We start from the raw sequence: 57,185 nt of genomic DNA, 5'->3' as shown, positions 1-57,185 counted from the left end.
TCTCCCCGATTCACAGGAAAACCCGGATCACCGTGGGGTGCAATTCCATCGCGCCTGGCGTGCTGCTGGAGGCAGCGGGGCATCGTCAACTTAATCGACCGCGAGCCGAAGGAGGCGCTTCTCAAAGGTTCGAGATTCGGCGATAGCGCTTGTCGCGGAGATCTCGCGCCAAGTCGCAAAGGCTCGCTCGCGCGAAGCACGACGGAAGTCGGCAGTGACGGCTCCAGAATAGGGGATGTGGAAAAGGTTCGCGACCTGATCGTGAACTGACAGAAACCGTTGAGCCTGACGGGACGATTTGAAACGCTCCATGATCCGCTCGCGCCGCCGCGTCGGCTGATGAGAATTCTCGGCCCAATTGTTGAGAGCTTTGTGCTGGCGATGTTCGACGTGAAAGCCCATCTTCGCCCTCGCAGCGCCGTACGAACGGAGCTTGTCCGTGATTGTCCGTCGTTAGATGGTCGTTCAGCCGCCGGCGGCATACAACGCGCCGGATTCGAGCGAATGGTGGCGGAGGTTTGCCTCGGCAGGGTTGGTGCGGTTTGCGCCCGCGAGGTCTCGCGCTTCGCCCGCAACAGCCGGGATTGGCAGCAACTCATCGAGATGTGCCGCGTGGTCGATACCGTTCTGGTCGATCAAGAGACCATCTATGCGCCAAGGCACGGCAACGACCGCCTGCTGCTCGGGCTCAAGGGCAGCCTCAACGAGTACGAGCTGGATCTGTTGCGCCAGCGCTCGCTCTCGGCCCGCTACGAGAAGGCGCGCCGGGGCGAGTTGGTTGTGACAGCGCCCGTCGGCTTCGTGAAGGCCGGCGACCGTTATGAGAAAGACCCGGATCGGCGTGTCCAGGAGGCGATCAAGCTGGTGTTCGACAAGGTCGAGGAACTGGGCAGCGCGCGACAGGCGCTCTGCTGGCTCCATGAGTACAATCTCGATCTGCCGGTGAAGCAGACCAACGGCGACACGGCCTGGCGGCGACCAAACTACTCTGCCATCCACCGGATCATTGAGAACCCGGTCTACGGCGGCGCCTATGCCTATGGTAAGACAGCTGTGGCGGCGGGATACAGCACCGCTGGCGTGAGCCTGAAGATCCGCCGCAAGGCGCGGAACGAATGGCTGACGCTGAAGCCCAACACTCACGAAGGGTATGTGAGCTGGGAGAAGTTCGAGGCGATTCGCACCATGGTCAGCAGCAATGTTCCCACCAGTCGGCATCACGGCGCGCCCAACCATGGTGACGCGTTGCTGGCCGGTCTGATCCGCTGTAAGCGCTGCGGTCGCAAGCTCACACTCCGGTACTCCGGCATGGAGAACCATATCCCGCGCTACAGCTGCAACCGTGCCTGGATGGATAATGGCTGGGCCCACTGCATCGCCTTCGGCGGACTGCGCGTCGATGACGCCATCGAAGAATCGCTGCTTGGAGTCGTCGGTCCGGGCGCTGTCGCCGCCGCAACCGCTGCCGCCAAGGGAGCCAGGGAACGGCGCGATCAGGTACGCGATGCTCTCAGTCGCGACCTCGAAGCGGCGCGCTATGCCGCCGACAGGGCTTTCCGGCAATACGATGCCGCTGATCCCGCGAACCGGCTGGTGGCCAGTGAGCTGGAAGCGCGCTGGAACAGGGCGCTCGCTCACGCGGCGGAGGTTGAGGCCAAGATCGCCATGCATGATGCGGCCACGCCCGCACCCCTTGCCGATCCAGTCTCGCTCGGCGTTCTGGCCTCGAACCTCAAAACGGTCTGGGATGCGCCGACGACGGATGCTCGCCTCAAGAAGCGCATTGTGCGCACCCTCATCCATGAGGTCGTGGCCGATATCGACGACGCGGCCTCGGAGATCGTTCTCATCGTCCATTGGGTGGGGGGCGCCCACAGCGAGTTGCGCTTGCCGAAGCGCCGGCGCGGACAGCGCAACAGCACCTCTGCCGATATCGTCCAGGCCGTGCGTCAACTGGTGCTGATCGCCAGCGACGATCTGATTGCCGGCCTCCTCAATCGCAACGGCCTCAAGACCGGCAACGGCAATCGCTGGACCCGCGAGCGCGTCACATCAATGCGCTCGAACTACCACATCCCGGTGTTCAAGCCCGCCGAGGACGCGATCGAGCCATGGCTCGGGGCTTGGCAACCTTGACCATCACGCTACTCAACAAAACAGGTTATCGAATCTAGTCCCCGGAATCAGAGCTGAGTGATACGGCGGCCTTTGAAACGGCGTTGACGGACCTTTTTCTTGGTCCAGACGAAGGGCTCGGCTCTGTCGTTGTATGCGTTGACGTAGGCATCGATGTGTTCCTGAAGCTGCTTGAGGCTCGTGAAGGAGGTGCCGCTGAGCGACTGCCCCTGCAAGATGGAAAACCATACTTCGACCTGATTGAGCCATGGCGCACTTGTCGGCGTGAAATGAAATTGCACGTTGGGGTGGGCCTTGAGCCAGTCCTCGTTCTTTTTATGGGTGTTGAGGTTGTCGAGGATGACGTGAAGCTTGCGGTTCGGAAAAGTCGCGGTGACGCTGTTCATGAAATCGAGAAACTCGACGCGGCGCCGGCGTTTTGAATGGGTCGCGATGATCTTTCCGGTGGCGACTTCGAGCGCCGCAAACAATGTTGTGGTGCCATGCCGCTTGTAATCGTGGCTTTGGCCGGTTAAGGCGCGGCCATTGGGCAACTTCAGATAACCCTGCGCTCGCTCCAAAGCCTGGATCGAGGGCTTCTCGTCCACGCACAGCACAATGGCCTTCGCCGGCGGCGCGACATAGAGGCCGACAACATCGGCGGCTTTGGCCGTAAAGTTCGGGTCGTTGCTCTCGCACCAGGACTTGCGAGCCACCAGGTCAATCTTGTGGCTGCGCAGGAACCGCCAGACATATTGGACATCGACATCGCCCAGCGCCTCGGCCAGCAGGGGGCCGGTCCAGCGCGCAAACCCTTGCGGTGGCGGCTTATCCAGCAGCTTCAGAATCCGCTTGTCGGTCGTCTTCGTATAGATCGGCTGCTTGCCAGGCCGCGGCTTGTCTTGCAGCCCTTCAAGGCCATGGTCGGCATAGCGATGCCGCCAAAGGCTGACAATCCGCGGCTGGACCCCAACTTCCTTGGCGATCGACCGGGTGCTGCGCCCATCCGCCGCCAACAGAACTATCCGCGCCCGCTTCAAATCGCGCTGCAACGTCACCGGTGAGCGACAGCACGCCTCAAGCACCTTGCGATCTTTCCTCGAAAGGTGGACTTCTCTTGCTTCGGGTATCATCCCGACCTTGAATCACGACTCACGTTCCAAGAAAAGTGGGTACTAGTCAGGCTCCTGGTCGGCCTGGGGCTTCGGTTCGCGCAGCACGATTTTACCCAAAACGGCCAAGCCGGGCGCGATCACGATATTGAAACCCTTGCCGTCATCGTTCGGCCAAGCGGCGCCGATCCGCGTCCATGTAGAATTTCGGCCGTCACCGGCCACAGCGAAGGCATCGTGCGTGGGCTTTCGACTTTCAGACATGAGGTTTCCTTTTCAAAACGAGGGATGTTCATCATGACCGACAATCCGCGCCAGGGCTCGGCGCGGGATGACTTCTTTCGGGCCTCGGCGCTGCAACTGCTGACGGCGTTGATCGCCGATGTCTGTTTGTCCGGTCATACGGAAAAGAAGGATCAGCACCTCCGCCAGGTCCGCGCCAACCTGTCGGAGCCGGAGCCGAAGTTGCGCCAGCGGCTTCAGACGATTTACGACAACTCCGAGTCCGGATTCGTGAAGGAGAATGTCGCGCCCTTCATCGCCATGACGCCAGAGACCTTCAGCGGCGTCTACGCCAATGCGGTGAAGGAAACCCACTGGCTCTCCTATGGCAACTATGCCGCCCTGGTGTCCGGATCGAGCTTCACGACGGCCGAGCTCGCGGAGGGCCGGACGGACGTCTTCATCAATCTCGACCTGAAGACCCTGGAGAACCATGCCGGCCTCGCCCGCGTCATCATCGGCTCGCTGCTCAACGCCATCTACAATCGCAATGGCGAAGTGACCGGCCGGACCCTGTTCCTACTCGATGAGGTCGCGCGTCTCGGCTACTTACGCATTCTCGAAACCGCGCGTGATGCGGGGCGCAAATACGGCATCACCCTCTTGATGCTCTACCAGTCAATCGGCCAGATGCGCGAGGCCTATGGCGGCCGCGATGCCACCAGCAAGTGGTTCGAAAGCGCATCCTGGATCTCCTTCTCGGCGATCAACGACCCCGAGACGGCGGACTACATCTCCAAGCGCTGCGGCGACACGACGGTCGAGGTCGATCAGCTGAGCCGGTCCTCGCAGACGTCGGGTTCCTCCCGGACGCGGTCCAAGCAGCTCGCGCGCCGGCCGCTGATGCTGCCGCATGATGTCTTGCGCATGCGAACCGACGAGCAGGTCATCTTTATTGCGGGCAATCCACCGCTGCGATGCGGACGCGCCATCTGGTTCCGGCGCACCGACATGCGCGCCTGCGTCGGCGAAAACAGGTTCTATCGGAGAGACGCTGGTCGGCGTCGCTGATTATCGCGAACGCGGCGATGAGAAAGACGTGGGCGGCATACAAACGACCGGCTGGTTCCCAGGCAGAGAAAGAAAGGGCGTACGTGGAAGGGCAGTATTGTCTGGGAACGGAAAGCCGAGACGGAGCGCATCCAGCAACGACGGCATACCGGGCTCGATGCTCGGCTCGTCGTACGAGCCGGCGCATCATCTCGCCCGCCACCTGTAAGCCGCCTAATTTTTGATCCAGACGTAGGGCTCCACGCTGTTGATTTTGCAGGTGGCGATGAGCGAAGCTATGCGCGCCCATGAACGACCACCTTCGTCGTGACCAGCAAATGAACTATTTTTACGCGTCAGAGTCAGCGGCCTGATTTGATTTTCGACGGGATTGGTGTCCATCTCAACGCAACCATCGTCGAGAAACAAGGTGAGGCCATCCCAATGGTTCAGGAGATAGGCGATCGCCTTGCCCATCTCGCTGCCCGGCGACAGGCGAGCGGCTTGCTCGCGCAGAAACCTCTCGAGTTCAGCGACGAGCGGCCGTGATCGCTCGTTACGGGTCGTTTGCCGAGCCGGGGCGTCGGCGCCACGGATCTCCTTCTCGATCGCATAGAGTGCGGCGATGCGCGCGAGAACGGCTTCGGCGATGGGTGAGCCGGCTTTCGGAGTCGCTGCGATGATCTTGCGCCTTGAGTGGGACCAACATGCGGCCAGCCGCAGCGGCACGCCGCCTTTGCGCTTGGGCCGTGCGAGCCGATGATAGCCCTGGTATCCGTCGACCTGAAGGATGCCGTCGAAGCCCTCGAGGATGCGCTCAGCATGGTCACCACCGCGTCCTGGCGCGTAGTGGTAGACCACGATTGGTGGATCAGCGCCGCCGTGGCCGCGATCGTCGCGCAGGACAGCCCACAGATAGCCGGTCTTCGTTCGGCCCCGGCCCGGATCGAGCACAGGCGCCCTGGTCTCGTCTATGAACAAGCGGCCCGATTGCTTCATCACGACGCTCATGCGCTCGACCAGCGGCGCGAGGTGGAAGGCGACCGTTCCCATCCAGTCTGCCAGAACGGCGCGATCGATGAAGATGCCATGCCGAGCCAGAACCTGCGACTGACGATAGAGTGGCATGTGCTCGCTGAACTTGGCGACCGCCACCTGCGCCAGCAGCGCCTCGGTGGGGATGCCACCCTCCACGAGATGGGCGGGCGCCGGCGCCTGAGCAACACCGGTGCAGCCCTTTGCACAGGCGTAGCGCGGTCGCACCGTCTCGATCACACGATACTGGGCGGCCATGACATCGAGACGGCGGGAGCGATCCTCGCCGATCTGGGCCATCCGGCCGCAGCCGCAGGGACACTCGAGGTTCTCGGGTTCGATCACCTGCTCGATGCGCGGCAGGTGCGCGGGAAAGGCACGGGCAGCGCGCCTGGTCCGGCCGCTGGACGGCGCCGTGCCGGCGCGGCGCGCACGATCGTCCTGGCGTTCCTGGACTTCGGCGATGGCAATCTCGATGTCCTCGAGAACCAGTTGCATCTGATCGGGATTGAACTTCTCCGAGCGTTTACCGAAACGTGCGCGCTCGTACTCCTTCACGAGCAGTTCGAGGCGTTCGACGCTCTCTTTGGACGCAGCCAGTTCACTCTCGACATGAAGGCGCGCCGAGCATTCATCGTCTGCGCGACGACGCTCGGCTTCAATCATCGCTTCCTGCGCGCGGAAGAGCGCGCGCAAATCGGCGGGCAGCGCTGCAAGACGGGCGGGATCAATGGGGGACGGCGGCACATCCGCAAGCTATCATCCCAAAGCCCCGCGCGAAACAGGTTGTCGGGTCTGAGTCAGTTCGCCGCAGCTGGCGTCGCGACAATCCGTTCGCCCACTCGCTTCCAGTTCAGCCCTTCAAACAGCGCTTCGAACTGCACGCGCGTCAGATGCATGACGCCGTCGCTGATCTGCGGCCACTCGAAACGACCATCGCGGCCAAGGCGCTTGTAGACCAAAACGAGGCCCGTGCCGTCCCATAGCAAAATCTTCAGCCGGTCGGCGCGCTTCGAACGAAAAACCACGATCAGGCCCGAATGCGGATCGAGCCCAAGCGTGTTTTGCACAAGACCGGCCAGCGCGTCGTGCCCGCACCGGAAGTCAACAGGACGCACAGCAAGCACAATCCGCAGTCCCTGCGCCGGAATGATCATGCGCCGCGCTCGATCGCAGTCACGATCTCCGCGATCCGCACCGCCGACACGTCCGCATCCAGGCGGACCGAAACCTTGCCAATCGTAATCTCGACGGGCCCTCGCTCTTGCCTGGCGCCACTGGATCGCTCAGCTCGATCGACACGAAATCCGCCGCGTCGTCCGTGACCAATGCGAGCCGGCCAGCACGCGCCAATCTGCGCCACGTCGTCAACTGCTGGGCCTTCACACCATAACGCCGTGCGACATCACATACCCGGGCGTCGGGCTTCATGCTCTCGAAAACAGCGCGCCCCTTGATCTCCGCAGACCATAACCGGCATCCAGAACGCGTCCGGCGCGTAAGCTTCCCCACAAAGCCATCAGCTTCGGCTTCCTCCCCCGATTGTTCCATCGCCTTCAGTCTCCTCTCGGCTCTCTGACAAGCCAAGGATCGCAGAGCGAAAGCCGAAGCGAAACCAGTCAATCAAATGGGAGAAAAGCTCCGCTTACAATTTTTGCTCGTTCAGACCGACACAAATTGCTCAAAGATTCGTGGAGAGAAAAGCAGATGAGCGATGAGCCCGACCTCGAGAGCAGAGTCGTTGCAGCGATACGACACTATCGTGCGGCGCTCGACGTGGCGGAAAACCTGGAACGAGAGGACGCGTGCGCGCATCGAGCGCTGACGAGCACCCTGCTCGATTTGGAGCGTGCCCTGCGAGGCGAAGCGGCCCCGCATCTCAACAACAACCTGTTTGAGACCGGCTCCACGGCGGTTGCACGGTCGGATAAAACATGGGCCGACCTGGTCGAGGCGACTGCGAGATTGGATTCGGCCCGTCGAACCTTAGCTGCTCTGGAACGGCAGTTGGGATATCTTCCAAAAGTCTCGAGGGGAGCGGATCACAAGTGAGGTTAGATAAGAGTCTCGCACGATCGGAAGGTTTCCCGACCATTTCAGAGCGGCGGCGGCAACGCTCTGACGGGCTCGTGTCCCAGCCAAAATCCCGCGCCCAAAACAGACCTCTCTGCGTCCTCGTGTTTGGGACCGCCGAGGTACAGCGCGCGAATCGGGACCTTGCTGGATCCCAACCTTCCAACTTTCCCGCCGCCTCGCCGCGTCCTCCTATGCAGGAATAGACCTCGACGCACTGGCTCGATCGTCCTGTCGAGCGTGCACAGTTTCTGATGACGCTGACCAGCGCGAGTCCTGGTTGAGTTTCTTCTGCTTGTGACTCGGCGTGGAAACGGCATTGCAGCCTCTTCGATCTTCGGCGCGGCTGCGATCATGTGATCAAGCTCTAAAAAGTGGTTCGACGACAGGCAGGCGCTTGAGGCCAGCGTCAACGTTGTCGGAAAAGTGGAAGCCGTGCCGGCTCACACCGTAATCAAAACAGACGTCAAGCGCCAATCCAAGGGCCAGAGCTGCGCTTACGATCAACGTCGAACCGATGCGTTCGAACCACCAATCTCATTGGTGGCGCCTGCTCCGGTGCGATCGATGACCCAGGCCACCATGTAGCCCTTGGCCTGCTCGGTCTGCACCTGCCGGAGGGCCTCAGAGTAGGTTAGTAAGGGCTCTTGCGCCGGGTAGACGGCGCGGTCGGTCGGGGTGACAAAGTGATGGCAGCACACGCGATAGTCTTTAGCCTCGAACATCGGAATCCTCCTCTCGCCTCAGGTTGCGCGGCCATACGCGCTTTCAGATACTGCCCTACCACAGAGAATGCGGCCTTTAAGAGGCCGCGCGCTTCTTCAACACCCCATAAGGTTGGTCGGGCTGCCAGACGCAGGTCGGCGATGTCCGACCACATCGCGCGCTTGATTCTCTGCAGCAGCACCGGCAAAGAAGTGCCCGGGTGTCATTCCATAATTCACCCGTGTCCGGACTTCGATTTCCCGTTCGTCCGCAATTGCTCCGTCGATCGCTCAACGGCTGCACCGATGTCACCTAGTCAGCTTTCAAACCTTGCTGAGGCTGCTGGATCGACAATGCTTGGACCGAGCTCCGGCGCGATTCAGTGAGCTTCTCGATCAGTTCAGACTGCGGTCTCGGTTTTGCCGCGAGACGGTGGGGTTCAAATCGGGCCGTGGAGCCTCCACATCATCGCCACAGTCCGAAGACACCCGCCTGGTGCAATTGATGTAGCGAGAGAATGAATCGTTTGGCCCTGATCGATTCATAGAAAGCATTGGACCTCGCTTCCACAGGAAGCGAGAATCCATGCATGCCGAACCTTAAGCTAGGGCCGCTTCACCTTCGCCGCATCGACACCACCCGCAACATGCGGCGGTTTTACTTGCTTTCGATCCAACCGACCTTGTTCGGCGGGGTCTCGCTGATCCGCGACTGGGGCCGGATCGGCACGACCGGCCAGACGATGGTGCAGACTTTCGATGCCAGCGCTGAAGCGGGCGAAGCATTCGGACGGCTGGAGCGCGCCAAGCGCAGGCGCGGATACACCTCTGCTGAGGAGAGAGTCTGAGGTTTCGTCAATTTCCCGGGGATTACGGATCCACTTACGATGCCTGGAACGTGAAGTGACAGAAACCGTTGAGCCTGACGGGACGATTTGAAACGCTTCATGATCCGCCGCGTTGCCGCGTCGGCTGATGAGAATTCTCAGCCCGATTGTTGAGAGCTCTGTGCTGGCGATGTTCGACGAAAAAGCCCATCTTCGCCCTCGCAGCGCCGTGCGAACGCTTGTCCGTGATCATCACGCGCGGCGGCGTGCCGGCGGATTTCAAGAGCTTCTTCATGAGCCGCTGGGAAACCGGAAATACAACCAAACGGCATAGCTGATCACTTCCGATGGGAAGCGATGGCGGCGATAAAGAGGGTCCCGGGCGGTCGGCATGCCGGTCGTCTACCCCTCGGCCGCTGCAATTCGTTAACTTGACGGTACCCGCTGCTCGTCGACAGCGATGGCACGATCATCGCGGGCGAAGGCCGATACCTGGCCGCGCGAAAGCTCGGTCTCCTCGAGGCGCCGGTCAGCTGACCGGTCTTTCCGAAGCGCAGCGTCGCGCGCTCGCCCTTGCCGACAACCGCATCGCGCTGTCGGTGGTCCGGCGGCTCGTCGGATACGGGCGCTTCGACGGGGGCGAGACGGCCCGCGTGATGGCACGTCTCTACGCCGCGGCGCGCCTGCTGGTGAACTTCTTCCAGCCGTCATTCAAGCTCAAAGAGAAGCGCCGCGAGGGTCCGCCCACGGCGACATCAACCCCTGAGTCGCGCTTGCAGTGCCTGCCGATTGGCAACGACGTTGCTGAGGTTCAGCTGGTCTGGCTCCCGTCCTTGCGCCAATTGCCTAACCAGCTCCCGCGTGCCGTCCACGACAAAGACGCCGCAATCATAAGTGTTCTGCTGCTGGGCCATGCCGGCGGGCTGCAGGGCGAGGTTCAGCCTTTCTGCGAGTTGTCTTGCATGCGTCTCGTTGTATCTCCCGTAGGAATCGTAGTGATAGGCGACAGGCCGTTGCCGGTTGCTGCGATCAACGAACAGCAGCGACCAATGCCTGCCGCGGTCCGTAGCACTGGCATCGTTCACTGGCAGCAACAGGAAGTCGGCTGTATCGTTATCACGCCGATCATGGACGATGCGATGGAATACGCGTAGCACGTCGCTCTCCGCGCCCAGGCGCAGCCGCAGCGCTTCGAGGGGATCTACGAACCGCGTCCGGGCGGCGAGATCCGAATCGCTCCTCTGCAAATCCAGCTCCTGAAGCTGGTAATCCCTGAGGATATGCTCGTCGCCCAGCCATTCCGTGTGCTCGAGCACCAGCCCGCGGTTGTGGGACAAGGCTATCGGATTCAACGCCCCGATCTGAGCATCGGAGGAGGTGATCGGAAACCGCCGCACGATATCGTCGCGCAATGGGGACGGTGCGGGCGCGGTCAGATCAACCAATGGAAGACCGTCGTAGGTGTCTGAACGAGCCCTGGCAGAAGGCGCTGGCGCAAAGTGAGCACTGTCATCCAACTCGGCCGCATCCGGATCAAGCAGTGCCCCAAACCCACGATAGAGATCCTGAGCCCTGGCAGTTGATGGTGATGCCGGTTCTTGCATCTGCCGCGCAAGCTCCTCGCTCAACCACGCCAAAGCGTCATCGTCCGAGTGGGCGGACACCGGAGAAAGCCCCTGCGGCGAGCCGAGCTGTCGAGCGCCCTGGTGATGCCCCGGTACCGGGCCGGCAAACGGCGGCGGAAAGCCAGGCGCCCGGCTCCAAGCATTGTCGCGCAACTCAAATGATGTGGGCGAATTCGGATTAAACGATACCTCAAGACCGCCGTAGGTGTCTGAGCGAGCCCTGGCAGAAGGCGCTGGCGCAAAGTGAGCACTGTCATCCAACTCGGCCACATCCGGATCAAGCAGTGCCTTAAATCCACGATAGAGATCCTGAGCCCTGGCAGTTGATGGTGATGCCGGTTCTTGCATCTGCCGCGCAAGCTCCTCGCTCAACCACGCCAAAGCGTCATCGTCCGAGTGGGCGGACACCGGAGAAAGCCCCTGCGGCGAGCCGAGCTGTTGAGCGCCCTGGTGATGCCCCGGTACCGGCCCGGCAAACGGCGGCGGAAAGCCAGGCGCCGGGCTGCAAGCATTGTCACGCAACTCAAATGATGCGGGCGAATTCGGATTAAACGACACCTCAATACCGCCGTAGGTATTTGAGCGAGCCCTGGCAGAGTGCGTTGGCGCTGCTTCCACGGTCGGCCGGGCAGGTTCCTGCCCAGCTTGGACTATGTCCTGCGCCTGCTCAGGAGGAACCTCGGGCCACGATGGGCCGTCTTCCACCATTAAGCGCAGATCCTGATCGTAACCTTCCGGGAGGACCAATGGCCGACTGACAGCTCGCTGCCGCGCGCTGTGCTGCGCAGCGGCGCCCCCGACGTACGTCGCGACCGCATGCGGCGCCGTGACATCTTCGTAGCCGCTCCGCAGCAGCATCGGCTGCGTCTCCCATGACGACGTACCCTGTTGATGGGTAGGCGCCGGTGTCGGCTGGCCGCCTGAATTGGCGATCTCGCTCAGCTGCCGCTCGCCGGCAACGCCTTGCGGATTGTTTAGGGTCCTCTGCCTCTTCGCTGGCCTCAACTCAGCTGTGTCATGCTCATCGTTGATGAGGACCTCCTCGCTTGGCAGGCGGTTGCTCCTGGCAAGCGCAGCCATCGGCTCGTCCGGGGACTGCTGGCGGTCGGGCTCTCCGGGATCCGGTGCCTGGTCATGGCGCGCGGCTGGCTCGAGAGATGACGACGAGCGGGGTTCGTCCATCAGCCCCAAAAGCAAATCCTGATCGCGGCCTTCCGCGGGAAGCTCCTCTGGCCGACGGCCAGTTTCCTGCGACGCGCTGTGCTGCGCAGCGGCGGCGTCGACGCGCCTCGGCTCCATCAGTACCGTGTCTTCGGGATTGATAAAGGCCACGTTCTGGGGGTGAGGATTCAGCTTAGCGCGTCGTGAGATCGGCACTTCGCCCGTCGACCGCAAGGTCCGGAGATAGTCGATTGCCTGAACGAGTGTCTTTGGATTACCCTCTCCGGTGAACTCGAGCACCTCACCGCCATCGGTCAGCGACTTATTGTCGAGCCGATCACGAATGCTCGGTTTTTCTTTTGCGAAAAGCCAACGGCTAAAGCTACGAAGAGAACCTCCGTGCTGCTCGGCAGCGGATTTGCTGAACCCGCCCTTGATGAGGGCCCTCTCAAGCCCCGAAATAAGGGGAGCATCCACGGAATAAAGAGGCTGCTTCCTCTTCCCTATCACAATCCAAGTTGACTGCGGCGCCGAGGACGACGCGCCGGGTTCATCCATCAGCCCCAAAAGCAAATCCTGATCATGGCCTTCCGCAGGAAGCAATTCCTCTGGCCAACTGCCACCCTTCTGCGACGCAATGTGCTGCGCAGCGGCGTCGCCGACCCGCCTCGACTCCCTCAGGGCCGCCTCTTCGGGATCAATATGGCGCTCGTGCTCCATCGCCTCAGCGCCGGCCTGCGATTTTCGGAGACGAGCCAGTGCGGCACCAATCCTGGAATCAGCACCGGCGACCTTCCTATAGCTCTCGACATCTCCATCAAACGACGTGCCGAGCCCAGCAGCAATGCCCGGCCTGTTGTTGTCACGCAGGTAGTCGCTGAAACTGCGAAGAGCAGTTGCATCCTTCCTGCTTGCATCCTTCTTGCCGGTATCTGTCGCTGCTTCGTTTTTGTACTCTTCGATGAGAGCCGCGTCCTGGGGATAAGGATGCAACTCAGTGCGGCCTGCGATCCGCACGACTCCGCCCGTCGACTGCGAGGTTCGGAGATGAACTATCGCCGCAAGAAGCCTTAAGGGATTACCCTTTCCGATGAACTCGCGCGCATCAGCGGTCAGTGACTTTTCGTCGTCGAGCCGAGCAGCAATGGGATCTTTGTTATTTGCGAAGAGCCAGTGGCCAAAGCTGAGAAGAGTACGTACATAGCCCCTGGCAGTGCGTTCGGCGGCGTTCCCATTACGGAGGGCCTCCTCAAGCCCCGAAATAAGGGGAGCATCCTCGGTATGAAGAGGCTGCTTGTCGTGCCCTATCAAAATTCCAGTTGACTGAGCCGGCTGCGGCGCCGAGGACGACGGGCCGGGTTCGTCCATCCGGCCCAAATCCTGATCGTGGCCTTCCGCAGGAAGCAATTCCTCTGGCCAACTGCCAGCTTTCTGCCACGCACTGTGCTGCGCAGCGGCGTCGCCGACCTGTCTCGACTCCATCAGGGCCGCGTCTTCGGGATCAATATGGCGCTCGAGCTCCATCGCTTTAGGGCCCGCCTGTGATTTTCGGAGATGAGCCAGAGCGGCACCGATCCTCGAATCAGCACCGGCGTCCTTCTTATAGCTCTTGACATCTCCATCCAGCGCCTTGCCTGAAAGCCGACCAGCAATGCCCTTCTTGTTGTTTTCACGCAGGTAGTCACTGAAACTGCGAAGAGCCGTTGCATCCTTCCTGGCTTCTTCCTTCTTGCCGGTATCTGTCGCTGCTTCGTTTTTGTACTCTTCGATGAGAGCTGCGTCCTGGGGATAAGGATGCAACTCAGTGCGGCCTGCGATCGGCACGATTCCGCCCGTCAACCGCGAGGTCCTGAGATGGTCTATTGCCCTAAGGAGTGTCGCGGGACGCTTTTCGAACAACTCGCGCGCATCAGCGGTCAGTGACTCTTCGTCGTCGAGCCGAGCAAAAATGCTCTTTTTGTTATTTGCGTAGAGCCTCTGGCCAAAGCTGCGAAGAGAAGATAGATAGTTTCGGACGGTGCGTTCGGCGGCGCTCCCATTCCGGAGGGCCTCCTCAAACCCCGCAATAAGGGGAACATCCTCGGAATGAAGAGGCCGCTTCTTGTGCCCTATCGCAACCCCAGTTGACTGAGCCGGTTGCGGCGCCGAGGACGGCGGGCCGGGTTCGTCCATCGGACCCAAAAGCAAATTCTGATCATGGCCTTCCGCAGGAAGCAATTCCTCTGGCCAACTGCCAGCTTTCTGCAACGAACTGTGCTGCGCAGCAGCGTCGCCGACCTGCCTCGACTCCTTCAGGGCCGCGTCTTCGGAATCAATATGGCGCTCGAGCTCCATCGCCTTAGCGCCCGCCTGCGATTTTCGGAGATGAGCCAGAGCGGCACCGATCCTTGAATCAGCACCGGGGGCCCTCTTATAGCTCTTGACATCTCCATCCAACGCCTCGTCTGAAAGACGAGCAGCAATGCCCTTCTTGCTGTTTTCACGCAGGTAGTCGCTGAAACTGCGAAGAGCAGTTGCATTCTTGCTTGCATCCTTCTTGCCGGTATCTGTCGCTGCGTCGTTTTTGTACCCTTCGATCAGAGCTGCGTCCTGGGGATAAGGATGCAACTCAGTGCGGCCTGCGATCGGCACGATTCCGCCCGTCGACCGCGAGGTCCTGAGATGGTCTATTGCCCTAAGGAGTGTCGCGGGACGCTTTTCGAACACGCGCGCATCAACGGTCAGCGACTCTTCGTCGTCGAGCCGAGCAGCAATGGGATCTTTGTTATTTGCGAAGAGCCACTGGCCAAAGCTGCGAAGAGAATATAGATTATTTCGTGCGGTGCCTTTGGCGGCCCCGCCCTTGATGAGGGCCTTCTCAAGCCCCAAAATAAGGGGAGCATCCTGGGAATAAAGGGGGCTTTTGCTGAGCCTTCTCAGAATCCCTTTTGACTGAGCCGGCTGCGGCGTCGAGGCGGCCGGCATTGCTCCATCACCTTCACCTGAACTGCCGATCTCGCTCAATTGCCGCTCAAAGGTCGCCGCGGCTGCGGACGGAGCCGCGGGTGAGCTCTCTTGCGGGCCCGTGCTGTCCGATTGTTCACGCACCCGCTTGGTCGAGGGGAAATCCATCCGTTCTCACTTTCAAAATATGAACCAGGGCTTCGATCTGGCATGCTGGCGATCAGCAACAAACCACCCTTTACAGCCCTCGATAGACCCGCACCGGGAGCATCTGCGGATTTCACGGATCGTGTGCATCGATTTCGCGCGATCGTGAGCACTGAATTCAGACGATCGTGAGCAGCCCGCTACGGCCGATGGGAGATAGAGTCAGTGTTCTGGTTGGCCGTCAAGGGTGATGGTTTTGGCGCTGCGTTTTCGCATGCTTTCTCCGGTGAGCTGGAGGCGGTGGGCGTTGTGGACGAGGCGATCGAGAATGGCGTCGGCGACCGTGGGGTCCCCAATGGCTCCATGCCAGGTGTCCACGGGAGCTGACTTGTGACGATGGTGGATGCGCGGCCATGTCGGTCCTCGAGGATTTCGAGCAGATCGCGGCGTTCCGCGGCGGTGAGCACCGATAGTCCCCAATCATCCAAAATCAGAAGCTGAGCGCGGCCGAGGCTTTTGAGGAGCCGGGCGTAGCGTCCGTCTCCGCGCGCGAGCGCGAGCGCCTCGAACAGCCTTGGAACGCGATGATAGAGGACTGATCGGTTGTCGCGGCAGGCCTTGTGGCCGAGCGCGCAGGCTAACCAACTTTTGCCCAGGCCGGTTGCCCCGGTGACGAGCAAATTCTCGTGGCGATCGATCCAGCGACCTTCGACGAGTTTGGCGAAAACGGCGCGGTCGATGCCCCGCGGGGTGCGCAGATCGACGTCCTCGACGCAAGCAGTCTGGCGCAGTGCGGCGATCTTGAGGCGCGTGGTGAGCCGCCTGGTGTCGCGTTCGGCGGCTTCGCGGTCGACCAACAGGCCGATGCGATCTTCGAACGGCAGGGCTTCGAGATCGGGCGATCGGCGCTGCTCCTCGAAGGCCTTGGCCATTCCGGTCAGTCGGCGCCGTAGCTTTTGACGAGCGCCAGAATGCCAAGGCAGGTTCGAAAGCCTTGTTCTGGATGGGGCCGGGCGTCGATCACGGCCTGGAAAAACGCTGCTGTCGAAGGACCGATCCGCTCGCCGGCGGCGATCACCGCGGCGGGGGTCCATTCGCCGTAGCGGCGATGGGCGCTGGGCATGTGGTCGGCGATGGTGGTGTGTCCGCGTCGGTTGGGCGCGCGGGCATGGCTGGCGATCCGCTGGCCCTTGTGGAAGATCTCGACCGTCCGATCGTCGATACGGGCATCGACCAGCTCGCCAATCAGACGATACGGCGCGGAGTACCAATGGCCGTCGACCTCGACATGATAATCGGGAGCGAGGCGGCAGCGCTTCCAGCGTGCGAAGGCATAAGGCTGATCTGGCAGCGGGGTTAGCTTGGGTTTGTCGAGTTCGGCAAACAGTTCGGCGCGGCTTGAGCCGAAGCCACGCATTTGACGAGCATTGAGTTCGTCGACGAGTGTCTTGATGCCGGCGTTGAGCTCGGCCCGGGAAAAGAAGCGCTGATTGCGCAGCCGGGCCAGAATCCAGCGCTGGGCGATTTGCACCGCGACCTCGACCTTCGCCTTGTCTTTTGGGCGCCGCGGCCGTGCGGCGAGAATGGCGGTGCCGTAATGGCTCGCCATCTCGGCATAAGTGCGATTGAGGCCGGGATCGTAGCGGTCGGGGTTGCTGACGGCGGCTTTGAGGTTGTCGCAGACCACGAACGTCGGCGTTCCGCTCAAAAACGTGAACAAGTTGACGTGGGCCCGGATCCAGTCGGCCAAGCTCTCGCTGGGGCAGGCCTCGGCGTAGGTGTAGTTCGAAGCGCCCATCGCCGCGACGAACAGCTTCATCGGCTGCACTTCCCCGGTCAGGGGATCGACGATGTCGATGGTGTCGCCGGCGAAATCCACGAACACCTTCTCGCCGCCCAGATGAATCTGCCGCATCGAAGGTCGGACCCGCCCCTTCCAGGCCTCGTAGGTAGTGCAGAACCACGTGTACCCGAAACCGTCGGGATTAACGGCGCGATACTCCTCCCAGAGCAGGCGACGGGTTACGTTGCGCCGGCGGAGCTCTTTATCGATGTAGCTCCAGTCGGGCACCGGCCGCTGCGGGCTCTGAGACGCTGGTCGTGGGGCCGGGAAAAGCAAAAGCTCCAGGTCTTCATCGGTCATTCCCTCCGGAAGCGGCCAGCTCAACCCAGCAGAGCGGGCGCGGCTCAGGTAGCTGTGCACAACGCCGTTGCTGACGCCCACGCTCCGCGCGATGGCCCGCTCTGGCAGGCCTTGAAAATGTTTTAACCGAAGGACTTCCTTGATCCGGCGCATCGACAATCTCTGGGTAGGCATTGGACTTCCTCGTTAACCACGAGGTCATCCCTAAGCCGGTTGAGTTGTCGGCCGAAGCGCTGCAAGGCTCCGAAAGCCTTGCTCACGATCCCGCGAAACGCGCAGTCCTCGGCCGAAACTGGCCGAGGTTCATAGTAGACCGTGCTGCGAGCCAGCTTCAGGACCTTCGCCTGGCGCACGATAGAAAGATCATGACCGCGGTCGATCATCGCTTTGCGCTCAGCAGGCCCGCCTTGGTGAGCGCGCCGGACAAAAAATCGTTTTCCAACGCCAGCTCGCCGATCTTGGCATGTAACGCCTTCAAATCGACCGGCGTCTCGGCCGATGTCTTGTCATGCCCAAACACGCCGGCGGCGCCTTCCAGGAGCTGGTTTTTCCAGATCGTGATCTGGTTCGGATGAACATCAAACAGTTGCGCCAGCTCCGCCAGTGTCTTGTCTCCTTTGACCGCAGCCAAAGCAACCTTCGCCTTGAATGCCGGAGAATGCGTCCGGCGGCTCTTATTCGTCATCTTCGCTCCTGATTCGCAGCAAGAATCCTCGCCGCTGTCAGGCAGAAAATCCACTCAAGCTACTGTCCGAATTTGCGGGGCCAGCTCTATAGTTTCCATTCATTCGCGCAGACCCCCGAGCCACAGCTGTAGCAGCGGCATTGGAGGCGGGCAATTGTGCATCATTCTCGTTGAGCTTCAGCGCCAACTCCACCAGACGGCGGAATCGCCAGTTTGCGGCCATCTCGAGGCACCCAGGCAGACTTGACTTACAATGCAGATGCATTACATTGGGATGTCGTGACGACGCAAGGAGCCGCTATGGCCAAGACCGCCGAAATCCTCGAGATCCCCGCGACCATCACAGACCGCGGCCAGACGACCGTGCCCGCCGCCATCCGCAAAATGCTGGCCCTGGGAAAGCGCGACCAGGTCGTGTTTCGGGGGCTCGCTGACGGCACCGTTGTGATCGCGAAGAAGCAGTTGAGCGCCGACCACGGCGATCCGGTGATCGGCACGTTCCTCGCGTTCCTGGCCCGCGACATGGGGAGCGAGCCAGCCCGGATCCGGCCGGTGCCGAAGTCGCTGGTCGCGCGCGGCAAGGGCTTGGTCAAGGGTGTTAAGGTCGATCTCGACGCGGCGCTGCCGGAAGACGATACGTGAGCGACGACACCTTCGGGGTTAACGGTTGGACGGTCTACGCCCATCCGCTATTTCTCGACCAGTTCGAGACTATGATCGCGGGGGTCGAGAAGGCGCGCAAGAAGGATCCGAAGGGATACAAGAAGAAGCGCGCCGCGAAGCTCCTGTCGGCTGTCTTGAAGGTGGCGTTCGACGACATTCCGAGTGACCCAACGCGTGACGTCTATCGGCAGGGCGGCACTCTCGGCGACGAGTACAAGCACTGGTTCCGCGCGAAATTGCTGCAGCAGTTCCGCCTGTTCTTCCGCTATCAGCAATCGGCGGACGCCAAGATCATCGTTCTCGCCTGGGTGAACGACGACTCGACGCTGCGCGCCTACGAGAGCGCGAACGACGCCTACGCCGTGTTCAGGAAGATGCTGGACCGCGGAAACCCGCCGGACTCGTGGAACGAACTCGTAGCCGCGGCCTCGACTGGCGAATCCAAGACGCGTCTATCGCGCTCGACGCGCGGGAGATGACCCCAGCTGGCCTCGTTCGGCCGCGACCGCCCGCTGATCCGGCCCGCGCCGCCGGCACCGGTCTGCAGCGAGAGACACGATTCGGCCAGGAAGAGTCCGTGAAATGCCCACCATCCAGCTGTCGGCTACGCCCAAAGGCAGCGGCGAATGCGCCGACTGTCCGGCGACATCATCATCAGCATTCCACCTGTTAAGCCGTGTAGACGGAGGCGACATTTCAGCCCTCCGATGCGGGTGAACCGGTTCGTGTTCCTCAACCTTCCAATACTTCAGCCTCGATCCCCTTTACCTGCGGGCATCAATGCACCTCCGACCTGCCCGCGGGTTCCCGTCACCAGTATCCGCCCGTACAATGGAAGTTTTGGATGTCGGCAAGCAGCGGCGCGGCCGCGTCCTTGGCCGAGAGCGACGGCTTTTTGATACCCCAGTTTATACCGATCACCGGGTCGTCCCAGCGGATCGAAACCTCGTTCTCCGGATTATAGAAATCATCGCATTTGTAGAAAAAGTCCGCGGTCTCTGAGAGCACACAACGAAACCGTGCGCGAATCCGCGCGGAACCCATAGTTGCCGCCGGTTATGCTCGCTTAATTCGACGGCAACGTAGCGTCCGAAATTCGGGCTCCGGACGCGGACGTCGACCGCGAGGTCGAGCACCTTGCCCCTCATTGATGGATGTCCAGACAATCGGACTCGCGGCGCACTAAGCGGAGTTGAGTGAACGCTAGTGAGGCTCGCGACAATTAACTACATCGCCTTAAGATCGTGGAGCATGCCCGTGATCCCGTCGATGAGCTCGTCGATTTGATCCTTGTTGACGATCAGAGGTGGGCATATCGACAATGCATCGTCTACATTCCGCACGATGATCCCTCGCTCGTGCAGCAACCGGCTCGCAATGCTGCCAACATCGCCCGGAGTAGTAGCGGCGACTTTCCGTTTCTTGTCCAGCACCAGCTCGATTGCCGCAATAAGGCCAACGCCACGGACCTCCCCAACGAGTGGATGGTCAACGAGCGTGCGCAGCCGTTCCTGCATGTAGGCCCCGATGCGGCCAACGTTCGCAATCAGACCCCGCTCCTCGATGAGTTTGAGGTTTTCGAGCGCTACGGCGGCTCCGACCGGGTGACCACCGCCCGTGAAGCCATGAGCCAGCAGTCCAACCTTATTGCTCTCGTCCGCGATTGGTTCGAACATGTAGTCATTCATTATGATCGCAGATAACGGAAAATAACTGGACGTGAGCTGCTTCGACACCACGATTACATCGGGCGCGATGTTGTAGGTTTCGCAACCGAACATTTTTCCTGTCCGGCCAAAGCCGCAAATCACCTCATCAGCGACCAAAAGGATGCTATGCTTTTTTAGCACACTTTGAATTTTGTCCCAGTAAGTCGGCGGCGGAACGATGACGCCGCCCGCGCCCATGACAGGCTCACCGAAGAATGCTGCAATGGTATCGGCACCTTCGCGCTGAATCAGCGACTCGAGCTCCTCGGCCCGACGCGTAGCAAAGGTCTCCTCCGATTCGCCCGCACGGCTGTCCTTGTAGAAATGGGGGGAGCCCGTGTGCATAATGTTGGGGAGCGGCAGATCGAAAGAGCGGTGGTTGTCTGGAAATCCGGTCAGGCTTGCCGCACCGATCGTGACGCCGTGATAGCCGCGCAACCGGCTGATGACCTTCTTGCGCTGAGGCTGGCCCGCTGCATTCGATCGATAGGCGATCAGCTTCAACACCGTATCGTTCGCTTCCGAGCCGGAATTTGTGAAGAACACCTTACTCATTGGCACCGGAGACATCTTCACCAGCTTCTCGGCAAGCGCGATGGAAGGCCCATTCGATCGTGATGCGAAGGTATGATAGAATGGCAGGATTTGCATCTGGCGATGCGCGGCTTCGATAAGCCGCTTTTCGCTGAAGCCAAGACCCGCACTCCAGAGACCGGCCATCGCATCGAGGTAGCGTTTTCCTGCCGTGTCGAAGACGTAGGGGCCCTCGCCGCGTTCAATTATGAGCGGCCCGGCCCGTTGGTGCGACCGCGCGTTGGTATAGGCGTGAAGCTGATAGGCCACATCTCGGGCCTGTTGAGAACTGGGCAGCATGGTCGGCGTCACATCATCGGTTCAGAATTGGATAGGGACCGGAGCATCATGTGGGGAAGCGCCGGTCCGTTTCCGGCTTCTCTGGGCCTTGCGATAGTCGTCGTTGACGATCGCTTTAAAGGGATTCGCTTTTGCCTATGCCTGACCACAGGCTTAACTGGCGGCGCGACGCACTGTCTGGAAGTGATCACAGAAAGGTGACGATGTTCAGCACGACAAAGCGTCGGATTTCCGGGACGCGTTAGTCGCCGACGGGAGCTTCCATCAAACTGCCGGCGGCGTTCAGGCCGTAGAGAGTCGGTGGTCGTAGCGCCGTGGACCGCGGTTACGTATTCGAGCCCACCACGTTCAGGCCGTCCGCTCCGCTAAAGGCCAGCGTGTCATGTGTGTTTAGCACGTTATCCCAGCTGCTGCCGCGCGTCGTCACGGACTGGTTGGGCTCCGAGCCAACACGCGTGATGAGTAACACTGTAAGCAACAACCCGCTCTGATTGACCAGTTTCTTGTGGGCCATCAGTGATCTCCTTGATCTGGTCGGTGTCCCGGCTTTGCGCGGTGATCTGCGACCGAGTTTGCCCCAGAATACCTTAACTCGTTGAGTTGGTCGCCTGCCAAAGCTTGTAGGCTCACTCCCAACCGGCACCGTCAAGTTAACGAATAGGGGTGGCCGATGGGGTAGACGACCGGCATGCCGACCGCCCGGGCCCCTCTTTATCGCCGCCATCGCTTCCCACCGGAAGTGATCAGCTATGCCGTTTGGTTGTATTTCCGGTTTCCCTTAAGCTTGCGCATGGTCGAGGAAATGCTGGCGGCGCGTGGCATTGGCGTGACCTATGAAACCGTGCGCCAGTGGGGACGGAAATTCGGCAAGCCGTTCTCCGATCGGATCCGCCAGCGCGCTCCCGCCCGCGGTGACAAATGGCATCTGGACGAGGTCGTTATCTCGATCGCGGGCGAACAACATTGGCTCTGGCGCGCTGTCGACCAGGATGGCTTCGTTCTCGACGTCTTGATCCAGCGCCGAAGAGACTCGCGCGCTGCGCAGCTTCTCATGAAGAAGCTCTTGAAATCCGCCGGCACGCCGCCGCGCGTGATGATCACGGATAAGCTGCGTTCGTACGGCGCTGCGAGGGCGAAGATGGGCTTTCACGTCGAACATCGCCAGCACAAAGCTCTCAACAATCGGGCCGAGAATTCTCATCAGCCGACGCGGCGACGCGAGCGGATCATGACGCGCTTCAAATCGTCCCGTCAGGCTCAACGGTTTCTGTCCGTTCACGATCAGGTCGCGAACCTTTTCCACATCCCCTATGCCGGAGCCGCCACCGCCGACTTCCGTCGTGCTTCGCGCGAGCGAGCCTTTGCGACTTGGCGCGAGATCTCCATGACAAGCGCTATCGCCGAATCTCGACCTCTGAGAATCGCCGCCTTCGGCTCGGCGGTCGATTAAGTTGACGATGCCGTTCCGGGATGCGTGGGGCGAACCGGCGCAGCGGTTCGACCTCGGGCAACCCAATCTTCCAGCCGAATTTGTTGCTCCCTATGCCGAGGCGTTCCGGGGGCATCATGCATCGTCGTCACCTAGCACGCGTCACCAATGCTGGAAAGCACTGAAGTTCTTTGCCCGCTTTCTCGCCGATAGCGGCAGGGTTCAGGCGCCGGCCGATTTGACGACCGAATTGTTCGGCCAATACTTCTTATGGCTGGACGCCTTGCCTTCCCGAACCGGCAAACCCTGTGCTCAGCTTTCGCGCTTACTGGCGGCAAGCTAACGGCAATCCATCGTTGCGTCCGTTTCTTGACCTGCGTCGTGAACGCTATGACCGAGGTGCGAGCTGAGTGTATTTCGCCGTGCTTTCGCGAAGGCGCGGTCGGTCGCCATGCGACGCTCGATCATCGGCGCAATCAGTTTAGCAGGCTCGGTCCGCGTCATCAGACCTACGCTATGCGTCAGGATCTCGGCGTAGCTTCTGAGATCCCTAAAGACCGCCGCCGGCAGCTCGGTCGTGAGCTTGACTGGCTTGTCGTCTTCAAGCGGCCCAAGCTTGAGCTTCGTCATGGCGCTCCTCCATTGCTGTAGGGCGCCAGCACCAAATCGCGCGTGCCGATCACGCGGACCGGAAACCTGGCCGGATGGTCAGCGTCGGCTGGATGTTGAGCTGACGCTGCACGACCAATTGGCCGGTCTGGCTGATGCTGATGGACGCACCGCTACGGATCGCTTGAACGAGGTTGTTCTCATTTGGCTCGTGCCGCCTCTGCTCCGACGCTGAGCATGGTCGAGAGAACGGCGGCCTTGAATAGCATGCCCCAGTGGTTGTCGACATCGTCCTCGAGTCCGGCATAACCACCACTGTCGGCGCCCGGCTGGCGCTCCAGCACGATCGAGTTGCCGTCCGGTATGATGATGCGAGTCCAGACCAAGAGGATTCGACTCTGGCCGTCCGCACGGCCGCTTTTTAGGCGATGATCTGACTGGCGTGGGCGCGCTCTCGGTGCAGTTTGGGCTTTGCTTGAACTAGGGTCCAGACTCAATTGAGCCAATATGCGACGAGAGCGGCGAGATGAACAGCGGCCAAAAAATTACGGGCGAGCTTGTCATATCGCGTGGCGATGCGCCGGAAGTCCTTGAGCCTGCCAAAGCAGCGTTCGATGACATTTCGTCCTTTGTAGGCGCGTTTGTTGAAGCGATGGATGACGACACGGTTAGATTTATTGGGGATTACGGGCTTGGCGCCACGACGAATGATTTCGCCGCGAAGCTTGTCGCCATCATACCCTTTGTCGGCGAGGAGCACGCTCATGGGTGGCGCGAGCGCCAGGACATCGGGAGCCGCAGCGATATCGGCATCCTGGCCTGGAGTCAGATGCAGGACGACCGGCCGGCAGAGCGGATCGCTCAGCGCATGGATTTTTGTCGTGCGGCCTCCGCGCGAGCGGCCGATTGCTTGATTGTGCTCCCCCCTTTTCCGCCGGAGGCACACCGGTGAGCTTTAATCGAGGTCGAGTCGAGCGACAGTACGACGCCGTCTTCGCCAGGCTTGGCCAGCGCTTCGAAGATTGCGCACCATCGTCCTCGCTTGGCCCAGCGATTGAAGCGATTGTAGATCGTCGTGTAAGGGCCGTATTCACGTGGACAATCACGCCATCGTGCACCCGATTGCAGCATGTGAATGATGCCGCTGACGATGCGTCGGTCGTCGTCCCGATCCGGCCCCGTCAGTCCCCTCGGCAGATGCGGTTCGATACGCGCCCATTGCCTGTCGTTCAGCCAAAACAAACCAGCGCGCATTCTCTCGCCCCCGAATCAACACGTAGGCAAGAGAATCACGTGGCGCTATTTAGGTACAGACCCTAGAACATGTCTCCGCGCAAAGCGCTCGATGGAGTCGAGCGGGTTCGCTCAAACGGCGCAATTGCCTTTCCCTAGAAGGTTTCGATCGACTAGGAATTGTTTTCAGACTCGAAGACAGCGTTCGATTATACTGGCCAGCCCGCTCAACGCGTAGCAGATCACAAAGAATATGCTCAGCACGCCCAGATAGATCTCGATGGCGTGTGAGTCTCCGGTTCCGACATACGCTAGTCTTTCTATCATTTGACGCGCCGATCCCAAGAGATCCGACACCCCAACAACGGACGTCAGTGCACTCGCCTGGACGAGAACGGTGAGCTGCCCGACGTAGGGCGGCAACGCACGCCGAAATGCTTGTGGCAAAATGACGAACACAAGCGCTTCCGTTGCGCTCAAGCCAAGCGCTCGGGCGCCCCTGCTCTTGGCGATGTGGAATTGAATCCAAGGCGCCTCGAAAGACCTCACCGATGTTCGCCCCGCCCCAGAGCCCCAATCCGATTATTGCGGCCGTGAGTGGGCCCGTGCGGAGACCAATTTGCGGAAGGGCAAAGAACACGAAGAGGAGTATCATAAGCGACGGCACGCCGCGGAACAACTCAACGTAAAGCCGTCCGACAAAGCGCGCGAACGTGAGCGTGCTTTGCGACAGCGCCGCGATCAGGAGACCAAGGATTGTCGCCAAAATGACGGTGAGCAGCGAGATCCACAAAGTAACCAAAAGGCTCTTACCAAGGTAAAGGGTGACAGGCCAAACCCAGTTGGTCATTTAACTACTCCCAGCCCCGGAACCGCGAGCCTGCGCTCGAACGTACGAGACAAAGCGCTTAGGATGCTGCACCCCAGCAGGTACATGAGACAAGCGATTCCGAAGGTCTCAAACACTTTAAACGTATCTGACACGATCCGGTTGGCGACATAGGTCAATTCCTGATAGCCGACGACGATCATGAAGGAGGACGACCTGAACTGCGTGATCGCCGTGGTTGTTGTTCCGGTGATCGCGATGCGCAACGCGATCGGGAGTGTGATGTCAAGAAAGGTCTGGAACGCCGGCAAGCCGAGAGCGCGAGCTGCCGTCACTTCGCCTTTCGGCACAGCTTCGAATGCGGCCCTGAAGACCTCCGTTTGATAAGCACCGCCCCACAATGCGAGCGCTAGCCAGGAAGTCTCGAACGGCGTCAGACGGATGCCTATGTCGGGTAGCGCGTAGAACAGAAAGAGCTGGCTCCGGAAATCTGGACAGCGATGAGTGGAGTTTCTGCCTGACGGCGGGCAAGATTGTCCCGCGAATCAGGAGAGACGATGAGCAGACGAGCCCGCCGGCAGCACGCACTCGCATTCAAGGCCAAGGTGGCGTTAGCGGCGATCAAGGATCAAGGGCGAGATGACGCTGGCCGAGCTGGCTGAGCATTTCGACATGCATCCGAACCAGATCACGCAGTGGAAGTCCCAGCTTCAGGAAGCGGCGGCCGAGGTCTTTGGTCCTCGCGGTGGCAACAGAACGAGCGAGCCCGCGGGGGACGTGAAAACGCTGCACGCCAAGATCGGGGAGCTGACGCTTGAGAACGATTCCTAAGAAACGGCAGCATCTACTTTCGGCTCCAAGGGCAGGTGAACAAAGCCGAATGCCTTGGCACGCCGCTGCAAATTGTTGACCACTCGCGTCCGGTAGCGCGTCTCGTAGGACGAGGCCCCGGGATCGACATAGTCCATTCCGTATCGCACAGCATTGTAGAACAGAACTGCGATCTTCCGGGCCGTGGCGGTCACGGCCTTGGTCTTGCCAAAGCACTACTGCCGCTTCACAGCATAATGGCTGATCAGCCGTCGCAGTTCAGTTTCCGCCGCTGCGGTTGAACCAATACCTCGCTCAGGCAGTTGCTTGATCCTTCGATCTGGATGAAGGACCGCGTGGTCAAGCAGCAGACGCCGCTTCACAGACTGAGGCCGCGTTTGTTGAGCACCGTGTCCCTCAGAGCACCCTTGATCTCGCGAGCGATGTCCTTGCTGACCTGGGGTCCGAACTCCCGCTCGGCATCCGCAACGACATCGGCCTCAGCGCCGATCAGTCCCGCTTCAACGAGCTTTTGCTTCAGTCGGCCCGGGAACTCCTCCTCCAAGGCATCGGCGAGCTTTTCCTCCATCGTGGCATGGTGTTCCGGTTCAATGCGGAGCACCACATCGTCCCAAGGTTTCCAGTCCGTCGCCAAATAGTCGGCGAACCCCGTCGCCTCCTTGCTCCGCACAGACGTCTCAGCCCTGTCAATGTCTTCCTCGGTGAGGTGAGAGTCGTAGAAGTAGTTCATGTCCGGGGCGATGTGCTGCAGCCCCAGCCGCTCGCGCAGCGTGGCCTGATAGGCAAGGTAGACCTCGATTTCGTCGACGTTGTTGATGGTGCCGCCTGTGCGGAGCGATTGGACCTTCTCGCGCGCGATCCCCCCCAGTGCCTCCAAGCGGAACATGACACGGCCTAGATCAACGAGGGCCGCTACCCCCTCGTTATTGTCATAGAGCCCGTTCTCGACGTTGGCGATCAGGCGCGCGGTTTGCATGCCGTTCCAGGTCAAAGTTCTGCGATCCGCGCAGCTCTCGTTGGCGTCAAGAGCAAGCTGGAAGTACTGCGCGCGCAATTGCGGGTTGGCCGCTGCCTGCCGCAGATCATTGGCCACCCCCTGCTGGAATCCTTCGTTCCCAGAGTTCACGGTATTCCGCAGCCCGTTGAGGAAGTCTGCGTATTGCTGGGCACCGGGTTCTTCTGCAAAGCTCTGCCACTTGGCCACCACCTCGGGATCGCCCTCCTTCGGATCCCCGTTGAGCCAGTCCGCTACTGCCTCGGGAAGAGACTCCGCAGCTACTGTCTCGAGAGGAAACGGCGCAACGGCGGCGTCCTCCCACTGATCTTCGTGCGTCTCAGACAAATCAAAGACGACCCTCGGGCCGGCATACCCATCGGTACTTTGGATTGTGTCCAGGTTCATCAGCATCTCCTGGGGCAGCGGATTGCCAGACACAACCACCTCCGCAGCAGCCCCCAACTGCGTTAGCAAGCCCGTGGGTAGGCTGGTTAGCTGGTTATCGTTAAGGTAAAGTCTTCCGAGACTGGTCGGGAGAGTCTCGGGCAGGCTCGTCAATTGGTTTACACCAACGTCAAGGCTTCCGAGACTGGCCGGGAGAGTCTCGGGCAGGCTCGTCAATTGGTTTACACTAACGTCAAGGCTTTCGAGCCTGGCCGGGAGGGCCTCGGGCAGGCTCGTCAATTGGTTGTTGCCGACGTTGAGGCCCTCGAGCGCGGCCGGGAGGGTCTCAGGCAGGCTGGTGAGCCGATTGCTCCACACGTCCAGCAAGGCGAGCCCGGCCGGAAGCGCGGGCAAGCTGACCAACTGATTCCCATTAACATTGAGCGAATTGAGCGCGTCAGGGAGAGTCTCGGGCAGACTGGTCAGCCGGTTGAAGGACGCGTCGAGCGAGTGGAGCCCGGCTGGAAGTGGAGGCAGGCTGGTGAGGCGCAGCATTGCAAGATTCAGATCGCCCTGATTCCAAGCATTCACTCGCCTTACAGCCTCTTGTCGATCCTCGAGCGGGTTCTGCCCCTCTTCGGCAGCCCACTCCTCCAGCATCTGGTCGTGCCCCCCCTCCGCAGGAGCAGAATCCCCGAGATTTGCCGGATCGTCAGCGGCGAGCACCGCGTGGGTCAAGACTCCAACCCACTGCGCCTCCTCACCTTCCCGGTCCTCGCGGCCGGAAGATTCGGTGCTGCCATTACCGCGCTGAGCCTGCCCTGCATCAAAGGGATCCATTTCCTGCTCCTTGTCGGACTGAGCAAATTATGCGACCTCTCGGCCCACATCGAACGTTGCAGCCTCTAAGACATTTAGCTTACGTCGAGCTGACGAGCGTTGAACCATGTTGAGGAAGCGATCTGCGCAATTTGTGAAGGAGTTCGGCTTCGATTCGGTGCAGCCTTTCGGCTTGAGCCAGATGAGGTCAGAGGGTACCGTCAAGTTAACGAATTGGAGCGGCGGAGGGGGTAGACGAGCGGCATGCGGACTGCCAAGGACCCTCTTTATCGCCGCCATCGCTTCCCACCGGAAGTGATCAGCTATGCCGTTTGGTTGTATTTCCGGTTTCCCTTAAGCTTGCGCATGGTCGAGGAAATGCTGGCGGCGCGTGGCATTGGCGTGACCTATGAAACCGTGCGCCAGTGGGGACGGAAATTCGGCAAGCCGTTCTCCGATCGGATCCGCCAGCGCGCTCCCGCCCGCGGTGACAAATGGCATCTGGACGAGGTCGTTATCTCGATCGCGGGCGAACAACATTGGCTCTGGCGCGCTGTCGACCAGAATGGTTTCGTTCTCGACGTCTTGATCCAGCGTCGAAGAGACGCGCGCTGCGCAGCGGCTCATGAAGAAGCTCTTGAAATCCGCCGGCACGCCGCCGCGCGTTATGATCACGGATAAGCTGCGTTCGTACGGCGCTGCGAGGGCGAAGATGGGCTTACACGTCGAACATCGCCAGCACAAAGCTCTCAACAATCGGGCCGAGAATTCTCATCAGCCGACGCGGCGACGCGAGCGGATCATGACGCGCTTCAAATCGTCCCGTCAGGCTCAACGGTTTCTGTCCGTTCACGATCAGGTCGCGAACCTTTTCCACATCCCCTATCCCGGAGCCGCCACCGCCGACTTCCGTCGTGCTTCGCGCGAGCGAGCCTTTGCGACTTGGCGCGAGATCTCCATGACAAGCGCTATCGCCGACTCTCGACCTCTGAGAATCGCCTCCTTCGGCTCGGCGGTCGATTAAGTTGACGATGCCGTGCCAGGACACACCGTGATCAAACAGACGTCAAGCGCCAATTAAAGCGCCGCAGAGCTGCGCTTACGATCAGCGTCGAACCGATGAGTTTGAATCACCAATGTCATCTGGTGGCGCCTGCATCGGCGCGATCGATGACCCAGGCCACCATGTAGCCCTTGGCCTGCTCAGCCTCCACGTGCATCGGCGATCTGTTCTTCTTGCCCGGCGGAATCCTGAATATCCGAGTGCTCGAGCATGGCCTTGCCCATGTCATGGATAGGCACGAAGGCCTCAGACTCCGCGTTGCCCGAACCGACGATGGTCTACGTCTGACAATCGGACCTTCCGTGGCCGAACGCCTCGTGGAGGAGATCGATCTTGTCGGAATGACCGGCCTAGAATGCCGGCCTTACCGCAAGAACGACCAGGCGTTTGTCGAACAGAAGAACGGAGCCGTGGTCCGAGAGATGGTCGGTTACATTCACGCGCGTATGGTAGTTTTCAATGCGCCGTTTTCTTACAACCTTACGACCTTAGATTTGAAGATCGCTCTCGCGAGTTTTGGTCTGCATCTCTTTGAGCCGTGTCAACTCCGTTTCGCAAGGCTGGGCTGTCTCGGTCAGCTCAGCGCTTCCATGCTTGACAGCCCGTACGTCTTAAGGGCCCCTCCAGCTTTGCTCCGATAAAGCGACGCGAGCGCCAAAGCGGGACCCAATCGCCTCTTTCAATTGGCATTGCCGGAATGCCGGCTATCCTGTAAACGGGCCGCGCACCGTTGCCGGCCGTCTTTGAGCGGTCGCCCGCAGCGGGGCCTGTAGCTCAATGGTTAGAGCCGGCCGCTCATAACGGTCTGGTTGCAGGTTCGAGTCCTGCCGGGCCCACCAGTGAGTTCAAATTGTGCTGTGAGGCCACTTTTAGAACGACTCGATTTGGGCCTTTAGAGCGACTCGATTTCGTTTTAAGAACGACTCGATTTCACATCCTTCTGACGGTGTTGACGAATTTGGCTCCGTTCTTCTCGCCGATCCTTGAGCGCAGAAAAACCGAGGGGGGTCCTTCCGCGCCCGTGTCGGTCCGCGGACTACGGAAGAGTGACTCGATTAGCGGCGACCTACGGCTTTGATGTTGACCGGTCATTCTCTGGAGCAAACTGCGTCGTCAGTCGCTTGAGGTTCGACATCAACTGGTCACGGACCTCGTCCTGGCCCATGCTCCACAGTTCAGCGAGCATCGGTTCGGTTTTCGCCACGTCCCAAGGAAAGAGCGAGCGCCCCTCTGCCTGCGCGAAAGGCCCATCTGACTCGGTCAACATTCGTTCGCGCGGCATTAGTGCAGCCAACCCGCGACCTCGTTCGCCGTTGAGCATGGCCGGACCGACGCTGAACCAGCAACCTTGGTCAATCGCCCGCTGCAGTTCGCGGCGCGATCCCGAAAACCAATGGAGCACGGAGATGCCGGAATCGGGCCGCGAGGCCAGTGCATCGAGGACGGGGCCTGCTGCGCGGCGGCTATGTACCGTCATGATGCGACCGCCGGCCGATCCGCACATTCGCAGGATATTGTCGAACACCCGACACTGCGTGTCCCACGTTGCCTTCAGTTCAGGGCCGCCGTCGAGGCCGATCTCGCCGACGTATCTTGTTCGCGGCAACAAATCTTCAAACAGCGCGAGTTCGCTCCGGCGTTCGTGAGCAAGCTGCGGATGCAGACCGAGCGCGGTGCGAATACGGGAGGCTCCCTCGGCGAGTGCGGCTGTCCCGGTCCAAGCCGACGGCGTAGTCGTCACGGACAGAACGAACAGATTGCGCTCGACGCACTCCTTCGTCGTCGCTTGAGGATCCGGATAGAGGTCGAGATGCGCATGTAGATCGATCACTTAACACCGTATTTCGCATGCAGATGCCCGAGTTCGGCGAGCCCCCGACGTAGCATATCCCGCAGTGCCTCGCGATTCTCGATTCGCGGCCATGACAGTGCGCTCCCAAGCCACTCTTCGAACCCCCCATTTTGTGCGGCGGCCAGAGCCATGCCGACAGAACGAACGTCGTCGAAGCCCGCGTGCTGCTCGTCGTCGCGACCGATATCTTCAAAGACGTACTGGGTCAGATCCGGTTGCCCCCAGGCGAGGAAGGCGGATCTTCGAACTTGGCAAGGTACGCATCGGCCGCAGTGGCTATATTTGAATTTCTGAAATCGACCGCAACTCGTCGAACGCACGGCCAATGTGCGCAGCAACGGCTGATTGTTGCATTCCTTCAGCATCTCTCCCTTCGTCTTGTTGGCGTAGGGAGTGCAGAGCGCCGCCCGGATGCCAGCGGCGTCGAGAAGATCCTGAAACAACGCCAGGAACTGGGGATGCGCCGTTCGTGTGCTCAGGCTTCCGATCCGGCTTCCGGTCAGCGGTGGATTTATCGCGATGAACCCGTTTTCGCAGACATATAGGGGAATGGCCGCTCCCTCCTGATAGGGCGCCAGGGCCGTCGCGACGAGAACTCCGAAGGCGAGAAATATGATCGAACGGGCGCGCTGCGAGGTATCCTTCGGTTTTGGTACGACCGCATTGTCGTTGAGCTGTATGTGTCTCAGACCGCCTGCGATCGCATGCGCGAACTCTTCCTGCTTCTCAGAGTCACCGCGCACGATCTTACTGATGAGGAGGGGCAGCGTGCCGGCAGCAGCGAGGTCAATCGTTCCGATCAGACTGTCGAGGCCGCCCGATAACAGCGCGACGCAATCCTGCGGCGGCCGGACCACACGCGCCGGCTGGGGAGCTGCCGCTCCGCCCGCGATGAAGCGCAAGCTCCATCTGTCGGTCGTCAAGAACGCCAGCGCATCGGCGATCAACGGCGCAACTCCATTCCAGAAGCCCGGTTCGGTCACCGCGATCTCCAGATCGAATTCGCGAGTCCATCCATCCGGACTTTGGGTTCGCAGCCCGGCGGCATCCGCCACCATGACCGAGTTGGAGATGGAAAGGAGATCCCATGCGCGCCTATCGGGAGCAAACCGTTCTTTCCGGACGTCGCCGCGTAAAGCGGCGCCTACGCTCGCTCGACCAGGGACGCCTGCCTGGCCGTACAGCACTACCCTGAGCGTGCCCGCCTCATCGAAGCGGCCGACGTCCGCCGGAGCGCACAACAGCCTCATTCTTCGTATCCTTCGAATACCTCGAACGTATCCCGAAGCGCCGCTTGCACAACGCTCGCAACGCGTCCCGTCGTAAGGGTTCGCCCCTGGTCCCTCAACCGCCGGAAAGCCGCCGCTACGGATTCCGCGATGTACGCCCGCATCTGCTTCAACCGGGACATTGCGACCGTTGCGGTCGGGGCCCGTTCGAGAAGGTGCTTGCCAACGTCGAGTTCGAAGCGCCGGGCGACATCGATGGCGGTGAATTTTTCGATGACGAACTCACGTTCGACGTCCGACAGATTGAGCAGGTCGGCTTCCGGAAACTCCTTCAGCAATTCCGACATTGCGTCGTGCATGGCGGCACGCTCCGCTTCGGCATCCTGAGTTCCGTCGACCGGCCTGACCGCCTCGATGATTGCGGTCGCTATCTCTTCCGTCGACCGCCCGGCCAGTACGGCCGCGTCGATCGGCGCGTCGGCGGCGCCTGAGGCGGTCGAGTAAAGCGTGTAGCCGAGCGAACCAGCGGTTTGTGCAGTGGCACCAAACCTCTGGGTCGCTGGATTCGAACCGCCGTACCCGTTGCGGATATAGTGCCCAAGCCCGCGTCTCAGATCACGCGCGTCACCAGAGCGCGCAAAGTCTCCCAGACTGGCACGGGTGCCGCCGAATCGCTTCTCGGGAGCGATGGGCGACGGCTGCAGCAGCGGCGGCACTGCGGGCGGTGCAGCAGAAACCGGGGGCACTTGGTCCGGAGGCGCGCCGTCGGGCGGTACATCCGGCTGTTCGTTGGGAAGCTCCGGAGGAGGTGGCACCGGATCCTGGGGCGCGGCCGGCGTCCAAGGCGGCACCAACGGGACGCCCGGGCCCGGGCCCCCGCTAGACTGCGACGTTCCCATTCGCCCTCGTCTTGTTGATGGCGTTCTTCACGGGTTTAGAAACGTCGCCCGACGAACCCCACACCTCAAGAAGCGACGCCGCCCAAGGGCGGTCGCTGATCTTCGGCACGATGCTAGGCTGAATCTGCTGGTGAGGGCGCGCCTCGAGGAACGCCGCCAAACGCGGTCCCTGGACCGGATCGGCATCGGCGAGCGCAATGCAGGCCGTAAGTATTTGCGGCGCGCCCCACTCCTGTTCCTTGCGGGCGCGCTCGAGAAGTCGATCCATAATCACTGTGGTTTCGATCCGGGGCACCCGGACCAGGCGGTCCCTCAACCGAGCTGACATTTCCGGATGTTCGAGCATCGCCGCGAGAAGTTCGGCGCCGTCGGAGGACAGGCGATCTTCAGGAGTGATCAGCGGCGCATGCTCGCGGCTGACGTAAAGAGCCCCGCGGAGATCGACGTCATGCAACGGCGGCGAAAGCGCCAGCCATTCGCGCACGAAGTCGCCGGTCCACGGATCCTTCGTCTCCAGGTCGCGACCGGCGGCCGCTGCCTCCTCCCAGTCCTTCAGGAACGCGGGCTTTCCTTCCGCGTCCGTCGTCACATTCTTGACGAGCTCGGCATAGGCTTTGGCGTCGCCGATGCGCTCGAACAGAAGGAGCTTAGCGAGGACCGCCTCATCCACGCCCACACCCTGCGCCTTGGAGATGGTCATGCGGATCGATAGCGCGTTCAGGAAGCGCTTGATCAGGCGGGGATTGCCGACAATTCCGGACGCCGTTGTCATGAGCGAAGACAGCCGCTCGGCAGTGTCGAGTTGCCCGACCAGCGATCCCGGTAAGCCGATGTCAAGCGAGTTGACGAACGCGCGGTCCACCTTCTTGCCCTGCCAAGTGCTCTTCAGTTGACGGATCACGGCGGCGCGAATCTTCTCCTTGTCGGGCTCGGGCAGGTCGCTGTTGTCCACGAATAGCAGCATCATGTATGCGCGGACCTCCTGCGTGCCGAGTTGCGGCACGCGGATCGGAACCTGGATCAGCTTGTCGAAGTAGTTCGTTACCATCAAGTCATTTTCGAAGCCCGCGAAGTGCTTGCGGACTGCGTGCTTGATCATGTCGTTGTCCGCAGCGATGACGAAGGCGGTGTTCTTGAGGAATAGGAAGAGGCGGATGGCTTCGAGCGTCGAGATCGTTGTCTCGGGCAGGCAGCGGTCGAGATCGTCGATCAACACGACAAGCGTGATACCGAGTTCTTCAAGGGTTTGCTCGAGCGTGTCGCGCAGAGCCTGAATTTCCTTCGGAGGAGACGTTTCCTCCTTCGGTTTTAGAAGCTCGCCGCCTTCCTTGACGGCATCGCCGACGGCCTTCTTCGCCGCATCGGCATCGCTCTTCCCGAAGCCCTCGCTCCACATCTTTCTGCCGAGTTCGAAGAACTCGCCGGCGGCCCCGACCGGCGGAACGCCGAAATAGATCGAAGCCGCCGACGTCGTTGCGAGCTTCGCCACCCGCAGCCACTTCACCCGCTTAGCAAGAGCGGCAACCTTTTCGAGCGCTGTCTCGCGGCTTTCGGCCTCGTTCGCAAGCTTGTCCGCAATGACGTCCATTAGGGCGGCGCGCGACGTGGGTCGGGGCCTCGAGCGCCTTGAACGAGTAGTAGTCGCGCCCGTGGAACTGGCGGTCCTTCAGGTGGCGGTTGAGCTCGTTCAGGGTGGACTTGATGCCGGTGAAGGCATCGTCGAGCCGATGGAGAAGGTCGTCCCGGAATGCCGAGGTCATCTCCGTCTCAGCGTTCCGACACTGCTCCGCGTACTGGACCAATTCATGCCCATCCAATCGGTCCTTTTCGGCGACCGCCCACTGCTCGACGGCCGACGGCGTCGCCTCCTCGGCGGTGAACGGCGGCACGAGATAGAAGTCCTGCCCGTGCTTGTTCACGGCGCCCGTCATTTCCCTCATCAGGGTGGAGCGCCGGTTGGTAGAACGGTTTTCACGGTCCGCCGTCAGCCCAGCGATGCGGTCCGACAAGGACTGAGCCGCCATTTCGGCCACCTTCGACCGGTAGTCGCTCATCTCCCTCGATTGCGGGAATCCGTCCAGCAGCTGGCGCGCGCGGGCGCGACGTGCCACCGCCAGGACTTCACGATTGTTCTTCATGTAGTCTTCATACGCGCCCTCGGCCCTGTCTTTCGCGCTGTGTGCCCGGGTCGACGCATCCTGTGTCTCGGTCTTGAGCCGGTTTGCCGTCTTGACCTCCGCGGCTAGGCGCTCCAGATCGGCAACGAGCTTGGGATCGCGATTCCGCTTGGCGTCTTCGATATTTTTGCCGATTTCCGCCAGCTTGCGATCGAAAGCAGCCAATTCCTCGCCGCATCCAAAGCAGGTCAGGCCAGAGTCGCGGATGGCCTGGAATTGCGCGAACATGGCTTCGAACAGCCGTGCCTCATCCTCCGCGCGCCGGACATCTCCCGCCGATCCAGCAAGTTGCTGGAGCAATTGCTGCCGTTCGGCCTGAAGCTGTTGGCGCATCTGCTCCTTCCGACCGTCGACTTGCGCGATTTCGAGCAATCTCTCGTCGAGATTCCCGACGAAGAAGCCTTCGACTTCGTGGTTGGTCTCGTTCACCCTGACCCTAGCCGTAAGCAGGCTGCGCGCAAGCTTCTCCCCGCGGAGTACCATGACCTCTCGAATTCCGCGCTGTTCGACGCCATCGTCGCAATGGCGTTCTGCCTTGCAGATCGCGACGCGCGGTTCAGGGTCAGCGTGAAGTACCTCGCAGGGCTAACACCGGACATGCTCAGCACGACAGGCAGGGCGATCATAGGCGGACAAGCCGGCTTCGATACACTGTGCGAACGGTTGAGACATGTAAACGGCACCCGAGCCGGCCATCACGGCCGCATCAAAGAGCTGGGACATTTGGCTGGGCTTTCGACGTCGGAGTCGCCCCTCGATCCTCAGATCAGGTCGATCTTGCTAGAGAAGATCGAAACGAACATCGCAAATGCCGTCGAGGCGGAGTCTCTTGAAACTCGCTGCCCGTGTGGTCGAGACCACGAGCCGCATTCGCCTTGCGTTCGCCGCGGCATGTCCCGAAGCCGACCTGATCCGCGGCTTGCCCGGCGCGCTGCTGCCGCTCAGTCCTTGACCGGCGGGGCGTCCGCCCCCCGTTCGCCCAACTTATCCCTCAAGCGCGTTGCAAAGTACGGGTCGTCAGGCGGTGAAAAGCCGAAGGCAATCCTGTGCGCCTCGTCAGAGCAGATGTGCGGCCACATCAATCGGACTAGAAAAACGCACTCTCACGAATAGGACGGGCTAAACTGTCACATGTTGTGTCACTCAGCACTCGATTCACGCCCCTTGCTTGACTCGGTTATGAGGGGCCTTCAGTCTGGTTATCGGTAGCGCCGAAAGGCGTATCAAGGGAATACGGTGCGTCCTCACGGACAAGGCCGAAGCTGCCCCCGCAACTGTAAGCGGCGAGCCGACGACAGTTGGGCCATTGGGTTCGTTCGTTCGAACCTGGGAAGGTGGTCGGAGGCGTCAACCCGCGAGCCAGGAAACCTTGCTGCCGGTCGTGGTCATGGACTGACGCAGGGGCGGGGTGCTCCAAGACGTTGCAAAGCCGATCGAGATCTGCCGCATTCGGGGCGAACGGCTGCCGCTCACGGCGAATGTGCGTGACGGCTTTTTGTTTCGCCCGTGGTCATCACCGTTTTCATTTCAAACGTAGTAGCCGTGCCGGCGCGAGTTTCGGCGTCAACTTCAATCCTGCTCAAACAGCGCTGGCTGTCCGGGTCAGCATTGACGCTAGGAATCGTGCTGGCCTCGATCGCCGCAGCGGGATCGGCGTCCGCACAGCCTCCGCAACTGCTCAATCCGTGATTGTCTCCTCGGCCAATCCGTGGGGCAACACCGTCACCGCGGCAGCAGCAGCGGCGCGAGCGCGTACGCCTCTGGTACGTGGCCGCGACCCGGGCGCGCGACCTGCTGATCCTGCCTAGGCACTCCGCCGACCTGTCGGACAAGTGCTGGGCAAAGCTCGTCGATTTGGGCCTGGCTGGTCTCCCGGCGATCAACCCGAACGACGTCGGCACCGCGAAGGAAAGGAACGTCACGCCGCTAGAGAACGGGCAGACCCGCGAGACCTTCGCCGCCGAGGCGACCGCTATCTTCGATGTGCGCAAGACCGTGATCTGGCGTCGCCCGAGCCGGAGGGAACTTGATCAGGTGGACGAGCCAGAAGCGAAGATCGAAAGCGGGGAAATTCCGGAAACCGGCGCTGCGGAGCCTGCTGCCGTTCTCAGAAGTTCGACGCGTGGCACCATCCTTCACAAGCTAATCGAGGAGGTGCTGACCGGAGAAGCCTGCGACGCCAGGGCGGACTTGAAACGCGGGCTGCGGAACTGATCCGGCAGATGGGGCACGAACCGGCGGAGGATCCGAAGATGGGCATCAGCGCCGTCGAACTGACCGCCACGGTGCTGCGGACGCTCGCTCTTCCGGACGTCGTGACGCCGCGACCGCGTCTCGCCCCCGAGCTCCCGTTGTTCGGAAGCCAGACTCACGAAGGCGGCAAGGTCCTGCTCTCCGGACAGGTTGACGCGATCGCGTTCGACGAGGCCGGCGCCATCGACGCGGTCGTCGATTGGAAGAGCGACGTGGCTCCGGATGCGCCGAGCATCGGCCACTACAGACAGCAGATCGCCGACTATCGGAAGCAGACGAACCTAAGCGGGACAGGTCGTCGATGTGACTTGAGCCCCCGCGGCTGCTGCTCAGGATCCAAGCGCCGTCTCTGCCGGCCTGGTCTACCTTGCCGAGCTGCGGTTGCTCACGCTTGGCTGAGATCGAATCTGAAAGTTCTCCGCAGTTTCACGGATTTCGAAATTGATCGGTCCAGGTCGCCCGTCCGGAGTTCGGGCCCACAGGTATGCGGAGCCTTCATCCAGCACGATCGACTCGACCGAGAAGCCTGCACGCTTAACCAATCCGGCGAGATCGTCCGGCGGGATGAGGCCGTAGAAGGAATGGCCCCTAAGCGAGTCCATGAGGAAGCCGTTGCCGTATGGTTGACAATTCGGGAGATTCTGCATCCTTGTAAAATCAGAATTGCGATAGAGCGTCACAAACAAGCAAGTGCCGTTTGGCTTTAGCTTAGCTCTCATCAGTTGAACGATGCCAAGTCTCACGCTTGCCGATGGGATCACAGAAAGAACGTTTATGCAGAAGCCGCGGTCGTATCTCCGGTCATGGGAGGCAAACTGACCCACGGTGAGGGCGTGGACGTGATTTGATTTGCCGACGTAATCGCGGATGGTGGTCGAACGACCGCGGATCATTTGACCCCTTGAAAGCTGCACTTCCGAATCCACCAACGCAAGTTCGCCGGTGGTTTTGGCTATTGCCCGTTCGTAACGCAGTTTGCCGCAGCCAAAGTCGAAGCTGGAATGAATTGGCTCGAGACGCGAGATCAGCTTCTTAAGATAGGCCCAACTCTGTGTTTCCGGCTTGGCTGCGTTTTCGCTCCGGACGATGATATCCTTCCCGATCTTGTACCACATCAGATGGCCGCCTCTGTGAATGCTTGGCGGTTGCCTGCACTTGCCTCGGCATTCCCGGCTATCTGTTGGATCTGGGGATCCGCCCTTCGTTCCAGCAATCCATACCGAAGATGCATAAATAGAAGCGCGGCCATCGAGGCGGTCCAAAAAATGATCAGAAACCAAGCTGCCCTGGCGAAGGCGGATAAGACCGCGAAGCCTGTGAGTATGAAGAGCCACTCCAAGGCAACCCAATATGTGCCAAGCCTCCAATGCGCTTTCGATGTCGTGCTTGTCGACGAGCGGATGTTCGCTTCGGCTGGACGCGTATTTGTAGAACGTCGCTCTCACGAGGGGATGGCGGTCGCGTTTGAGATTTGCCACCTGACGGGCCGACATCTGCGCACCCGACATGACAGCCAGAGGGAGAAGGATGTTAGCGCGGTCGAACCTCGCCCTGATCTTAAATATGTCCGAAATCCGATCATGGAATCGGGTGACCCTGCTGAAGATGAGCACCAGCAAAGCAAGCGCGAAGCCGCCCACGTTCACCTCAGGAGCTTTAATAGCCGTGGCGAATTCCTTGACGCCGGGCAGATGCTCAACTCGCAAGAAAAGACCGTTAATCCAAGGATCGTACCTCACCAGGAACGAGCAGGCTAAGGTCAGCCAGAAATCCGCCAAAGCGTTCTTCTAGAGCATCTCAGAATAGTTCTTCGGCCCGAAGAAGGGCATCAGAACGCGAAGGATCGAATCCATGCCGCCCCCGAGGTTGTTAAGACCGGTCCATAAACGGCTTGATTGAGTCAGAAAAGTAGCCGACGGTCAACGGATAAGGTGATGGCCGAAGGGAGGAAACACCCTCCCTCGGACGCTTCCCGAGTCGAGTAGCGATCCCATATTCAAGGCAAAAAGCGCGCATCTGATTTATGAGGCACGTCCGTTGCGAAATCATCCTATCGCGAACACGATGCAGCGCTTGCAGGTCAATGTGTTCGGGCGACCGTATTTCGACGAAGCGCATTGTTGGTCGCGTCACTGCTTCCGCGATCGCTGCGGCATCGATGATGTCACTTTTGTTGGACTTTACATAAGGCTTGACGAATTGAGCCGGAATAATGCGGACGGTATGCCCCATCGCGGCGATCTTGCGTGCCAACCATTGCGAGCTGGCCTTCCAATTGTAGATCGTCGCTTCGGAGACCCCGTGCTTGCGAGCTAGGTCGGCCGTCTTCGCCCCGGCCTCATGCGCCTTCGACACTGCGATAATCTGCTCTTCCGTGAACCTTGCTCGCTTCATCTGTCCGTCCTTCTTCGGGGCGGACTCTGAATCCTTCTGGAGGAAATGCTCAGTGGCAGGTCACGCCAACGAAAAGAAGCGTTGGTTGCGCAGCCGCGCCAAAATCCATCGCTGCGCGACTTGCACCGCAACTTCGACCTTTGCCTTATCTTTTGGGCGCCGCGGCCGGGCTGCGAGATGGCCGTGCCGTAATGGCTTGCCATCTCGGCATAGGTTCGGTTGAGGCCGGGATCGTGGCGGTCGGGATGTGAGCGGCAAGCCAAGGCCGTCAGTCAGCGTGGCTCATTGGCATAGCGCAGCTCACCTTACCGCCCGCGCGGACTTCACTTCGAAGTCACGGACCAGTTGTTGAAATTGAAGTTCTTTCCCCCCGGGGACGAGGTAATCTCGACGCCGTATTGGACGCTACCGACGTTTATGTCGCCAAAGTACCCCTTCGACTTGATCCACTGCAGGATACTCTTGATGTCCACTGTCCCGCTGTTGGTCTTCGAAGTGCGCAGCAATGAGATGACCTTGTGACCATCGGAGCCTTCGCCTTCAAACACGTTCCAAGTCGCCCCGCCTACATTGACATTGCTGTAGACCGGAATCGCCGCACCGGAAGGGGCATAATGATATGAAATGGGCTTAACGTTGCCGCTCCCGTCCGAGTTTCCGGTGTAGTTTGTCCAGAGCATTATCTCATGTCGGTCTGAGCTGTCCCAGATATCGTAGGCGACATCCCAGGCGCCGCCAGTGGGAACTTCCTGATTGAAGCTCGAGCTCAGAGTGTTGATTGAGCTGAGCGGTTTCCCGATATTGAAAGCCACGTGCGGATAGCTCTTGATGCCAGGAGTATTGGGCTGGTTCGACCACACGCTCCACCGGTTGGCTGCACTCACCGAAATCGTCTGAGGCCCAGGGTGCGGGCCCCATACGTCGTTGTTCCAAGAGTAGCCATCGCGTGAAAAGCTTCCGTATGGAGCGCTCGAACGCCAAATCGGCGTCTGTGCCGACACAGGCCCGGCAGATGATAATGACCGGGCTTCATTCGCGGCCTGCCTAAATAGATCATGATCCTCCTGTGTCCGGACGTAACCCGTTGGAGACCCTTGCGCGCCGGCACCGCTTATCCGATTGGAATCCATAAAGCTCTCCTTTCTGATAACAAAATCTCCTGCAGATCCACTAGCGGGCCCCCTAGTTCAGCATGGGCGGCATCGGCATCTAGAGACCGGGCTTGAATGCTAGGAAGGTTGGCTTTCGAGAAGCTGACGAGCTCGGGAAGAAGGGTGGACCCGCGCCCGGATTTGCCGTCTTTCGGATGACAGCAGCCTGGCTGAGACAGTGGCAACGATTGTCCGTCGTCAGACAATTTGAGACTGATCAGGCTTTTCGAGAAGGGAGGCTCTGGCTCATCAGGGGGCATCGTCAACTTAATCGACCGCCGAGCCGAAGGAGGCGATTCTCAGAGGTCGAGAGTCGGCGATAGCGCTTGTCATGGAGATCTCGCGCCAAGTCGCAAAGGCTCGCTCGCGCGAAGCACGACGGAAGTCGGCGGTGGCGGCGCCGGGATAGGGGATGTGGAAAAGGTTCGCGACCTGATCGTGAACGGACAGAAACCGTTGAGCCTGACGGGACGATTTGAAGCGCGTCATGATCCGCTCGCGTCGCCGCGTCGGCTGATGAGAATTCTCGGCCCGATTGTTGAGAGCTTTGTGCTGGCGATGTTCGACGTGTAAGCCCATCTTCGCCCTCGCAGCGCCGTACGAACGCAGCTTATCCGTGATCATAACGCGCGGCGGCGTGCCGGCGGATTTCAAGAGCTTCTTCATGAGCCGCTGCGCAACGCGCGAGTTTCTTCGGCGCTGGATCAAGACGTCAGGAACGAAGCCATTCTGGTCGACAGCGCGCCAGAGCCAATGTTGTTCGCCCGCGATCGAGATAACGACTTCGTCCAGATGCCATTTGTCACCGCGAGGGGGAGTGCGCTGGCGGATCCGATCGGAGAACGGCTTGCCGAATTTCCGTCCCCACTGGCGCACGGTTTCATAGGTCACGCCAATGCCACGCGCCGCCAGCATTTCCTCGACCATCCGCAAGCTTAAGGGAAGCCGGAAATATAACCAAACGGGATAACTGATCACTTCCGGTGCGATGGCGGCGATAAAGAGGGTCCCGGGCGGTCTGCCGGTCGTCTACCCCTCCGCCGCTCCAATTCGTTAATTTGACGGTACCATTCAATGGACTGTCCCTGTCGAAGGTTGCGGCCGATCTTGCGGCGCACGCCGTCAACGGCTGGCCGCCGGAGGTCATCAACGATTTCGGCAATCTCGGCTTTGTCCGACCTGCTGGCATCGTGTTTCTCAGCAACTTATTCGCATGGATGAGCGCTCATCAAACCAAAATCACGCTCACCAACCTCAGGGGCAAACGCCGTCAGGTTTCTGGACGACTCCCTGTTCTTCGAGCAGCATTGCGGCGCAAAGTTTCGCCCGGATGCCTCACCACGGTCGACAACGCGACCACTGATGAGGATCGCTCATCAGCGATTGCCATGGCTGGCTGGAACACAACCTTGCTCCTTGGCTGGCTGCGCGCCTGTCGATCTCTCCCGCGAGCGGCGTGTACAACCGGCCGGTAGCCGCCATGCCCATCTGATCGCGGGCATCTGGACCGGGTTCAAGGGCGACCGGGGCACCAAGTCCAAGCCGGCCCCCGGCCCTCACCTCGTTTATGGCTTCCTGACGACCGATGAGGAGCGCGACGTATGGATGCGCGCGCCGCGCGGGATGAAGCAAAGGCATTGCAGCGGCCGTTGCCGGATGATGCGCTGAAGATCGTGATGCGCGGCGCGGATAAGGAAGATCAGCCAACAGCAGGGTAGCGATGCTTTAGCGCCGCAATCGGTATGGTGTTATGGGGACAAGAGGTCTGATGTTGTTCAAATCGCCAACAACGGCCGTGCTCATCATCAGCGCACGCCGATGGCCGAAGCGTTGCATTTCTGCAGGGCGCGGCGTTCGGCATTGCTGCGAACTGCCCGAAACTTCATCTGTATACGAAAGCAATCGCTCAATCGAAAAACGGTATCCGAGGAGTTCGCCAAGGCAACGCAAAGGAATTTGCAGAGGGCGCGTTTCTGTTCCACGAATTGCTAACTGGCGGAAAAGGAGACGAATGTGATGGCGGCTCGTGCACCTGCGATAACGTATGCGGCCTTCGCCCCGGTACATGCTACTTCGTGATTGAACCGTCGGAGGTAAAGCCCTGAGTCCGCAATGCTTTAAGGCAGCACCTTGACGAGATTGGCCCGCTTGCGTGCAGCCAGCTCGACAGCAGCATCGCGCGCCGCTTTGAATGTCATCACTTCCGCTGGCGCGTGCTCATGATCCTTCTCGATCATGGATGAAGCCGCCAAGGAAGCTCGATCTTAGTCAGCTTTTCGCAAGCTGCTCCTGCTAGCATGAAGAGGATAGGTCATCTAGGCGACGCCGCTATCCGGGTGTTACGACATGAACGCAGACGCAGCCGATATCAATGCAACAGCGTCGCAGGTTGGCGCCCCCTCCGACACCGCCGAGAACGGCGGCGATGACACGCGTGCAGCGCTACTGCGCCGAGCATTCGAAAAGGCTCTCGTTTCCGTCGCGACGCAAGTCATAAGCGATTCGCAGTCGGATATGGATGAGGCCATGAGCGAGCTTGATGATGGATGAGCCGATGGTCGGCGCCAGATAGCGATACGGCCGCCTGGTGATTGAATCGAAGACGTGCCAAGTGAGACTTTGGCACACGCCAGCAGTTAGATGCGCATTCTATGATCTTTCAGGTCCGCTGCGAACTGCTCCGCGAATCCGAATGCACCTGGATCTTTTTGGCAGCGGGCTGCTGCGACGTCCCTTTGGCGTCCCCAACAGCAGACTTTGACGGAAATGGTGATGCTCAAAGCCATGGCGCCTCCGGCTTCGTGAGAGGATGATGGATGTTCTGGGAGCGCAAGGGTTCACGCCCGGCTTGGTAGGCTAAAGACAGGCAGGGCTCAACGCGAAACAGTGGCTTATGCTTTTGAGCCGAGGGTAGATCGCGCCGCCGAGGCCGTCCCCAATCCAATCTACGATCTTGGCCGGGATTTTCGCTGCGACGCCTGCATCTGCAGGACGTTGACGTGCAGACAGACCTGAGAGCACCGTTCCCGTGCAGCGCCTCCATCGCCGGCAACGCGCCGCAGCAATTCTAGCCGGGTAGCCGGGTCTGGAGGCCCTCCGCCCGTTTGTCGGCGCCAAGGCTGCGATTGCCAAGACAATCTGGCTGTTACCGTCGATCCTAAATCGATAGATCGCCAAGCTGCCCTTCTCGCGGCCGTTTGGCGAAAATGAAAGGCGGGCGCTAGCGCCCGCTTCCACGAGTTTCCGACATCCCCGGGATCAGGCCTCATGCCGGCTGTGCATCGCGACCGAAAATGCGCCGGAACATGGCCTCGCGCATCATCGTCTTGAAATCCGGCGGCGCATCCGGGTTCTCATTGTGGTTGATCACCGACTGCGTCACCTTGCGTCCGGAGTTGTCAACCCACCCCTGATTTGTCTCATGGATTGTCTGAGCTCCATCGGACGTCAGCTGATCAAGCGTTCGCCCAGCATTAGACTGCGTGACCTTCAGATTGTTTTTCCCATCCTTGTCGTCGCCGAGTCCCTCCACAACCATGGCATTGTCGCCGTTGGTGATGGTGAGCTTCGAGGAGATGGTTTTTCCCTTGCCATAATCGACCGTGTCCACCGTAATCTTCGTGCCGTCGTCGAGCTGGAAGGTCATACCTTTCTTGAAGTCGAAATCGTCCTTGCCGTCGCCATTAGCATCGACGTGAGGATCGCCGTGGATCCTCGAGACATGGCCGGTCTGGTTGTTCCTAACGGTCCAGGTGCCGTCCTTCTCATCGGCTGTGATCGTATACTTATCACCAAGGTTGATCGTCGCCTTGCCGTCCTTGACCTCGTGCGACCACACTGGCGCTGGCTGAGATGACGGCGCTGGCGTCTGAGCGACGGCAAACGGAACCATCGCAAGAGGCGGCGGTGGAGGAGGAACGAAGAACACGGGTGTTGCACTGGCAGGCGTTGCGCTTGCAGACTGGTAGTTGCCCGGCGCGCGACCCTGTTCGCCGGCATCGATACTCGCCTGATTCACCACGCCGCCGGCGCCATCGACCCAGCCTTGGCCGCTCTCATGGATCGTCTGGGCACCATCGGGTGTCAGCTCATCAAGAGTCATGCCAGCGTTGGACTGAGTCACCCTCAGATTGTTTTTGCCATCCTTGTCGTCGCCGAGCCCCTCCACAACCATCGCGTTGTGGCCGTTCGTAATGGTCAGCCTTGAGGAGATGGTCTCACCATTACCGTAGTCGACATTATTGACGGTAATCTTGGTCCCATCGTCGAGCTGGAAGGTCATATCTTTCTTGAAGTCGAAGTCATCCTTGCCGTCCCCGTTAGCGTCAACATGGGGATCGCCATGGATCTTCGTGACATGGCCGGTCTGGTTGTTGCGGACGGTCCAGGTGCCATCCTTCTCATTGGCTGTGATCGTATATTTGTCGCCGAGGTTGATCGTGGCCTTGCCATCCTTGACCTCATGCGTCCATACCGGATCGACGGAAGGCTCCGAACCCGAACTTTGCTGGCTCAACAGCATGAAAGGAGGAGGCGGAGCCATCATGTACACGGGAGCAGCCACGACTGGAGTGACGACCGCCGGAGCCACGACAGCGGTTGTGACGCCACCTGCAGGAACGACCACCGGAGCGACAACGACGGCAGCGCCTGCCGGCAGGTACTGGTAGGCACCCGGCGTGACATACTGTCCCAACAGTGTGCTGAAAGCTGGGCTGGCAACCACCCCCTCTGACCCCACCCCATTCACCGTCGAATCGAGTGCGCCGACCACGGGGAGACCGGCCACGGGAAGATACGCCATTTAGTTCACTCCTGATTGCATCGAAGAAAGCGGTAAAACTGCGAGCGTTATGCGCACATCAACAGGAAGCATTTCAGGCCGCACCCTTGGCCCGATGGTGAGCGAATGAATGCCTCTCGCCACCAGCCCCGGCAGCCTCGATGAGCCCCCTCTCTCATCACCTTCGCAGCGGCTCGGCGCGAGCATATCGCGCCCATCGAACTCGCAGGGACTCTACCTGCAGCACCTGTCGAAAAGCTGACGACAATGAACCACCGACTGAGCATCGCAACCCTCGTAGCATCCGAGGGGTGCGGATCGCATGGTTGCTCGCGGCGGCCGGCCGTCACGACGGACCATCTCAGGCAACTATCGACGCCCGCCGATCACATGTGATACGTCGCTTCGTTAACATCGATCGACTGTCCGATGTCGGCTGCGCCGATCGGTCCTGTTGCATGCGAGATTCACGCCGCTTGCTCTTGATGCAACAATCATCGGGACCGAGAGGCATATCATTCTGTCGATAAGTGACGCGGTCGCCGCAATTCCGCCAGTCACTCCAGCGGATCTGGGAAGCAGCATTCCAACCGCTCCGGCCACGCCGCTATTGCCGCCAGCGGCGATCCGAAGATTCCGGACGCGATCTGTGGGGATACCGGCGATCACACCAACAGCCTCTACAGCATCAGCGCGCGGCCCTAACCAGGCTACCGCCCCACGCCATGAGTCTCCAAAGACTTCAGATTGGATGACTCAGCGCTGATCGACAAACGCCACAGCCAACCTGTTGGCCGATCGATCCAAGTGCGCGCCTGACCGCGCACGTAGGTCAGAATTTCGCTGCTAGCCTCACTAGCTAGGGTCCAGACTCAATTGAGCCAATATGCGACGAGAGCGGCGAGATGAACAGCGGCCAAAAAATTACGGGCGAGCTTGTCATATCGCGTGGCGATGCGCCGGAAGTCCTTGAGCCTGCAAAAGCAGCGTTCGATGACATTTCGTCCTTTGTAGGCGCGTTTGTTGAAGCGATGGATGACGACACGGTTAGATTTATTGGGGATTACGGGCTTGGCGCCACGACGAATGATTTCGCCGCGAAGCTTGTCGCCATCATACCCTTTGTCGGCGAGGAGCACGCTCATGGGTGGCGCGAGCGCCAGGACATCGGGAGCCGCAGCGATATCGGCATCCTGGCCTGGAGTCAGATGCAGGACGACCGGCCGGCAGAGCGGATCGCTCAGCGCATGGATTTTTGTCGTGCGGCCTCCGCGCGAGCGGCCGATTGCTTGATTGTGCTCCCCCCTTTTCCGCCGGAGGCACACCGGTGAGCTTTAATCGAGGTCGAGTCGAGCGACAGTACGACGCCGTCTTCGCCAGGCTTGGCCAGCGCTTCGAAGATTGCGCACCATCGTCCTCGCTTGGCCCAGCGATTGAAGCGATTGTAGATCGTCGTGTAAGGGCCGTATTCACGTGGACAATCACGCCATCGTGCACCCGATTGCAGCATGTGAATGATGCCGCTGACGATGCGTCGGTCGTCGTCCCGATCCGGCCCCGTCAGTCCCCTCGGCAGATGCGGTTCGATACGCGCCCATTGCCTGTCGTTCAGCCAAAACAAACCAGCGCGCATTCTCTCGCCCCCGAATCAACACGTAGGCAAGAGAATCACGTGGCGCTATTTAGGTACAGACCCTAGGTGAGGTTGCAGCTGCCGGCAGGTGATGGGCTGCTGCAAAGGATCGACCTAATCACCCCGACCGAGACTCGTCAGCTTCTCGAAAGGTAGCCCGCCTAGCGTGAGGCTGCTGAACTCTAGGCGAGCACGTCTATTGAGACGTAACAAGACGAGCATAGGAGAAAGCGATGGCCGCCGAAAACAAGAACGCCGGCAAAACGGACAACGTACAGCCCAAGACCGTTGGTCTCGGCAAGAGCGCCGAACTGAGCCTGAGAAGTCTGGGGGGCGAGCACCGTCTTTCTTTCTATTCCTGCCCCTCGTATCGTCGGCCCGCCCGACGTAGCAGGCCACAACTAACGACTATCATAAAGAAAGGTGAATAGACATGGCGGTTAATAGTGTTGGCGGTAACGGCGCCGCTCCTGCTACCCAGCAGACCCAGGATGCCGGTTTCCAGAACCAGATGGCTGAGTTCGAGCGTGTTAGCCAAAAAGTTCAGGCCCAGGCCGTGGCAATGCGCAGAATTACGACCGAGCTCTCTTCTGAGAAGAAGGTCGCCGACGAGCGCGTCCAATAAGTCTGCCAAGACGGCGGCTCAGCGCGTCGCTACCGGATCCGCGCAGTGAATGACGAACTCCGGAAGAGCCGTGCGGCAACTGCCGTACGGCTTATCTCGTTATTCAGGACATTATCCTGAACGAATCGATCTCTCGAGTTTGAAGTGCATAGCAAAGCCGAGGGGAAGACGACCGCCGTCAGCATGTGAGTTGGCGCGGGGCCCGGCGCCGATCGGCACGTTAAGCCGTTGACATCATTAATCTGGGCAGGGTCATTCCATCCGCCGATTCACACAAAGCGCCTGATCGCCCGCGGCGAAGCGCTGCGCGCGATCGATGGCGACACTCGCGCCTGACTAGGCGCCATGCGTCAGGACGATCGGCTCTTTCTCCGAGAAGTGCGTGCGCGAGCGGGCGAACTTCTTGACGCCCATCGGCTTGCCGAACAGGTAACCCTGGACCTGATCGAAATCCATCTCATGTGCGGCAAGAAAGTCCGCGCGCGTCTCGCCCCCCTGCGCAATAACCTGCGCGCCGGAGTCGTGTGCGAGCTCGACGATACGCCGGCACACCGTCTGCTTGAGGCGCTGATCCGCGCAACCGGTGACGTATTGATGGTCGACCTTCAGCTGGACGAACGGAAAGTTCGGCAATCCCAGCAAGGATGGCCACTTCGCGCCGACATTGTCGATCGAGATGCCGATATTGTGCAGGCGAACGCGCCGGGCGACATCGATCGCCAGGTCGAGATTGTCGATCACCTCGGCGCTGTCGATCTCGATCAGCAGGCCGGCGAACGCCGCATGATCCGGAATCCGGTAGCAAAGCTCGCGCACCGCAGCATCGTCGGCCAGAAACGAGATCGGCAGGTTGATCGAGAGATCGACCGGTCCGATCTGCCCGAGCAGATAGCGCCAGTCCTCGATCGCGCGCGCGATCACGAACTCGGACAGCGCATGAAAATGCGGATCGCTTTCGTCGGGGATGAAGTAGGCAGGCGGCACGACGCCCCATGCGGGATGGCGCATCCGGATCAGCGCCTCGGCGCCGCTCGGAACCAATGTCCGGAGATGAAGTTTCTGCTGATACCACAGCTCGAGCGAGCTGGCTTTCAGCGCTTCGGGCACATCCACTGCCGGGCTCGGTGCGGGCTCGAGCGGCATCAATGACGCAAGAATCGTCGACAATTTGTGGAAGGGCTCGCAACCGGAGACGGTTGAGATGTATTTGGCGAGCGACTTTGAACACGGCGCCTTGCCGTCTCCTCAATCCCAGCGATGCCGCCCTTCACCTTCTCGAAGGCGGCCGTGAAACAATCACCCCACTGGTGACGAGCGCCTTCATCGCGGTCGATACTGCGGTGAGCGCGGTCCCCAGGAAGCCGCGGCTGCATCGACGGACAAGGCATCGAAGACTCAGAAGGATTTCAACTTTTCGGTGATGGGCGGAAAAAACGTGGTCGATCAGTTCATTGCATCGCAAAGCAAGTCGCCGGAGGGAATGAAGGCCGAGGTGGCAACCTATGGACTGCTTCCCGGCGCAATGGAGGCGATGAAGCTGCAATTGCAAACGGAGTCGATCGCGCGGGCGAACAACACCGCGATCACCGCCGCGCAGCAGGTGCAGCTCGACCTGCTGAAGCAGAAGACTTCGGAATACGCCATGACGCTGGCCGGGCTCCAGACGATCCAAGCGAACTTGACTCCCTCTGAGAGTTACCTACAGGAGCCTAAGATCCAAGCGCAATTCAACGCCAATACGATCAGTGCGCAGCAATTCCTGGATGCGCAACAAAGGCTAGCGGAGAACGCCCAATCGACGTGGAACACCGCCGGCGCCTCCATGGCGGGCGAATTTGCACAACTCTCGCAGGAATTCGGCAAGCACAGCATGGCTATGGCGACGGCGGCTAAAGCGTTCGGCATTGTCGAGGCAAGGATCAACACTTACACCGCCTTCACGAAGGCGTTGGCATCGGCCGTGCCGCCATTCAATGATGCGTTGGCTGCGGGCGTGCTCGCTGCCGGTATGGCCAAGGTCGCCGCGATCAGCTCTATGTCGACACCTAGCTTTAGCACCGGCGGCTTCGTCTCCGGCGCTGGGACAAGCGTCTCGGACAGCATTCCCGCAATGCTTTCCAATGGCGAATTCGTTGTGAATGCCGAAGCTACGCAACGCAACAGGCGGGAAATCGCCCAGCAAAGCGGTTCTCGTCAGTTTCATGCGCGTTTCGCGGGATCGTGAGCGCGGATTTCAGGGGATCGTGAGCAACGATTTCGCGGGATCGTGAGCAAGGCTTTCGGAGCCTTGCAGCGCTTCGGCCGACAACTCAACCGGCTTAGGGATGACCTCGTGGTTAACGAGGAAGTCCAATGCCTACCCAGAGATTGTCGATGCGCCGGATCAAGGAAGTCCTTCGGTTAAAACATTTTCAAGGCCTGCCAGAGCGGGCCATCGCGCGGAGCGTGGGCGTCAGCAACGGCGTTGTGCACAGCTACCTGAGCCGCGCCCGCTCTGCTGGGTTGAGCTGGCCGCTTCCGGAGGGAATGACCGATGAAGACCTGGAGCTTTTGCTTTTCCCGGCCCCACGACCAGCGTCTCAGAGCCCGCAGCGGCCGGTGCCCGACTGGAGCTACATCGATAAAGAGCTCCGCCGGCGCAACGTAACCCGTCGCCTGCTCTGGGAGGAGTATCGCGCCGTTAATCCCGACGGTTTCGGGTACACGTGGTTCTGCACTACCTACGAGGCCTGGAAGGGGCGGGTCCGACCTTCGATGCGGCAGATTCATCTGGGCGGCGAGAAGGTGTTCGTGGATTTCGCCGGCGACACCATCGACATCGTCGATCCCCTGACCGGGGAAGTGCAGCCGATGAAGCTGTTCGTCGCGGCGATGGGCGCTTCGAACTACACCTACGCCGAGGCCTGCCCCAGCGAGAGCTTGGCCGACTGGATCCGGGCCCACGTCAACTTGTTCACGTTTTTGAGCGGAACGCCGACGTTCGTGGTCTGCGACAACCTCAAAGCCGCCGTCAGCAACCCCGACCGCTACGATCCCGGCCTCAATCGCACTTATGCCGAGATGGCGAGCCATTACGGCACCGCCATTCTCGCCGCACGGCCGCGGCGCCCAAAAGACAAGGCGAAGGTCGAGGTCGCGGTGCAAATCGCCCAGCGCTGGATTCTGGCCCGGCTGCGCAATCAGCGCTTCTTTTCCCGGGCCGAGCTCAACGCCGGCATCAAGACACTCGTCGACGAACTCAATGCTCGTCAAATGCGTGGCTTCGGCTCAAGCCGCGCCGAACTGTTTGCCGAACTCGACAAACCCAAGCTAACCCCGCTGCCAGATCAGCCTTATGCCTTCGCACGCTGGAAGCGCTGCCGCCTCGCTCCCGATTATCATGTCGAGGTCGACGGCCATTGGTACTCCGCGCCGTATCGTCTGATTGGCGAGCTGGTCGATGCCCGTATCGACGATCGGACGGTCGAGATCTTCCACAAGGGCCAGCGGATCGCCAGCCATGCCCGCGCGCCCAACCGACGCGGACACACCACCATCGCCGACCACATGCCCAGCGCCCATCGCCGCTACGGCGAATGGACCCCCGCCGCGGTGATCGCCGCCGGCGAGCGGATCGGTCCTTCGACAGCAGCGTTTTTCCAGGCCGTGATCGACGCCCGGCCCCATCCAGAACAAGGCTTTCGAACCTGCCTTGGCATTCTGGCGCTCGTCAAAAGCTACGGCGCCGACTGACCGGAATGGCCAAGGCCTTCGAGGAGCAGCGCCGATCGCCCGATCTCGAAGCCCTGCCGTTCGAAGATCGCATCGGCCTGTTGGTCGACCGCGAAGCCGCCGAACGCGACACCAGGCGGCTCACCACGCGCCTCAAGATCGCCGCACTGCGCCAGACTGCTTGCGTCGAGGACGTCGATCTGCGCACCCCGCGGGGCATCGACCGCGCCGTTTTCGCCAAACTCGTCGAAGGTCGCTGGATCGATCGCCACGAGAATTTGCTCGTCACCGGGGCAACCGGCCTGGGCAAAAGTTGGTTAGCCTGCGCGCTCGGCCACAAGGCCTGCCGCGACAACCGATCAGTCCTCTATCATCGCGTTCCAAGGCTGTTCGAGGCGCTCGCGCTCGCGCGCGGAGACGGACGCTACGCCCGGCTCCTCAAAAGCCTCGGCCGCGCTCAGCTTCTGATTTTGGATGATTGGGGACTATCGGTGCTCACCGCCGCGGAACGCCGCGATCTGCTCGAAATCCTCGAGGACCGACATGGCCGCGCATCCACCATCGTCACAAGTCAGCTCCCGTGGACACCTGGCATGGAGCCATTGGGGACCCCACGGTCGCCGACGCCATTCTCGATCGCCTCGTCCACAACGCCCACCGCCTCCAGCTCACCGGAGAAAGCATGCGAAAACGCAGCGCCAAAACCATCACCCTTGACGGCCAACCAGAACACTGACTCTATCTCCCATCGGCCGTAGCGGGCTGCTCACGATCGTCTGAATTCAGTGCTCACGATCGCGCGAAATCGATGCACACGATCCGTGAAATCCGCAGTCTGCAGCAGTGTTGCGATGGTCGCCCAGGTTCGTCCGCCGCCGTCGCTGCCCGCGAACAGGCTATTCTTTCTTGTAATTGTCTGCGGTCTGATGGCGCGCTCGACGATGTTGGAGTCGAGCTCGATGCGGCCGTCGAGCAGGAAGCGTTCGAAGATGGCACGGCGCGAGACAGCATAGCGGATCGCCTCGGCCAGTTTGATTTGCCGGAGATCCGCCGCAAGGTCTGCTGCCAGAGATCGAAGAGATCTGCGACGACAGCCGCGGAGGCTTGCTGGCGCGCGGCAACGCGGGCGTCGGGGCTTTGACCGCGCACGGTCTTCTCGACCTGCCAGAGCTTCGCCATCCGCTCGAGCGTCGCCGTTGCCACTTCCGAGCTCCCTGCAACATGCAGCTCATAGAACTTGCGCCGGCTGTGTGACCAGCAGCCGGCCAACGTGATGCCATCATCGCCGCGATCGGATCGCGCGAGCTTGTTATAGGCGGCGTAGCCATCCACTTGGAGGATGCCGCGATAGCCATTGAGATGCCGGACGGCGCATTCGCCGGCGCGGCTAGGTGAACTCGCCTTGCTGGTCCTAGGCGCTACAGCGAAATCTGGCCATCTTAGCGCTCCTGCTGCGGCGAGGGCGGCGGCACCTCGGTCAAAGTGTCGGCGTCGCGGTCGTAAGCGCGTAGTAAACGCTGGCCTGGCCTCGCCGGCGGCGCAGCCGGCGGACGTTGTCGAAGCCCTGCCCCAAGTGGGGCGGCACTGGATCGCCGGCCGCGTGCTCTGCGCAGCGGGTTTCGAGCCACCCTTTGTTGGCATGCAGCCGGCCTTCCGCGCCGCAAATCTCGCAGGTGCAGGCGGAGCGGGCGACGGCCAGGTCAACTGCATGGCCGATCGCGGACTCGGTGGACTTCGAGGCTTCGGTGTCCCAGTCGACGAGCAGGATGCCCATCTTCTGCTTGATGCGGACGAATTCGAAGGTCTCGCCGTCGCGGAGCGCGACTTCGATCCTGCGACAGAGCCGGACCAGGATATCCTGCCACCCTCGCTCGCAGTGCGGGTAGCCGAACGAGCGACTAGGCTCCTCGGCCGTCGTGAGGAACAGACGCGGGTGCCACAGCATGAGGTCGCGGCGCCAATCCATGTCATTACTTCCCCATCTCATTACTCCCGACCTCCAGGCTGGAGGGGCGATATCGACAAGAACATCGTTCGCGCGATCGTACCGCCTGCAGGTGACCTTATGACCGACGACGCGCTGCAGAATGCAGATGTTCTCCAGCCCCGGACACCTCTCGACGGCCGTGCCCTGGGCATGAGTCTCGCAGCGGATGCCATCCCCCTCCGAGCTCGATCTCGATGGTGAGGTCCGCAGCAGGTGAGCGCGCGCGGAGAATCGCGATGCACATGGCGCAGATGGGCGCGGGCCGCGCCGATACGCCGGTGGAGGGGGCGCCGCTCGATCGAGTTCGACCCGCGTGACCTCGGGATACTCGAGCCCATCACGGAGGCGGCCGCCAGCTACTAACTCGAGCTCTCGGCTCTGGAATAACATCGGCCTGCCCGCACTTCGTGCTCCCGGTGCCGCTGTCCCGATGGTCGCACCATACTCCACGATGTAGAACACCGCAGCGGGAACGTTGGCACCGAGACATCTCACCAATTTGCTCGATCGCCTCAACGAGGAGATCAGGCGGCGAACCTATGTCGTGCGAATCCTCCCCAATGCCGAGAGCTGTTTAAGGCTGGTACGGGCGCTGACCGTCGAGCGCCATGAGGCCTGGCTCGAGGACCATCGCCATCTAAACATGGATCTGCCGAAGGAGCACAAGGAGGCGCTACGCCGGCGGCCTGACGATGCTCAGGCCCACCAAGGGGATGCACGCCCCCCTCTCCGCCGCCGTCGCTCGCCAGGGCTACGCTTTTGCGCAAGCGAGCGACGGCGGCTCCGAGGGGATGGCTCGGCCGGATCCCATAATCGATTTTGCTGAACTTGACGCACAGAACTGCCGATCCGGGCCGTCGTCGTGGTGCGGCTGCCGCTGATCGTAAGCGAGCCGAACGCCTTTCGTCTGCGGCCTGAACGTCTTTATTGTCTCCACGGCAAGCGGCCCCGTGGGCCGCTTTTCGTTTTGTGAATGGGCGCGCAGTCTCGTCAGCTTTCAGTAAGCTAGTCCCAATAATTGGTTGTTGGGTTTAGCGGGGGTGGCACGGACATTGCTGTGGTTTCCAGAGCAGTGGGGTGGAGTGTCACCTTCCGCTAAACTCACCAGCAGTGCGGATGCGGCAGGTGCTTCAACTCAGCCCCCCTGGTCGGTCGGCACCGTGTCGCGCCCACTGCTTCTAAATCACGGGCCATTCCCGGTTCTGTAAGTTACGCTCGTTCTGCGAGCGATGACCTCCCGGTCAGCTTCTTCCGCTGCTTTGAGGCTGGCCGTGTGGGGGTTAGCGGCGCGTGGCAGGGACAGCGCTTCCCCTGTGTATGCGTGGGGGTTACTTGAGCGCCGAGTCACGTGACCGCTAACTATCGGCAGTGCGGGCGGGGCAGGGACAGCGTCCGCTCCGGCGCAACCGAACGGCGCCGAGTCTCACCCGCACTGCCTGCGATCTGAGGCTGATCCCCGAGCCCCGCGAGGCTGCAACCCCGGTTCTGGTAGTTGTGCCACGGCTTTTTGCGATGAATGTATCCCACCGTCAGCTTCTTCCGCTGTTTGAGGCTGGCGCGTGGTAGGGAGAGCGCTTTTTCTCCAAGCGGGCGCCGAGCCACGTGGCCGCTAACGTTCCCGCTGTTTAGGTCGCGGCTACCACCTTGAGCGGCCTGTCGACCCGGGACCGGTATGATCCTTTAGGCCATCGATCACCTTGAGCGCCACTTCGAGTTCATCTCGAAGATGCTTCGTAATCCGCAGTCCGCTCGCAAGCTCCTCGCGGCTGATTTCCGCGCCGTGGGCGACTTTTTGTTCTAGGTCGCGTATAGCGTGGTCGATCTTGTGCAGCGAGAACGTGCCAAGCATCATTTGGCTCCGTCCACGATTAAGGGTCGGTCATCCGGCCGCGCGGGTAGGACCCACAACGTAAAAATGCGTCCACTACATGGTTGAGTAAAGCGGGTGGCGTTGGGGGAAAATCTTTTCCCATCTCGCGTCTGAGCGCCTCGAATTCGGCTAAGGTCGAAAGAGGGCACTCCGCCACCGCGTCCATTTTTGAGCAGATAACTTCAACCCGGAATCGCCGAGCGGCCAGCTGCTCTTCAGTTCGCTGTGGCCCGTAGGTGTCTTCTGCCGGGGTATGGCTTGGCCTACGGGCGTAGTCCGTGAATGCTTGGATTGCCGCCCCCACATCGGTCCTAGGCACGGCGGTTACTCCTATGAGCGGAGCCAGCTCGAACAGTTGCGGGCCGAGCGCTTCAATATGACATGCACGCGGGGCGCGGCACCCCACCGGTACTGGTAGGTGCTCTCCAGTTCTTCTCCACCATACAATGGTAGCACCTTGGGGAATTTGAACCTCTCGGGCGTAAAGGTGGCCAGCCCCTGTCTTCGAGGACGGGCTGGCTACCATCGCTTGCGACACCGTTTGGGCGACCCCGCACCCGGACTCGTCGCCCTAAGCCGGTTCCAGCATCTTGATCTCGCTGACATCAACTTCGCGTCGGCGTGCCACGCATCGGGGGCTGCCTGCAAACGAAGCTAGATGGCCGGGCCGTTGCCGACCGGCTTTCCAATCCGGGCGGCCACGTTCGGACTGACCGGCTTCTTCTCCGCGAGGATGTCGTGCAGATGCTGCCTGGAATCCCAGCGCTTCTGCAATCTCGGTCTTAGACTTCCTGATGTACTGTAGAATTTCATCAAGGACGGCGCCCGGATGAGACGGGCAGCGGTTAGGATCGCGCTTAGCCTTCTGCTCTGCCATTGATGCTCTCCAGCATGTCGGAGCCCTCATGGCTTATTCGGTATTCTGCGTTCAGTGGTACTGGTCAAAGTCAACCTTGAATGCATCGCTTCCTTCAAACTCGAATGTGATGCACCACGGGCCATTGATGTGAATCGTGTAGCGCACGGACTTTCCGGCCAGCTTGTGGAAATCGTTGCCTGTCAGCTTCAGTTCGGAACTGTTGACGGCTTCGTTGAGCGTATCGAGACGAACTCCTATAGCGCGACAATCAGGATGAGAGCGCGATGCGCTTGTGCATTCTCTTGTCGACGCAGCCGGTTCGCCGCTAGTGGCGCGGCCATACTGCCTAAGATCACAACTGATCGCCAAGCGCTGGCTACGACCAATCCTGGTAGTTGTGATAGGGGCGTTCGCCGAATATGCATCCCGGTTAGCTTCTTCCGCTGCTTGGGCTGACCATGGTGAAGTTAGCGGTGAGTGG

Annotated in this window: 41 protein-coding genes, 1 tRNA gene, 21 pseudogenes and 1 riboswitch; of the genes and pseudogenes, 21 read left to right on the top strand and 42 right to left on the bottom strand. The window is 60.6% G+C overall.

All coding sequences use genetic code 11. The annotated features are described in order from the left end of the window. Positions 1 to 101 precede the first annotated feature (101 nt). Positions 102 to 453 (bottom strand): annotated as a pseudogene (locus tag ABIA42_RS00555) (DDE-type integrase/transposase/recombinase); the annotation flags it as partial. On the opposite strand from ABIA42_RS00555, the gene ABIA42_RS00550 reads away from it, so the two are divergent. Further along, positions 340 to 2,136, top strand: coding sequence for a recombinase family protein (locus tag ABIA42_RS00550; protein ID WP_095427044.1), 1,797 nt, complete (start codon positions 340 to 342; stop codon positions 2,134 to 2,136). The pseudogene ABIA42_RS00555 and the gene ABIA42_RS00550 overlap by 114 nt on opposite strands. A 47-nt stretch (positions 2,137 to 2,183) precedes the next feature. Here ABIA42_RS00550 and ABIA42_RS00545 read toward each other — a convergent pair whose 3' ends face one another. After that, entirely contained in the window at positions 2,184 to 3,248 is a 1,065-nt protein-coding gene (locus ABIA42_RS00545) for an IS630-like element ISRj1 family transposase (RefSeq protein WP_039156390.1), read from the bottom strand. 270 nt (positions 3,249 to 3,518) lie between these two features. Here ABIA42_RS00545 and ABIA42_RS00540 point away from each other — a divergent pair. Then, positions 3,519 to 4,520: pseudogene (locus ABIA42_RS00540) on the top strand (type IV secretory system conjugative DNA transfer family protein); the annotation flags it as partial. A 213-nt stretch (positions 4,521 to 4,733) separates the two neighbouring features. Here ABIA42_RS00540 and ABIA42_RS00535 read toward each other — a convergent pair. From ABIA42_RS00535 to ABIA42_RS00525, 3 genes are read right to left on the bottom strand one after another with little or no spacing between them, the layout of a single operon-like run. Next, on the bottom strand, positions 4,734 to 6,281 hold the full coding sequence (locus ABIA42_RS00535; protein ID WP_109866563.1) for an IS66 family transposase: 1,548 nt from the start codon (positions 6,279 to 6,281) through the stop codon (positions 4,734 to 4,736). Positions 6,282 to 6,334: 53 nt separating this feature from the next. Continuing rightward, positions 6,335 to 6,691 (bottom strand): IS66 family insertion sequence element accessory protein TnpB, encoded by a 357-nt coding sequence (gene tnpB / locus ABIA42_RS00530; RefSeq protein ID WP_011090953.1) that lies wholly within the window; start codon positions 6,689 to 6,691, stop codon positions 6,335 to 6,337. 19 nt (positions 6,692 to 6,710) lie between these two features. After that, positions 6,711 to 6,965 (bottom strand): transposase, encoded by a 255-nt coding sequence (locus tag ABIA42_RS00525; RefSeq protein ID WP_231088542.1) that lies wholly within the window; start codon positions 6,963 to 6,965, stop codon positions 6,711 to 6,713. Between the two features lie 276 nt (positions 6,966 to 7,241). Here ABIA42_RS00525 and ABIA42_RS00520 point away from each other — a divergent pair, with 276 nt between their 5' ends. Then, positions 7,242 to 7,586 carry a hypothetical protein gene (locus ABIA42_RS00520; RefSeq protein ID WP_011084509.1) on the top strand — a complete coding sequence of 115 codons (345 nt, stop codon included), beginning with the start codon at positions 7,242 to 7,244 and terminating at the stop codon, positions 7,584 to 7,586. Between the two features lie 524 nt (positions 7,587 to 8,110). On the opposite strand, the gene ABIA42_RS00515 is transcribed toward ABIA42_RS00520, so the two are convergent. Continuing rightward, positions 8,111 to 8,332, bottom strand: a complete 222-nt coding sequence (locus tag ABIA42_RS00515) for a hypothetical protein (protein WP_014497999.1) — start codon at positions 8,330 to 8,332, stop codon at positions 8,111 to 8,113. Between the two features lie 569 nt (positions 8,333 to 8,901). On the opposite strand from ABIA42_RS00515, the gene ABIA42_RS00510 reads away from it, so the two are divergent. After that, positions 8,902 to 9,159, top strand: a complete 258-nt coding sequence (locus ABIA42_RS00510) for a WGR domain-containing protein (RefSeq protein ID WP_011084508.1) — start codon at positions 8,902 to 8,904, stop codon at positions 9,157 to 9,159. 50 nt (positions 9,160 to 9,209) lie between these two features. Here ABIA42_RS00510 and ABIA42_RS00505 read toward each other — a convergent pair. The 5 genes and pseudogenes from ABIA42_RS00505 to ABIA42_RS00485 all read right to left on the bottom strand — a co-directional run. Further along, a pseudogene (locus ABIA42_RS00505) lies at positions 9,210 to 9,531 on the bottom strand (DDE-type integrase/transposase/recombinase); the annotation flags it as partial. Positions 9,532 to 9,893: 362 nt separating this feature from the next. Beyond that, the gene (locus tag ABIA42_RS00500) at positions 9,894 to 15,035 is read right to left on the bottom strand and encodes a Ulp1 family isopeptidase (RefSeq protein ID WP_041960951.1); all 5,142 of its coding nucleotides are present in this window, start codon (positions 15,033 to 15,035) and stop codon (positions 9,894 to 9,896) included. 201 nt (positions 15,036 to 15,236) lie between these two features. Then, positions 15,237 to 15,946 (bottom strand): annotated as a pseudogene (istB, locus tag ABIA42_RS00495) (IS21-like element ISFK1 family helper ATPase IstB). An 8-nt stretch (positions 15,947 to 15,954) separates the two neighbouring features. Beyond that, a pseudogene (gene istA, locus ABIA42_RS00490) lies at positions 15,955 to 17,331 on the bottom strand (IS21-like element ISFK1 family transposase); the annotation flags it as partial. Positions 17,332 to 17,429: 98 nt separating this feature from the next. Then, a pseudogene (locus ABIA42_RS00485) lies at positions 17,430 to 17,842 on the bottom strand (transposase); the annotation flags it as partial. A gap of 300 nt (positions 17,843 to 18,142) precedes the next feature. Here ABIA42_RS00485 and ABIA42_RS00480 point away from each other — a divergent pair. Continuing rightward, on the top strand, positions 18,143 to 18,484 hold the full coding sequence (locus ABIA42_RS00480) for a type II toxin-antitoxin system PrlF family antitoxin (protein WP_014498004.1): 342 nt from the start codon (positions 18,143 to 18,145) through the stop codon (positions 18,482 to 18,484). Continuing rightward, positions 18,481 to 18,984 carry a type II toxin-antitoxin system YhaV family toxin gene (locus ABIA42_RS00475; RefSeq protein WP_071916615.1) on the top strand — a complete coding sequence of 168 codons (504 nt, stop codon included), beginning with the start codon at positions 18,481 to 18,483 and terminating at the stop codon, positions 18,982 to 18,984. The genes ABIA42_RS00480 and ABIA42_RS00475 overlap by 4 nt, the downstream gene beginning before the upstream one ends. A 331-nt stretch (positions 18,985 to 19,315) precedes the next feature. Here the strand turns inward: ABIA42_RS00475 and ABIA42_RS00470 are convergent, their stop codons facing one another. The 4 genes from ABIA42_RS00470 to ABIA42_RS00455 all read right to left on the bottom strand — a co-directional run bounded on the left by ABIA42_RS00470 (position 19,316) and on the right by ABIA42_RS00455 (position 21,601). Next, positions 19,316 to 19,513 (bottom strand): dTDP-4-dehydrorhamnose 3,5-epimerase family protein, encoded by a 198-nt coding sequence (locus ABIA42_RS00470; protein WP_018648901.1) that lies wholly within the window; start codon positions 19,511 to 19,513, stop codon positions 19,316 to 19,318. Next, a complete protein-coding gene (locus ABIA42_RS00465; protein ID WP_244651854.1) occupies positions 19,423 to 19,653 on the bottom strand; it encodes a dTDP-4-dehydrorhamnose 3,5-epimerase family protein in 231 nt (76 codons plus the stop codon). Before ABIA42_RS00465 ends, ABIA42_RS00470 begins: the two co-directional genes overlap by 91 nt. A 78-nt stretch (positions 19,654 to 19,731) precedes the next feature. Further along, positions 19,732 to 21,087, bottom strand: coding sequence for an aspartate aminotransferase family protein (locus ABIA42_RS00460; protein WP_038937402.1), 1,356 nt, complete (start codon positions 21,085 to 21,087; stop codon positions 19,732 to 19,734). Between the two features lie 325 nt (positions 21,088 to 21,412). Beyond that, positions 21,413 to 21,601 carry a hypothetical protein gene (locus tag ABIA42_RS00455; RefSeq protein ID WP_014498007.1) on the bottom strand — a complete coding sequence of 63 codons (189 nt, stop codon included), beginning with the start codon at positions 21,599 to 21,601 and terminating at the stop codon, positions 21,413 to 21,415. Positions 21,602 to 21,775: 174 nt separating this feature from the next. Between ABIA42_RS00455 and ABIA42_RS00450 the strand changes: the two genes are divergently transcribed. Together ABIA42_RS00450 and ABIA42_RS00445 are read left to right on the top strand one after the other, a co-directional pair. Continuing rightward, positions 21,776 to 22,537 carry an IS6 family transposase gene (locus ABIA42_RS00450; protein WP_109866564.1) on the top strand — a complete coding sequence of 254 codons (762 nt, stop codon included), beginning with the start codon at positions 21,776 to 21,778 and terminating at the stop codon, positions 22,535 to 22,537. 7 nt (positions 22,538 to 22,544) lie between these two features. Then, the gene (locus ABIA42_RS00445) at positions 22,545 to 22,859 is read left to right on the top strand and encodes a hypothetical protein (protein WP_095426902.1); all 315 of its coding nucleotides are present in this window, start codon (positions 22,545 to 22,547) and stop codon (positions 22,857 to 22,859) included. Here ABIA42_RS00445 and ABIA42_RS00440 read toward each other — a convergent pair. From ABIA42_RS00440 to ABIA42_RS00415, 6 genes and pseudogenes are all read right to left on the bottom strand, one after another. Beyond that, positions 22,856 to 23,146, bottom strand: coding sequence for a DUF2274 domain-containing protein (locus ABIA42_RS00440; protein ID WP_011084496.1), 291 nt, complete (start codon positions 23,144 to 23,146; stop codon positions 22,856 to 22,858). The genes ABIA42_RS00445 and ABIA42_RS00440 overlap by 4 nt on opposite strands. After that, positions 23,143 to 23,544: pseudogene (locus ABIA42_RS00435) on the bottom strand (TrbI/VirB10 family protein); the annotation flags it as partial. The pseudogene ABIA42_RS00435 and the gene ABIA42_RS00440, both read right to left, overlap by 4 nt. Before the next feature lie 74 nt (positions 23,545 to 23,618). Continuing rightward, positions 23,619 to 24,379, bottom strand: a protein-coding gene (locus ABIA42_RS00430) for an IS5 family transposase (protein WP_224517492.1) whose coding sequence is annotated in 2 segments (ribosomal slippage) — positions 23,619 to 24,040 and positions 24,040 to 24,379 — 762 coding nt in all. Because the reading frame shifts where the segments join, the coding sequence is not laid out codon by codon here. Between the two features lie 165 nt (positions 24,380 to 24,544). Then, entirely contained in the window at positions 24,545 to 24,817 is a 273-nt protein-coding gene (locus tag ABIA42_RS00425) for a hypothetical protein (RefSeq protein WP_370157193.1), read from the bottom strand. Positions 24,818 to 24,950: 133 nt separating this feature from the next. Continuing rightward, positions 24,951 to 25,208 (bottom strand): annotated as a pseudogene (locus ABIA42_RS00420) (ABC transporter permease subunit); the annotation flags it as partial. After that, on the bottom strand, positions 25,205 to 25,588 hold the full coding sequence (locus tag ABIA42_RS00415; protein ID WP_231088543.1) for an ABC transporter permease subunit: 384 nt from the start codon (positions 25,586 to 25,588) through the stop codon (positions 25,205 to 25,207). The gene ABIA42_RS00415 and the pseudogene ABIA42_RS00420, both read right to left, overlap by 4 nt. A 156-nt stretch (positions 25,589 to 25,744) precedes the next feature. Here ABIA42_RS00415 and ABIA42_RS00410 point away from each other — a divergent pair. Then, positions 25,745 to 26,012, top strand: a pseudogene (locus ABIA42_RS00410) (transposase); the annotation flags it as partial. A gap of 2 nt (positions 26,013 to 26,014) precedes the next feature. Here the strand turns inward: ABIA42_RS00410 and ABIA42_RS00405 are convergent. Together ABIA42_RS00405 and ABIA42_RS00400 are read right to left on the bottom strand one after the other, a co-directional pair. Further along, a pseudogene (locus ABIA42_RS00405) lies at positions 26,015 to 26,227 on the bottom strand (IS110 family transposase); the annotation flags it as partial. A gap of 149 nt (positions 26,228 to 26,376) precedes the next feature. Next, positions 26,377 to 28,239 carry an NEL-type E3 ubiquitin ligase domain-containing protein gene (locus ABIA42_RS00400; protein ID WP_095426901.1) on the bottom strand — a complete coding sequence of 621 codons (1,863 nt, stop codon included), beginning with the start codon at positions 28,237 to 28,239 and terminating at the stop codon, positions 26,377 to 26,379. A 243-nt stretch (positions 28,240 to 28,482) separates the two neighbouring features. On the opposite strand from ABIA42_RS00400, the pseudogene ABIA42_RS00395 reads away from it, so the two are divergent. Both ABIA42_RS00395 and ABIA42_RS00390 read left to right on the top strand, forming a co-directional pair. After that, positions 28,483 to 29,242, top strand: a pseudogene (locus ABIA42_RS00395) (IS6 family transposase). An 802-nt stretch (positions 29,243 to 30,044) separates the two neighbouring features. Then, positions 30,045 to 30,120, top strand: a tRNA-Ile gene (locus ABIA42_RS00390). Between the two features lie 227 nt (positions 30,121 to 30,347). Here ABIA42_RS00390 and qatD read toward each other — a convergent pair. The 5 genes from qatD to ABIA42_RS00365 all read right to left on the bottom strand — a co-directional run bounded on the left by qatD (position 30,348) and on the right by ABIA42_RS00365 (position 35,867). After that, positions 30,348 to 31,112, bottom strand: coding sequence for a Qat anti-phage system TatD family nuclease QatD (gene qatD, locus ABIA42_RS00385; RefSeq protein ID WP_014498022.1), 765 nt, complete (start codon positions 31,110 to 31,112; stop codon positions 30,348 to 30,350). Further along, positions 31,109 to 32,383 carry a Qat anti-phage system QueC-like protein QatC gene (qatC, locus tag ABIA42_RS00380; protein WP_014498023.1) on the bottom strand — a complete coding sequence of 425 codons (1,275 nt, stop codon included), beginning with the start codon at positions 32,381 to 32,383 and terminating at the stop codon, positions 31,109 to 31,111. The genes qatD and qatC overlap by 4 nt, the downstream gene beginning before the upstream one ends. Further along, complete coding sequence (qatB, locus tag ABIA42_RS00375) at positions 32,380 to 33,078, bottom strand: Qat anti-phage system associated protein QatB (RefSeq protein WP_224517554.1); 699 nt, start codon at positions 33,076 to 33,078, stop codon at positions 32,380 to 32,382. The genes qatC and qatB overlap by 4 nt, the downstream gene beginning before the upstream one ends. A gap of 163 nt (positions 33,079 to 33,241) precedes the next feature. Next, complete coding sequence (locus tag ABIA42_RS00370; protein WP_099421827.1) at positions 33,242 to 34,849, bottom strand: P-loop NTPase fold protein; 1,608 nt, start codon at positions 34,847 to 34,849, stop codon at positions 33,242 to 33,244. Further along, positions 34,770 to 35,867, bottom strand: a complete 1,098-nt coding sequence (locus tag ABIA42_RS00365; RefSeq protein WP_231088544.1) for a hypothetical protein — start codon at positions 35,865 to 35,867, stop codon at positions 34,770 to 34,772. Before ABIA42_RS00365 ends, ABIA42_RS00370 begins: the two co-directional genes overlap by 80 nt. A 400-nt stretch (positions 35,868 to 36,267) precedes the next feature. Between ABIA42_RS00365 and ABIA42_RS00360 the strand changes: the two genes are divergently transcribed. Continuing rightward, positions 36,268 to 36,390: a transposase gene (locus tag ABIA42_RS00360; RefSeq protein ID WP_038937273.1), complete on the top strand. Its 123-nt coding sequence runs from the start codon at positions 36,268 to 36,270 to the stop codon at positions 36,388 to 36,390. Positions 36,391 to 36,627: 237 nt separating this feature from the next. Next, positions 36,628 to 36,830, top strand: a riboswitch (cobalamin riboswitch). Between the two features lie 375 nt (positions 36,831 to 37,205). Next, positions 37,206 to 37,652, top strand: coding sequence for a transposase (locus ABIA42_RS00355; protein ID WP_304500583.1), 447 nt, complete (start codon positions 37,206 to 37,208; stop codon positions 37,650 to 37,652). 401 nt (positions 37,653 to 38,053) lie between these two features. Here the strand turns inward: ABIA42_RS00355 and ABIA42_RS00350 are convergent, their stop codons facing one another. The 6 genes and pseudogenes from ABIA42_RS00350 to ABIA42_RS00325 all read right to left on the bottom strand — a co-directional run bounded on the left by ABIA42_RS00350 (position 38,054) and on the right by ABIA42_RS00325 (position 42,311). Beyond that, complete coding sequence (locus tag ABIA42_RS00350) at positions 38,054 to 39,469, bottom strand: hypothetical protein (protein ID WP_231088545.1); 1,416 nt, start codon at positions 39,467 to 39,469, stop codon at positions 38,054 to 38,056. A 193-nt stretch (positions 39,470 to 39,662) separates the two neighbouring features. Continuing rightward, a pseudogene (locus tag ABIA42_RS00345) lies at positions 39,663 to 39,953 on the bottom strand (transposase); the annotation flags it as partial. Between the two features lie 57 nt (positions 39,954 to 40,010). Beyond that, positions 40,011 to 40,085 (bottom strand): annotated as a pseudogene (locus tag ABIA42_RS00340) (hypothetical protein); the annotation flags it as partial. Positions 40,086 to 40,148: 63 nt separating this feature from the next. Further along, a pseudogene (locus tag ABIA42_RS00335) lies at positions 40,149 to 40,327 on the bottom strand (IS21 family transposase); the annotation flags it as partial. 81 nt (positions 40,328 to 40,408) lie between these two features. Next, positions 40,409 to 41,215, bottom strand: a complete 807-nt coding sequence (locus ABIA42_RS00330; RefSeq protein ID WP_011084471.1) for a hypothetical protein — start codon at positions 41,213 to 41,215, stop codon at positions 40,409 to 40,411. 288 nt (positions 41,216 to 41,503) lie between these two features. Next, a pseudogene (locus ABIA42_RS00325) lies at positions 41,504 to 42,311 on the bottom strand (IS6 family transposase). Here ABIA42_RS00325 and ABIA42_RS00320 point away from each other — a divergent pair. The 3 genes and pseudogenes from ABIA42_RS00320 to ABIA42_RS00310 all read left to right on the top strand — a co-directional run bounded on the left by ABIA42_RS00320 (position 42,295) and on the right by ABIA42_RS00310 (position 43,786). Beyond that, entirely contained in the window at positions 42,295 to 42,711 is a 417-nt protein-coding gene (locus ABIA42_RS00320) for a hypothetical protein (RefSeq protein WP_162473611.1), read from the top strand. The pseudogene ABIA42_RS00325 and the gene ABIA42_RS00320 sit on opposite strands and share 17 nt — an antisense overlap. A gap of 19 nt (positions 42,712 to 42,730) precedes the next feature. After that, positions 42,731 to 42,954: pseudogene (locus ABIA42_RS00315) on the top strand (hypothetical protein); the annotation flags it as partial. A 628-nt stretch (positions 42,955 to 43,582) separates the two neighbouring features. Beyond that, complete coding sequence (locus ABIA42_RS00310; RefSeq protein WP_011084467.1) at positions 43,583 to 43,786, top strand: hypothetical protein; 204 nt, start codon at positions 43,583 to 43,585, stop codon at positions 43,784 to 43,786. A gap of 715 nt (positions 43,787 to 44,501) precedes the next feature. Here the strand turns inward: ABIA42_RS00310 and ABIA42_RS00305 are convergent. Then, positions 44,502 to 46,040, bottom strand: a complete 1,539-nt coding sequence (locus tag ABIA42_RS00305; protein ID WP_014498039.1) for a DUF1521 domain-containing protein — start codon at positions 46,038 to 46,040, stop codon at positions 44,502 to 44,504. An 851-nt stretch (positions 46,041 to 46,891) separates the two neighbouring features. Continuing rightward, positions 46,892 to 47,652, bottom strand: a protein-coding gene (locus ABIA42_RS00300) for an IS5 family transposase (protein WP_110115998.1) whose coding sequence is annotated in 2 segments (ribosomal slippage) — positions 46,892 to 47,313 and positions 47,313 to 47,652 — 762 coding nt in all. Because the reading frame shifts where the segments join, the coding sequence is not laid out codon by codon here. Positions 47,653 to 48,085: 433 nt separating this feature from the next. On the opposite strand from ABIA42_RS00300, the gene ABIA42_RS00295 reads away from it, so the two are divergent. Beyond that, the gene (locus tag ABIA42_RS00295; protein WP_014498042.1) at positions 48,086 to 48,277 is read left to right on the top strand and encodes a hypothetical protein; all 192 of its coding nucleotides are present in this window, start codon (positions 48,086 to 48,088) and stop codon (positions 48,275 to 48,277) included. A gap of 336 nt (positions 48,278 to 48,613) precedes the next feature. Here ABIA42_RS00295 and ABIA42_RS00290 read toward each other — a convergent pair whose 3' ends face one another. Then, positions 48,614 to 49,390, bottom strand: a complete 777-nt coding sequence (locus ABIA42_RS00290; RefSeq protein WP_014498043.1) for an EAL domain-containing protein — start codon at positions 49,388 to 49,390, stop codon at positions 48,614 to 48,616. A 322-nt stretch (positions 49,391 to 49,712) separates the two neighbouring features. On the opposite strand from ABIA42_RS00290, the gene ABIA42_RS00285 reads away from it, so the two are divergent. The 3 genes and pseudogenes from ABIA42_RS00285 (at position 49,713) to istB (ABIA42_RS00275) (ending at position 52,724) form a co-directional block, all read left to right on the top strand. Beyond that, positions 49,713 to 50,501 (top strand): hypothetical protein, encoded by a 789-nt coding sequence (locus ABIA42_RS00285; protein ID WP_223153754.1) that lies wholly within the window; start codon positions 49,713 to 49,715, stop codon positions 50,499 to 50,501. A gap of 128 nt (positions 50,502 to 50,629) precedes the next feature. Further along, a pseudogene (istA, locus tag ABIA42_RS00280) lies at positions 50,630 to 52,006 on the top strand (IS21-like element ISFK1 family transposase); the annotation flags it as partial. Between the two features lie 8 nt (positions 52,007 to 52,014). Continuing rightward, positions 52,015 to 52,724, top strand: a pseudogene (istB, locus tag ABIA42_RS00275) (IS21-like element ISFK1 family helper ATPase IstB). 30 nt (positions 52,725 to 52,754) lie between these two features. On the opposite strand, the pseudogene ABIA42_RS00270 reads toward istB (ABIA42_RS00275), so the two are convergent. Further along, positions 52,755 to 53,329: pseudogene (locus ABIA42_RS00270) on the bottom strand (transposase). A gap of 136 nt (positions 53,330 to 53,465) precedes the next feature. Further along, positions 53,466 to 53,954: a hypothetical protein gene (locus ABIA42_RS00265; protein WP_026312792.1), complete on the bottom strand. Its 489-nt coding sequence runs from the start codon at positions 53,952 to 53,954 to the stop codon at positions 53,466 to 53,468. Between the two features lie 505 nt (positions 53,955 to 54,459). Between ABIA42_RS00265 and ABIA42_RS00260 the strand changes: the two are divergent. Next, positions 54,460 to 54,657, top strand: a pseudogene (locus tag ABIA42_RS00260) (transposase); the annotation flags it as partial. A 954-nt stretch (positions 54,658 to 55,611) separates the two neighbouring features. On the opposite strand, the gene ABIA42_RS00255 reads toward ABIA42_RS00260, so the two are convergent. The 3 genes and pseudogenes from ABIA42_RS00255 to ABIA42_RS00245 form a co-directional block, all read right to left on the bottom strand. Then, the gene (locus ABIA42_RS00255; RefSeq protein ID WP_038937322.1) at positions 55,612 to 55,827 is read right to left on the bottom strand and encodes a hypothetical protein; all 216 of its coding nucleotides are present in this window, start codon (positions 55,825 to 55,827) and stop codon (positions 55,612 to 55,614) included. A 589-nt stretch (positions 55,828 to 56,416) separates the two neighbouring features. After that, a pseudogene (locus ABIA42_RS00250) lies at positions 56,417 to 56,722 on the bottom strand (HigA family addiction module antitoxin). A gap of 51 nt (positions 56,723 to 56,773) precedes the next feature. Beyond that, positions 56,774 to 57,073, bottom strand: coding sequence for a type II toxin-antitoxin system RelE/ParE family toxin (locus tag ABIA42_RS00245; protein WP_231088546.1), 300 nt, complete (start codon positions 57,071 to 57,073; stop codon positions 56,774 to 56,776). Between the last annotated feature and the right edge of the window lie 112 nt (positions 57,074 to 57,185).

It is taken from the genome of Bradyrhizobium sp. USDA 327 (assembly GCF_041262065.1).
GTDB lineage: Bacteria > Pseudomonadota > Alphaproteobacteria > Rhizobiales > Xanthobacteraceae > Bradyrhizobium > Bradyrhizobium liaoningense.
Note: the sequence above shows the minus strand (reverse complement) of the source record. Positions and strands in the feature narration are given on the sequence as shown.

Bases quoted from the DNA above. Each gene is read 5' to 3' on its own strand.
- ABIA42_RS00550 (WP_095427044.1), top strand. From the start codon at position 340: ATGAGAATTCTCGGCCCAATTGTTGAGAGCTTTGTGCTGGCGATGTTC.
- ABIA42_RS00545 (WP_039156390.1), bottom strand. From the start codon at position 3,248: ATGATACCCGAAGCAAGAGAAGTCCACCTTTCGAGGAAAGATCGCAAG.
- tnpB (WP_011090953.1), bottom strand. From the start codon at position 6,691: ATGATCATTCCGGCGCAGGGACTGCGGATTGTGCTTGCTGTGCGTCCT.
- ABIA42_RS00525 (WP_231088542.1), bottom strand. From the start codon at position 6,965: ATGAAGCCCGACGCCCGGGTATGTGATGTCGCACGGCGTTATGGTGTG.
- ABIA42_RS00520 (WP_011084509.1), top strand. From the start codon at position 7,242: ATGAGCGATGAGCCCGACCTCGAGAGCAGAGTCGTTGCAGCGATACGA.
- ABIA42_RS00515 (WP_014497999.1), bottom strand. From the start codon at position 8,332: ATGTTCGAGGCTAAAGACTATCGCGTGTGCTGCCATCACTTTGTCACC.
- ABIA42_RS00510 (WP_011084508.1), top strand. From the start codon at position 8,902: ATGCCGAACCTTAAGCTAGGGCCGCTTCACCTTCGCCGCATCGACACC.
- ABIA42_RS00500 (WP_041960951.1), bottom strand. From the start codon at position 15,035: ATGGATTTCCCCTCGACCAAGCGGGTGCGTGAACAATCGGACAGCACG.
- ABIA42_RS00480 (WP_014498004.1), top strand. From the start codon at position 18,143: ATGGCCAAGACCGCCGAAATCCTCGAGATCCCCGCGACCATCACAGAC.
- ABIA42_RS00465 (WP_244651854.1), bottom strand. From the start codon at position 19,653: ATGAGGGGCAAGGTGCTCGACCTCGCGGTCGACGTCCGCGTCCGGAGC.
- ABIA42_RS00460 (WP_038937402.1), bottom strand. From the start codon at position 21,087: ATGCTGCCCAGTTCTCAACAGGCCCGAGATGTGGCCTATCAGCTTCAC.
- ABIA42_RS00455 (WP_014498007.1), bottom strand. From the start codon at position 21,601: ATGGCCCACAAGAAACTGGTCAATCAGAGCGGGTTGTTGCTTACAGTG.
- ABIA42_RS00450 (WP_109866564.1), top strand. From the start codon at position 21,776: ATGCCGACCGCCCGGGCCCCTCTTTATCGCCGCCATCGCTTCCCACCG.
- ABIA42_RS00445 (WP_095426902.1), top strand. From the start codon at position 22,545: ATGCCGTTCCGGGATGCGTGGGGCGAACCGGCGCAGCGGTTCGACCTC.
- ABIA42_RS00440 (WP_011084496.1), bottom strand. From the start codon at position 23,146: ATGACGAAGCTCAAGCTTGGGCCGCTTGAAGACGACAAGCCAGTCAAG.
- ABIA42_RS00400 (WP_095426901.1), bottom strand. From the start codon at position 28,239: ATGGATCCCTTTGATGCAGGGCAGGCTCAGCGCGGTAATGGCAGCACC.
- qatC (WP_014498023.1), bottom strand. From the start codon at position 32,383: ATGAGGCTGTTGTGCGCTCCGGCGGACGTCGGCCGCTTCGATGAGGCG.
- ABIA42_RS00370 (WP_099421827.1), bottom strand. From the start codon at position 34,849: ATGGACGTCATTGCGGACAAGCTTGCGAACGAGGCCGAAAGCCGCGAG.
- ABIA42_RS00330 (WP_011084471.1), bottom strand. From the start codon at position 41,215: ATGGATTCCAATCGGATAAGCGGTGCCGGCGCGCAAGGGTCTCCAACG.
- ABIA42_RS00310 (WP_011084467.1), top strand. From the start codon at position 43,583: ATGAACGCAGACGCAGCCGATATCAATGCAACAGCGTCGCAGGTTGGC.
- ABIA42_RS00305 (WP_014498039.1), bottom strand. From the start codon at position 46,040: ATGGCGTATCTTCCCGTGGCCGGTCTCCCCGTGGTCGGCGCACTCGAT.
- ABIA42_RS00295 (WP_014498042.1), top strand. From the start codon at position 48,086: ATGGCGGTTAATAGTGTTGGCGGTAACGGCGCCGCTCCTGCTACCCAG.
- ABIA42_RS00265 (WP_026312792.1), bottom strand. From the start codon at position 53,954: ATGGATTGGCGCCGCGACCTCATGCTGTGGCACCCGCGTCTGTTCCTC.
- ABIA42_RS00255 (WP_038937322.1), bottom strand. From the start codon at position 55,827: ATGATGCTTGGCACGTTCTCGCTGCACAAGATCGACCACGCTATACGC.